Source organism: Bacillus sp. PSXD-155, assembly GCF_049310765.1.
GTDB classification, from domain to species: Bacteria; Bacillota; Bacilli; order Bacillales; family Bacillaceae_G; genus Bacillus_A; species Bacillus_A cereus.
In genome coordinates this window covers 1-57671 of record NZ_JBMOWC010000015.1, presented here as the reverse complement: position 1 = coordinate 57671, position 57671 = coordinate 1, and the positions used below count along the sequence as shown (strand labels likewise).

Below are 57671 nucleotides of genomic sequence, written 5' to 3'. Positions count from 1 at the left end.
TTTTAACATGCTCCGCAAATTCTGAAACGAGACGTAATGTTCTCACACTTTCGATTGGATGTTCTCCTGATGCACTTTCAGCTGAAAGCATAACTGCATTCGTCCCGTCCAGTACAGCTTGAAACACATCAGTCACCTCTGCTCTTGTTGGAATAGAATGATCTACCATAGATTGAAGCATTTGTGTTGCTGTAATGACATATGTATTCGTTCGATTACATTCCTGAATCATCATTTTCTGTAAAAGCGGAATGCATTGATACGGTAACTCTACTCCTAAATCGCCCCTTGCAATCATAATTCCATCTGCTTCTTTACATATATCTTGAAAATTCTCGATTGCTTCCATCGTTTCTATTTTTGCAATTACATTAGGTGACGTTTCTTTATACTGTTGTATAAAATCTCGTATTTCTTTTATATGACTAGGTTTTCTTACGAAAGAACACGCGATAAAATCAACATTCTCTTCTAAAAGAAACTGAATATCTTTTTTATCTTTCTCTGTAATAGCTGGTAAACGAACAGCCGCATCTGGTAAATTAACTCCTTTATGAGATGAGATATTGCCACCTGTTTTTACCTTCGTTTCTATTTTGTCCGTACTTATCTTTTCAACAATTAATTCAACTTCTCCATCATTAATTAAAATTCTACTGCCTACTTTCACATCATTCGCAATTCCTTCATAATCAACACTCGCTTCTGTATTACTCCCTGTAACTGATTGTGTATGTAAAATAAAAGAATCTCCTGCCTGAAGTGTAATTTGCTCTCCCTTCACTTCACCTAATCTTATTTTAGGACCTTGTACATCACCCAAAAATTTAATAGAGTCATCTAATGATTTCACTAAACGAATGATGTCTTTATGACTTTCATGCGTGCCATGCGATAAATTCAGTCGAACAATTTTCATACCATTCTTTATTAACTGTGCTAACGTTTCTTTATTATTACTTGCGGGTCCAATTGTACAAATTCGATCGATTGTCATTTTTGTCACCATCCTTTTTTTAATAAGTTTCCCATATGAACTTAAAAATAACAGAGATTCTGACATGAATAGATTTAAATTTACACGAATTTCATAAAGTTAAACCTGTATCCCTTGCTGGCTAAGCATTAGAAGATATATTCGCTTTTTTGCAAATGAAGACATGTTGAATCGAAAGTAAAAGAAAAGTTAAGTATGGAATAAACCATTGAGAGTTTCGAAATTTTCATATATTGTATGAATTGAGTTCGAACTCAAAAATTTAAAAAGGTGGGAAAATTAGTGAATATGAAAAAATCTTTATCGGTGACAACTTTAGGGTTAGCGGTTTTAGGTTTTGGTTTTACTAATAACGCAAGTGCTTCAGAGGTCGATACTGTAGACAAGCAGCCCGTTTTAGTTGACTTTGATACAATTCAATCAACAAAAACATCTAGTGTTCCTAGTTTGACTATTGCAGCTGCACCTAAGAATGACTCTAACATTAGCGTATATACTCCCTTTTTTGGTAACCCCTATGCAGTTGCTAAATCGAAATCAACTACGACCGAAGACTATGTTTATGCAAAAGCAAGAACTTTCAATGGCGATGGCTCATTAGTAAATACGAAAAGTAATAGTGCAAAAAAATCATCCTTTGTCAGTGCTACAGCGACCAACACAAGCGTTTATTATGGAGATGATTACGCTATCGGTAATCATACCTATAAATTAAGTGGTTATAATGATGTGAATCACGAAACAAAAGCCTTCTGGTAAGAAAGAGAAAAAAGATATGCATCTTGCATATCTTTTTTCTCTAATACTTTACATATATTGAGGTGCTATTTATGAAACAAATATATATTATTATCGGTGTTTTACTCATTTCATTACTTACAATTTATATTTTGTTCAATACCTCAATCATACAACCTCATCCACCTTCTAAAGAAAATAAGAGAGGGCAACAAACCAATACTATTTCTTACGGATTGAAGGATAATCAAGGCCAACATATTAACAACGGTAGTACAATTACTAGTGAGGATAATAAAATTAATGTATCATTATCATTCGTACATACTATTAACGAAAACCGAAAATATGGATTAATTGTTCTAGAAGATTACGAACAAAAACCTTTTAAAATAGAAGATACTACTAATGAAATATCACACTATTTTTTTGATATGAAGCCAAACAGTTCAATGACTACGAAAATCTCTTTACACACTTCTCCTAATGCAAGTGAATTAACCTTTTTAATAATTAAAAAACCTGAATACAAATTAAAAGATAATAACTTAAATAAAGCAGCCATTTTAGAAGATATTCTAAGTATGCGATACTCAATGCGTCTTCCTCAGAAAGAAAACGAAAAAATAAAACTCTCCCTTATAGATCCAGATGCTATTTTAAAAGATGGTCTTTACGAACCATTATTTGTTACGAACCGTGAAGAGAACTTACAAACTGTCTTCTTTGAAAAGGAAGGCAAGCAATTAATTTTATCAAACGGTAATGAAACAAATGATGAAATGACTTACGCAATCGTAGCTTTTAAAGATTGGAAACAAGTTGAAATATTTAACAATAGAAAAGTCGTTTATACTAAGGTTGCACCTGAAACAAGACAAATCTTTAATTTCACATTGCCTTCAGTGGATCAGGAAAGTAATTTGCAACTCGTCGCTTTTCCATTTCCTTATAAAGTTAGCGAAGAAGATTATATCAGTCAACAAGCATTCAGTTCCTTTCGCATCGTAATTGAAAATGAAAATAAATAAGTTATACTGTGCACATTACAACAACCTAAAAAAAGCCTACTCACACGAGTAGGCTTTTGAAACTATGAAAGTTTCGTCAATAACTGATTTAAATCTTTTTTCGTTTTCGTCGTTAATGATTTCATTTTATTAATATCGATTTTTTCTTTCTCCGCTCCTACAATTAACGGATACATACTTTGACCGATTGTTTTAGAATCCGTCGGATGTGATGCTTCTAGCTCTTTTTCAATCACATCCCACTTTTCATTAATTTGTTTGCCAAGCTTATTCACTGTTTCCAATTTTGGATTAGCAGCTAACTGCTTGTCCAAGCTATCAATTAATGCTACAACTTCTTTAACATTCGTTTTCACAGCAACACTTTTCTTCGGATCTTTCGTTGTCTTTCCGTTATTGTTTATACTTGTGCTTTGATCTGTTGTTTTCCCGCTAGTCGTTTGATCATTCGTTTTTCCTGTCGTCTCTTTTTCTTTTGTTTTTACATTCTCGTTTTGAGTTGACGTTTTGCCATTACTTTCTGTTCCTGATGATTCTTTCGTATTTTTTGCATCCTTATCTGTTTTTTCATTTGAAGAAGTATTTGTTTCTTTTTCAGTATCTTTCGTTGTTTTTGACGCTTCATCTGCACTTGTCGTTTTTGCTTCTCCATCATTTTGCGCAGTTACTTGCTCTTTCTTTTCCGTTTCTTTATCTGCTGAAGGACTACAAGCTGCCATAGTAAGCATTGTACCAATTGTTATCGATGCGATAGCGACCTTTTTCATTTTCATATAAATCCCCCTATGTTTTACATAATTTATCCTCCCCTTTACGATTCGATTCCCCCTTAAAAAATCCCTTTTCATACGAATTATCATCTTTCCGACAGTAATCTTCATAATAATACGTACAAAAACTGATAAACTCATTTTAATATTCGAGTTTCTTCTACTTCATTTTTCTACTCGCAAGTAAAAGAAAAAGAGTATATTGTCACATTAAGAATTACTATCTTCATATGACGATATACTCTTCTATCAAATTTTTATCTTTCTTGACATTTTATTTATAAAAAAAAATAAAATTTTCTTTCGTTTTTTGTTTCTCAACATTTGTTAACATAATATTTTTATGAATAACCACCATTCGAGTGAATGACTTGCCCAGTAACCCATTTCGCTTCTTCACTTACTAAAAAAGAAATTAAGCGCGCAGCATCCACCGGTTCTCCTACTTTACCTTGCGGGAACTTCCATACTAAATGATGCTTCAGCTCCTCTGTAATCCATCCTGTATTCGTCGGTCCTGGATCTACAGCATTCACTGTAATCCCCTTCTCCATCGCAACTGGTGCTACTGACTTTGTAAATGCTTCAATTGCCCCTTTCGTTGCTGCATATGCTAGTTCATCTGGCATTGGACCTACTGACTGTCCTGAAGTAAGATTAATAATACTCCCGCCCGTTTTAAGTGAATAATGTTTTATAAACAATGAACTTAATAGCATAGTAGCCCGAACATTAACTGTATAATGTTTATCCAACTGCTCTACATCTAATTCCTCAATTCTCGTATGAGTAGAATATACTGCATTATTAACTAGAATAGATGGATCACCTAACCGTTCTGATACCATATAAAATAAACGATTTGGCGAATAAGACTGCGATAAATTGATTTCTGCCATTTCACATCGAACATCGTAACTTTCAATTTCCTTTTTCAGCAAAAAGGGTTCTTGATCACTCATTCCCCATGGCATCGCTTTATCATACTTTGGCCAGTACGTGAAAAAAATGTCTATCCCCTTTTGAGCAAGCACCTTGCATACAGCTGCACCAATTCCATTCAGACGAGTTGCCCCTGTTACAATTGCTATTTTCTTCACCTTTTTCTCCTCCATCTATACGTAGATCCCCTGCATGAATACAGAGGATCTATCTTCTTATTGAATATTTGACAGTATACGTTCAGCACCTAATTTTAACATTTTAATAAAGATATAGTTTACAATCGTAAACATTACAAATAAAACGATAAACATAACCCAAAGTCCTACTTGAAGGAAGAAGTATAATACACTTACTCCACCCACAATAATTAAAGCTATTAAAATATTAGCTAAAAAATTCCATAAAGTTGTATATCGACTTTTAAATAATTTCTGTTCTGTATCCCAATGAATATCTGCAGTTTGTGCGTCCCAGCGTGTTCCGATTAAATTAATTAATAGTAACCCGTTCGCACTTAGTAAAAACCACAGTATCATAAAGACTGGAGAAATCCCAGCTACAACTGCCATCGTAATACCGAATACTGCTAAAATGATCACATTAATTAACCAAGCAGTGATTGCTTTCGCAAAAAAGATATCCGAAGCCTTTACTGGTAAATAACGATTCACAAACCAAGAGCTTCCATCTCGCGAAAATGACGTTGTTGCAATGACATTACTACCCATTAAAAATAACGATGCACAAAGGCCAACACCAATTGCAAATCCCGTTGTCTTTGGATTGTTAATATACTCTGTAATAAACTTTAAATTTCCATCTTGCACAAATAAAATAAAGAACAACATAATTGGCATAACGAAAGTTTGTACAATGCAATTTAAGAAAAATTGTGGTGTACGGAATAACGTTTTAAATTCTTTTTTCACATACGCTTTTAAATGCGAACTTTGTGCTGTTGATTTCTGTAAATCTTCCGCCGAAATAACTTGTTTCTTTGCTGTACTCGTTGAAAGTCCAATAACCCCTTTTAAATATGTACGCTCTGCAATGTAATAAAACAACACAAAGAAGACAAATGAAATAACTGCAAAGATTATTACATATAAAGGTCCCTTCCAATTTGCATTTTCTACTAATGCTACTGCTCCAAAATATGTAGTTGGAAAATAGTTTGTCATTTGTACTAAAAGAGAAGACTGGTTGTTTGCAAGGTAATCCGCAATTGCATCTTCAGAAAACGAACTTTTATTTTTCCACTGCAAAAATACGTTAATTCCTACAATAAATAGTATACTTACGATTCCAATAAATATATTTCCTCGGTCTTTATTTTTCGCTATATTTGTATACCTCATAATAACTGTCATCAGTAACGAAGCTAGTACTAACGGCACGATTGGGAAGAGTAAGTAAATGAAAATCATATATATGTAATATGTAATAAATGCGCCACTTTTTAACCCGTACGTAATAAAGATTGGTAATAAAATGAATGAACTCATTACGTATTGTGTAATTAATACTGTTAAAAATTTTGCCGAAATAATTTGCGCTGGTTTTAATGGTAATGGTAGTAACATTTCAATGTCATTACTGTAATAAAATACAGTTAAAATGTTCGTAATACTCATTAAAAATACCCATATACTCGCAATCGCAAGTCCCATTGCGATAATCATTCCTGGGTCTTGCCCTAATTGTTTCGTTCCCTCATACATTGCGTGCGTTATAGAACCAAACATTAAAAAGCCAACAAATAAAATAGCTGCAAATGAAAATACATACGCCCATCGCTTCTTCTTATCTGTTATGAAATCTGCATAATTTAATTTCAATAATACTTTCGTTAACGTCCAAATTTTACTCATTACCCGTCATCTCCAAGAACATTTTTTCAAGTGATTCATTGGATTTAAAATGATCTCTCATTTCATTTAAATTTCCTTTAAACTGCAAATTCCCCTTATTAATAATCGCAACGCGGTCACATATTTTTTCTGCTACTTCTAATACGTGTGTAGAGAAAAATACAATCTTTCCTTTATCCGCATGTTCTCTCATCATTTCTTTTAAAATATATGCAGATTTCGGATCAAGCCCTGTTAATGGTTCATCTAAAATCCATACATCTGGCTCATGCACGAGCACACCAATAATAACGATTTTTTGTCTCATACCGTGCGAATAACTTTGAATTTGATCAGATAATGCATTATAAAGATCAAACTTCTTCGCTAAAGACTCTATTCGTTCTTGTCTTACTTCTTTCGGCACTTCATACATATCAGCCATAAAGTTTAAATATTCAATTCCTTTTAAACGTAAAAACATATCTGGACTATCCGGCACATAACCAAACGTCTTCTTCGCTTCCATCGGCTCTTCCATAATATTTTTTCCGTTAATCGTAATAGTCCCTTTGTCCACCCCGTGAATGCCAGTAATCATCTTAATTGTCGTGGATTTACCCGCACCATTCGGTCCTAAAAATCCAAAGATTTCGCCGCTAGGTACAGATAAACTTAAATCTTTTACTGCATAGGTAGACCCATTATAACTTTTTGACACATTCGTAATTTCAATCATTCCATCCAATCCTTTCCTTAATTACCAAATAACTATATTGATATTATAGCATACTTCTATTTTAAGATTTTTACATTTTTCAGTTTATTTAACCTTTAAAATAAATATACACCCCTAATCCAACAACTAAAACGACAGCTAGTATAATATAAATCATTGTTAATCGTTTAATATTCCCCTTTGTCGCTTTGCTATAATTTGCATCACCATTCCGCCCAATTAACACCGTCGCAATGACAGTAATCACTACAAGTAATACAACGATCATAATCCAAGTTAGCATTTCTTCCTCCCCCTCCTTACAATCATTTTACAATATTATCCTCTTTATTTCGCAGCATATTTCCTCTTTTTACTATTATTATGAAGCAAACTGGAAAACTATTATTACCATTCCTATCCATACGTGATATATTTATAACATAACGTGACTTATTTCTAACACCGCAAGGAGGACCTATCATGAAAACAACTTGGATAAAATATTTAGGATTTCTCGGTTTCTTCGGTTTTTTTTATGAAAAAGGATTGTTTACTATGTTCTGTTTCTTCTCCTTTTTCACATCGTATAGAACAGTTCAACACGATGAACTGTTTGAACAAATTGTAAATAAATCGTGTCGCAATGCATTTATCATTACATTACTAACTACCGCTATCATTATGTTTATTGAAATGTTATTTCCAAACCCGATCTTACAAGAAATTGATATCGCTCTTATTTTCGGCACACTCATTCTTACGTTCGGTTTTTCTATGTTCTTTTATGATAAACCTGTTGATGAAATGGAAGATGCACCATGGCGTTCGTAACGAGGATAAAAGAATACCGCGCCAAATTGAACATGACACAAGAAGATTTAGCGAAGCAAGTTGGTGTACGCCGTGAAACAATTAGCCACCTTGAAAAAGGTAAGTATAATCCTTCATTGCAACTCGCTCACGATATAGCGAAGGCACTTCATAGTACGATTGATGAGATTTTTATTTTTGAGGATAAATAAAAAATACCGTCATTCTTTCCAAGAAGAATGACGGTATTTCTCATCGATTATCCATATAAAACCGCATGAAATACGCCTAATAGTAAGTATTGATCCTCCATGTAATCTCCATCATATGCATTCATCTCGATGTAATACATATCTTCCTCAAGACGAATATTCCAATCTGCGATTAAATAGCCTTTTCGTAATAATTTTCCCATTCCAAATGAAGTTTTATGAACAACATATTCTTCTGCCTTATATGTAAAGGTAAATATAAAATTTGCATCCAATAACTTTCCGTCACATACAAGTATTTCATGCTCTGCATCATTATTATCGATGTACGTTACTAAAATCTTTCTTTGGCGCTGCCTACTTACATCCTTTGCAATGACGCGAATATTGCCCTTACTATCCTTTATTTCATAAATGATATTACTACCAATTTTCGGAATGAAGTCCAGCACTCTCATCAACGTATTTTTATAATAACCCCGTACTACGCCTACTTGCTCACTTCCATTATAAAACTCTATCGGCGTCGTATCTGCTTTGCTATCACACGGTCGTTTGTAAGAGAGCTGCATCATTCGCTCTCCTCTTAAGTACTGATCAAACGTCACAGGATATTCTATCATGCGCAGTTCCTTATTTAACTCATATAAATAGCGTTGAACGCTCTCTACTAATGTTGTAGTCGAGATACTCTCCTGAAGTTCAAATTGTTGCCAACTGGAATAAATTCTCCACTGATCTTCCTCTTCATAGGAGAAACCAAGAATTATTTCCTCACGATCAGGTGTTTCATAATTCATATGTACGTTCTGCCCGTGTTGCACTTGTTCCATCCACTGTCCTAAATAAATGCCAAGCTCTGCGACCTTCATACATGACTTCTGAAAAAGTACGCTGTCACTCGCGAGAATCGTTAATTCCCCTTCAATAAAGCCCTTTGTATAAGCATCATACTTTGGCTCATCCTTCTGCGGAATAGCCTTGTCTAACTCAAATAAAAACTTTAACATTCTTTATTCACCTCTAGTTGTTACACAGTTCATACCTAACATTGCAGCACTCTGAGAAACTATGTATATATACACATTTAATTTATGTATTATAACACGTAAATGACCTTAGTATAGAAACACTATTTTTGCTTTACGAACTCCCTCATAATAGAATAACTATCCTTTTATTATTTTTTCTTGACTTAGAGTTCACTCTAACCATTATAATCAACTCATAGTTCATTCAAAATAAAATCAATTGGACAAAATTCAGTAGGGATTGGAATAGCTAAAATCAAAAGTGGCTGACATTATCGCAGACCTGGATATTGTTATTCGAACCTTTGATTTATCTGTTACTACAATTGTATATTAAGGTACTATTCAAATAAAAAACAACGATTTCCTGTGCGTTAAGAAGTAAGTGATTCTTGTTATTTTTTCCTTATTTTACTTTCTCTTAATAGTCGTAAATCTTCTATAATTTATTTAGTACATATAAAAGAGACGAAACCTTAAAATCAGCAAATTAGAAAATAAAACAGGATGGGAGTCAATTATTATGGATCAATTAAATAAGGCATTTAGCCTAGCATTAGTAAAATCGTTAAGAGGAGAACGAGGACATCTTCCCATCAAAAATGCTTTGTCGGATATAGACATGGTGCTTGCGGGAAAACGCAGAGAGGAACTACCTTATTCTATTTATCAATTAGTAAAACACATGACCTACTGGCAAGATTTTCTCTTATTATCCGCCCAGGGGAAGAAGCCTGCATTGCCCGCCCATGTAAAAGAGAGCTGGCCTGAAGAAGAATGTCCTGCCAGTGAAGAAGAGTGGCAACAGATTATTCAGTATTTTCTTCAAGGGATTGAACAGGCATGCACGATTGCCCAAACTGTTCAATTGGACAAAATATTGGAGGAATGGCCTGGTGAAACCACTGGCGGTGTTCTACGCAATATTGCATCTCACAACTCCTACCATTTAGGAGAAATTGTGCTGATCCGCAGATTATTTAGTGCTTGGCCACCGCCAACAGGCGGATATCCAGTCTAAACAAGGAAATGGTTCCAACCTATGCCCATTAACTTAAAATTTCGAATTACTTCCAAAACGAAATTTTTACCACTTTACAGTTATTTATGAAAATTAAATTCATTTTTTTCATTATTAGGGAACAAACATTTTTTTACTTGATGGAGATAGGGTACAAAAATATACATTTCATCTCCTAACAAAATAAAAAAGATTGCTCATATCCAAAGAGGCAATCTTTTTTTATTTTTAAGCAGTTTGTAATTTGTCATTACAAACTGCTTAAAATATTATTTCGTGTTATTTCTGTTTTCCAAAACCTTCTCCACATTAACCCTCAATTTTAATTCCAGCTTGTTTAAATGGTTCTGATTTTATTTCTGTTTTCTTCAGTAAAATTGTTTTGACTTGGTGCCATCTTTTTTGTTCCATATCTTAGTATATGAAATTATATCGACGATTCATCAAATTTCAACACAATTAAAATGAGGTTGCCTTTTCTTGAACCACTCCCACAATTTCTAAAATTTGCAGAAGACTCTCCACTTCATAAGTCGGCTTAACTTCTGCCCTATTTTCTTTCAAACTCGGATTATACCAACACGTATCAATGCCGTAGTCTTCTCCACCTTTCATATCAGAAGTTAGCGAATCTCCAACCATTAGTACACTTGATTTATCCGTAATTCCGAATTTCTCAAATGCATAATCAAAAATCTCACGTGCTGGTTTTTGATGACCAACTTCTTCAGAAATAATAATATAATCAAAGAAATTACATAAAGGCGAATTTCCGATTCTTGATTGTTGCACCTTCGTATATCCATTCGTAATAATACCTAACTTGCAATCTTGTAGATTTTCACATAATTGTACTGCGCCTTCTATAAGATGTACTTCTTTCCCTAAATTTTCAAGATATACATCACTAAATTGCTGTGCATCTACGTCTATATTATGAAGTGCAAATAATTGTCTAAATCGATCTACTGCTAATTCACTTAGCGTAATCATTTTATTTTCTAAATCTCTCCATAATCCATTACTAATCTCTTTATAACTTGCAAGATAATCATTATACCCTGTAGGCATACCAAACTGTACAAACGCATTATGTAATGCGTGTCTTTCCGTTTTTGGGAAATCTAATAATGTATCGTCTACGTCGAATAATATAAATTTGTATTTCATGATGTTTTTCTCAACTCCTATATTCTCATAGCTTAATTATAACAACAATAAGAAAAGGAGGCTAATTAAAACCAGCCTCCCTTCTTTTTACTTTTCTTCCAGCAGTAACACTTTCATTTCTTCTAACGAATCTTTCGTAAAGCCAAGAGCTTTTTCGGCGTATGCTTCAACTGATCCGTATTGCTTTTGGATTCCCTCAATCGCAGCTTGTAAATATTCGGCGCGCGCTTCAAACATTGCACCTAATATCGCTCTGCTCTCATCGTTTTGTAATTTCGCACCTAAAAAGGCCATCATTTTTTCATTTAACTTTTCACGGAATCCGTTACTTAATAAGTAATCTTCCATTACTGTTTTTTCCGGTACACCTAGTAAAAGTAATAATAATGCTGAACCAAATCCAGTACGATCTTTTCCAGCTGTACAGTGGTTTACTAACGGTAAGTTTTCCGGGTTTTGCGCTAAGTTTAAGAAGCTCACGAATGCCTCGTTGCCACTTACAAAATCCTGATTCATTTTCACAAGATACTCACCTGGTTTTCCTAACATAGAAAGGTCACCAACTTGGAAAAACTCATTTATATTTAAGTCTTTCGCTAAGTCTTGCATAACTGGTAAGCACACTTGACGAGCACCTGTAATTTCTGGATTCGGCTTATGCTTCACTTCAAAGTCTGTACGGTAATCACAAATTAACTTTAAGCCAGACTTTTGTAAATACGCAATATCCCATTCTGTTAGTCCTGCTAATTCTTCAGAACGGTATAATTTGCCCCATTTCACTTTACGGCCTTCTGTCGTTTCATATCCTCCCATATCACGGAAGTTAAACGCGCCTTGTAATGGCAGTCTACGCTCAGCTACTGTTACTGCTTGTCCATTACTTCCTACTAATCTAAAATATGGACGTTCATTTTCACTCGGGTTTTCAATTGTATATGATAATTCTCCATTTACCGTTGCAAGTAATTCTCCAGTTTCTTCAACATGTTCTGGTGAAGTACTCCAATAAATACGAACTTCTTCTATATTATTTTCCCATTTTATTTGTAACGTATTATCTTCATTTCTCTCTACAGTTGCTTGTAGCCAATTTCTTTGCTGCTCCATTCTTTCACCAACGCTTTCTCTTATAGTCAAATCTTACTCTATTTTATTATAGGAATAACTACTTTGTCGTTCTCATTTTTCTTTTTATCTTACAAACAGGCGAAAAGTTCTTTTACTTGTTCAAAATTTGTACACGGGTTCCCACTAGATGTGTCCCAGAGTATATCTTAAAACTCCCTCACATATCGCTCAGTACAACTCAGCAACTGACATCCGTTCTTTTCAAAAACATCCTTCATCCATTCATTTTGTATATTTGTCTCACCAATATAATAAGATGCACCTATTTCCTTTAAGACAAACATCGCACCTGCAAATAATGCCTCTTCATATCCCTTATTACGCATATTTGGAGTAACTGCGAAGTACATAAGTTTCCCTTCTTCTAACGTACCTCTTTCAATATGCGGGATTACAATTCCTATCTGCTTTTCATCGACACTCGCTGTTAAGCAATGTTCTTTCCATTGCTCACCAATTTCTTGTAGCATCATATGCACAACTTGATCATGAGCGACTGGTTCTCCCGTCGCTTCATTCCACAGTGAATAAAAAGCCTCTTCTCCAACTTCTTCAATAAGCTTAAAATCAATTTCACTTTCTACATCTTCTACTTCATATATATCTTTAAATACAATCATGTTTTCCGTAACATATTCAAATGAATACGTTTCAAAACATTTTTTATACACATCATAATTTGGACTTTTTGAAGAGATTTCAAAATATAGTTTTTCTAATCCATCTTTTTTAGCTTCAACAACGCAATATTGCATCATTTCCTCTAATTGCTCTTCTGTAAAAATCTCTGCATTATTTTCTTTTATCATAATAGAAGAAACATTTCTTCTTATTTTAAAATATTTTTCTAACTGTTCTATCGTCGTCATATTCTTCCCTCATCTATATCATACTCGAATTTCTAATCGTTCTCCTTGCATGAGCAGGATTGTCCTTGAATATATAGAATACTAGAAAAGATCGCATCTTTAAAGTGCGGAGGAGGTTCTCCAGTGGATATTACAGCATTGCAACAACAGTTAGAGCTTATACAACAAAATGACTATACGCAACTGCAACATATAGACGTAAATGAGTTAACTTTGAACATGCTTCAGTATATCGGAACGACTGATAGCTACGTTCGTTACCAACTTATATATAAATGTTTTGCGCATTTCATTCATCATGAATTCCTTATGGATGATCAACTGAAATTACTTCTGCAAACTTGTTTAAGTGATGAGTATTTATATTGTGACATTTACTCCCCACATACAGATGGGGTTTTCACACGTTCTTACACTGTTTCGTTAATTGCGTTAATACTCCAATTCGCTAATTCGCACTACTTTTGTACAGAGGAGGATATCGAAGAAATAAAAAATAAACTCATTACATACACAAACTTAGAAACGGATTTTCGGGGCTATATCGAAAATAAAGGATGGGCTCATTGTCTTGCTCACATATCTGATGCTTTTACCGAAATTGTTCATAATACGTATACGACCTTTGAGTGGTACGAAGAATTAATTCATTGTTTATTAAATAAAATCTTTATTCCATCTGACCTTTTTCATAATAACGAAGATGAACGCATTGTTACTCCATTACTAGCAATGCTGTATCATGATTTTCCTCAAAACGAGTTAATTTCTATTATTCATAAAAAAATAAAAAGGCTTCCTCAAATTAGAAAACGCCTTTCGCTTAATGAGTATTGTATTTTATGTGCCAATATTAAAACCTTTTTACGCACATTATTTTTCAGAACGAAAGATGATCATAACTTAGCCTTTACAGCACGTAAAACAGAAAGAATGTTAAAAGAACTTCCTAATTACTATTAAAAACAAGGAGTCAAAACATGGGTTATATTGAAGACATGAGAAATTTAGTAGGAAATCATCCACTTATTTTAATAGGTTCGCACGCCATTATAGTAAATGAAAAAGGTGAAGTATTACTGCAGCTCCGTACAGACTTTAACCGCTGGGGCATTATTGGCGGCGCTTTAGAATATAACGAAACATTAGAAGACGCTTTAAAGCGAGAAGTATATGAAGAAACTGGACTTATTATTAAAAATCCAGAACTATTCCGTACATACTCAGGGCCAGATTTCTTTCAAATCTATCCAAATGGCGATCAAGTACACGGTGTACTCGTTGTTTATATTTGCCGAGAATTTTATGGGGAGCTTGTATGTGATAAAACTGAGTCAAAAGAATTACGTTTCTTTCCGCTTGATGAGTTACCTAGTACTCTTCATCCAGTCATTGAGAAGATTCTTCGCGATTTTCATCACTCCAATAAAAAATAGAAATCAAACAACCTCATTTCCCGTCATTACAACGTGAAATGAGGTTGTTATCGTTCACCGTAAATCCCTATTTTCCCAAAATGATATTAACGCTCTCTTTTTACAACTTTATATCCCTTTATAAAAAGGATAGTTATATAAGAAACAATAAATGAAAGAATAGTATACATGCCCACCCAAAAGAAAAATGCTGGATCGTGCACTGTAACATTTAACATAAGAAAAATAAGAAATGTTACTATTGGCATCACATAAAATGTACCTACTTTATATGCTCCAGCTATTGAAACAATACAAACAAGCAATGGATATATACAGAAAATAAAAATGATTTCACTCAACATTATGTCCCCCTTTCTGCAGAAATAATAGGTTTCTCGTACACATTTGGGGGAACAACAAAATTTTATTTTTTATCAATTATTAGTAAATATAATGTTAGATTGTTATCTCAATCTGATTTCCTTCAGGATCACTTACTACACTTTCATAATAACCATCCCCTGTAGTACGCGGCCCGTTTAACACTGAGTATCCTGCTTCTCTTAATGTATTAGTTAATTCGTTCACTTTTTCTTTACTATCTACTGAAAAAGCAATATGCGCATATCCTATTGTTTGTGTTTGTACTTTCTCGTCTATCCCTACCTGCCTCATAAGTTCTAGACGCGCACCGCCTTCAAAAGTTATGAAATAAGATTCAAACTGCTTTTTCGGATTGTGATATAAGCTATTTTCTTCACCACCGAAGTACTGTTTATAAAAATCACGCATTCTTTCTAAATCATTCACCCAAATTGCTACATGTTCAATTTTCATAATCGACACCTTTTCTTTTATGTTATTCAACTGGCAATTGGATGCTTCATTGCCAGTACATTTAATTTTCTTTATTTGTTCTCGTAATCATAAGATCAAGTCCAAGGCTTTTTAACCCATATAAATAATCTTCTTTCCAGTTGCTCACTGTTATTTTCGGAATATGTTCTGCCGGAATGTACTGCGGACAACTTTTTACAATCTGATCTATTACAATTTGGTTCACTTCATCATCACAGAAGATGAATCCATGAGGGTTAATAATAGCTATACATGTAGCTATTAAACGAGTAATAGCATCTATATTATATTCCTCTGGATTATTCGAATCTTCACTTCTCAAAGCTTGCAAGAAATTTTTATTATCGTACTGCGGGACGAAAGATATCTCTCCTGAGAAAAATGTGCTTCCGCGTACGACATCTCCATTTACCATAATCCCCGCACCTGGGCCATTTTGACCTGAATACAAATATACAAGAGAGGAATTTTCATTGTTTCCAGTATTTTTATGATAGCCGAGTACTGCAGCATTCATATCGTTTTCTATTACTACTGGTATAGAAAACAGTTCCTCCAAGTGACTTTTCAAATTAAAATTTTGGAACTTTTCATATCCAGGAATATAGAAAATACGCCCATTATCGACAGCACCAGGAACACCAATTGAGATTGAACTTATCTTTGGAAACGTAGCTATAAGACTTTCTATATGTTCTGTCAATACACTTAGACCCGTATCGATTAATGCACTTGAAGTACTGCCTTGTTCTTTTACTTCCCCTAAACAGTTAAAAATTGTATAGTTCGTCTCATTTTTTTCTAAAAATATCGCTAAACCTAACATATATTCTGGATTATATTCATATCGTTTTGCTCTTCTTCCACCACTTGAATCATCTAAACCGGCTAAAGTGACTTCACCGTCTTGTTTCATTTTTTCTATAAATTTACTTATCGTTGGAAAACTGATTTCTAATGTATTACTAAGTTCAACTTTCGTTGCACTACCTCGCTCTAGAAGAGCTGTACGAATGCCGCGAAGGATCGTCTCTTTAATCGATTTTTGAGTAACAAATTGTTCACTCAAATCGCTCACCACCTTAATCAACATACTTATTAAACACTTTTAATAAGTTGCGTTGACAATATATCATACATCATTTTCTAAAGCAATAGAGATGATATATTTCTACTAGCGGCACTCCGTATTTAAATCGATGCATTCTCTCTCATAACAGACGATACAATTCCAGACAAGATAACAAATAATAAAACAGCTAGCAAAGCATTACGTATTCCGAATGCTTCTCCAAGTATTCCTAAAAATGGTGGTCCGACTAAAAACGCTGTAAAACCGATGATAGAAACTGCAGCAACATTAGAAGTCGCATTTTCACTGTCATCTCCAGCAGCAGAAAGCCCAATCGGGAAACCTAACGCGGCACCAATCCCCCACAGTACTACACCAAGTGCTAGAAAATATGAGTTACTCCCAAATATGACGATTGTCATTCCTATAATCGCCATCATAATAGTAGCACGCATAACCGCGACACGACCGAATCGATCAAGAAAATAACTACTGCACATTCGAGCTAATGTCATTGCCAATACAAAAATAGTGTACATAATAGAACCTGTTACTACACTTTGCTCATGTCCATCTACCATCACAATAGGTAACCAATCATTTGCACTTCCTTCTGCAAATGCCATTCCAAGCACAAAAAGACCAAGTAAAAGCACCTTTTTTTCCATCCGTAAAGAAGTATGCTTCGCTCGCTTTTTGTTTCGCGATTTCTCCTTCTTTCCTGTCCCATGCGGAAGAAAACGATACAACATACATACAAGTAATACAAACATGACCAAAATCGCAAGAAATTGATACAGAATTGGGATGTGAAGCGAGATGGCGGCAGAACCACTGAGCGCGCCTACTAAAGTTCCTATACTAAAAAAGCCATGGAATTTCGGAAGAAGAGTTGTTCCTAATTTCTGCTCAATGGCAGAACCTTCTACATTCAATGCGACTTCTGCTAATCCATATCCTACTCCAAATACTAGTAAGCTACCAAAAGCCCCCATACTAGAAACAAAATAAATAGTAATACCTAAACAAAGCAATCCAACAATCATAAAAAACATACTGCCTATAATAACGTCTCTAGCTCCCTTACCGTCAATAAAATGACTTGCACTTAGTAAACCAATTATTGAACCGACAGATAATCCGAACAAAATCCAGCCCATTTCTGCATTTGACACTGCTAAAATATCTCGAGTAGCTGCTGTTCTAGAAATCCATGTAGCAAATGCCACACCTGGCAAAGCAAATAAGAGGAATAGAGCATTTCGAGAGGCAAGTAGCGTCTTTGTATCATTTCCGCAAAATCTTTCTTCATATGAAACACCTTTCAAATTGTCTATACGATAATTTATACTCTAATGAAAACACCTTTTACTCTTCTATCGTTTTAATAACTTTAGCTGGGTTACCACCAACAACTACATTATTAGGTACATCTTTTGTCACAACTGCCCCTGAAGCAATTACAACATTATCTCCAATTGAAATACCAGGGTTAATAATAGCGCCTCCGCCAACCCAAACATTGTTACCTATCTTTACCGGTTTTCCATATTCTTTGCCAGAGTTTCGTTCCACCGGATGTAATGGATGAGTAGCAGTATAAATGTGAACACCAGGTGCAAACATACAATTATCACCGATTCGAACTTCACAAACATCCAAAATCACACAATTGAAATTTGCGAAAAAGCTCTTTCCAACATGAATATTGTAGCCGTAATCACAACGAAAATCAGGATTAATTTGTGCTTTCCCATCAGTTGAAGAACCTAAAAGCTGATTTAATAACGTAAAACGCCTCTCATCTCCTGTCTCCATCGCCTCGTTATAAAGGCGTGTTAAACGTTTTGCCTCCACCCTATCAGCCACCAATTCTTCGTCATCCGCAATATACATTTCTCCTGCCACCATCTTTTCTTTCTCCGTTTTCATACAATCCTCTCCTTTTTTTATTATATGGGAGGCACTTATTAAACAACTTTAATAAGTACCTTTAATTAAACTTATTAAAGTTGTTTAATAAGTAACCCTATATTAGCATACTTTTTAATATATGCAACTAATAAGTTCGGAAAAGAAGTGCGAACTCCTCGCTCTACGTATCGATATGAATAATAATTTATATCGAAAAACGAGGGAACGCTCAGCGCCCCCTCTCAAATCCAATCCGTTTTTTAATTTCCACTAAATTTATCTTCGCGATTTTTCTTGCTCGCTCAGCACCTTTTTCTAAAGCTTCGTATAATAAATTCGGCTCATTCATATACATAGTATATTTCTCCCGAGGTCCAGCTAACTCACGATCTACAACGCGAAATAACTCTTTTTTCACATCGCCCCATCCGATTCCAGTCTCATACTTTTCACGCATCGACTGTATTTCATCTTCCATCGCAAACTCTTTATATATCATAAATAATGTTTCTAATTCTTTCGGTTCATTTGGAAGTGAAGAATCTGTTTTGATTTTAAATATTAACTTTCGTAGTTTTTCTTTCTCTGCAAATAATGGGATTACATTCCCGTAACTTTTACTCATCTTTCTTCCATCAAGTCCTGGTAATATTGCTCCTTCTTCTTGCACTACATACTCCGGAAGTGTAAATGTCGTGCCGAATGTATGATTAAAATACGTCGCAATATCACGTGCAATTTCAATATGCTGAATTTGATCTTTCCCAACTGGTACATGAGTAGCTTGAAATAGTAATATATCCGCCGCCATTAAAATCGGATACGTATATAATCCCATATTCACTCCTGCATCTACCTCTAAACCCGCTTCTTTATTTTGCTCCACCTTCGCTTTATACGCATGAGCACGGTTCATAAGACCTTTCGGAGTTAGGCAAGCTAAAATCCAAGCTAATTCTAGAATCTCCGATACTTCTGTTTGCCGATAAAAAACAACATCTTCCCCAAGTCCAAGCGATAACCAAGTAGCTGCTACCTCTTTCGTATAACTGCTGAACTTCTCTGGATCATGAACAGCATTTAATGCATGATAATCAGCTATAAAGTACAATGCTTTTCCTTCATTATTCTTTGACATTTGTAATGCAGGTTTAATCGCACCAATATAATTTCCTAAATGCGGATAACCTGTCGGCTTAATTCCTGTTAACATTATTTTCTCACTCACACTAACTCCTCCTTTCTCAAAATAAAAAGAGCCTCTCATCCTTAAAAAAGGACGAGAGACTCCCGCGGTACCACCTTAATTAGCTATCATTATAGCTCACTTCAACTTCTTAACGTGAAGTAACCGTCTTTACCTACTCATTTCAGTTAGAAGCTCCAGAGCCCATTCCATATTCATCCCTTACTGATTTCCACCACACATCAGCTCTCTAAAAAGTTTTGAATATGTACTCTTCTCTTTCATTGCTTTTTCGTTATTTTTTACAGTTTATCACATTTCACTTCCAAACAAACCCTAATTTTCTATTTTATATAGCAGGAATTTCCACTTCAATTGTCTAATGTTATATAGGTTTGTTGAAATATTCGAAACAACTTTGGAGGTTTTTTCATGGTAAAATATATATCAATTTTAGGTTCAACAGGATCCATCGGCACATCTGCATTAGATGTCGTTTCAGCTCATCCTGAACATTTTAAAATCGTCGGTTTAACCGCAAATTATAATATCGATCTTCTTGAGCAACAAATCAAAACGTTTCAACCTCGTATTGTAAGCGTTGCGACAAAAGACTTAGCAGACAAGCTTCGTACGCGTATTTCAGCAAATACAAAAATCACACACGGGACTGATGGCTTAATTGCAGTAGCTACTCACCCTGATTCAAATCTTGTATTAAGCTCTGTTGTAGGTGTTTCAGGATTACTCCCAACAATTGAAGCATTAAAAGCGAAGAAAGATATCGCTATTGCTAATAAAGAAACTTTGGTTGCAGCTGGACATATCGTAACTGAACTAGCGAAACAAAACGGATGTCGCTTAATTCCAGTAGATAGTGAGCATTCAGCTATTTTCCAATGTTTAAACGGAGAAAATAATAAAGAGATTGAGAAGTTAATTGTAACAGCTTCCGGTGGTGCTTTTCGTGATAAAACACGTGAAGAAATGCAAACATTACAAGCTAAGGACGCTTTAAAACATCCAAACTGGTTAATGGGTGCAAAACTAACGATTGATTCTGCCACATTAATGAATAAAGGCTTTGAAGTAATGGAAGCGAGATGGCTATTTGATATTCCGTATGAAAAAATTGATGTAATGATTCATAAAGAAAGTATCATTCATTCTTTAGTAGAATTTATTGATGGATCAGTTATGGCACAGCTCGGTGCTCCTGATATGAGAATGCCGATTCAATATGCGTTTCACTATCCTACTCGGCTACCTTCTTCCTATGAAAAATTAAATTTATTAGAAATCGGTAGTTTACATTTTGAAAAACCAGATTTAGAGAAGTTCCCTTGTCTACAATACGCATATGAATGTGGCAAAATCGGTGGTACTACTCCCGCTGTATTAAATGCAGCAAATGAAATTGCGAATGCACTATACTTAAAAAATGAAATTGCCTTTTTCGATATTGAAAAAACAATTTACAAAACAGTTGAAGCTCATCATAATGTAAAAGATCCTTCACTTGATGCTATATTGGAAGCGGATCAATGGGCACGCCAATATGCAAATGAATTGTTAATAAAAAAGAGATAAAACAGTTCCCCCACTGTTTTAGCTCTTTTTTTCATGTATTCAACTTAACAAATCTATAACCGTGTGTAACTAACACTTTTAATATCGCATATCCTGGAATGGCTAAAATAATGCCCATAATCCCGAATAAGTTTCCGGCAGTTAAAATGATAAATATGATTGTAATTGGGTGAATATCTAACTTCTTACCCATAACTTGCGGAGAAATAAATTTACCTTCTGCTAATTGTACAACCATCATTACAATAATTACCTTTAAAACCATCCCTGGCGAATCAATAAACGCAATAATTAACGCTGGTGTAATTGCGATAATTGGTCCTACGTACGGAACGATATTTACAATCATCGCTAAAATAGCGAGTAGTACTGCATATTTAATACCGATAATAAGGTAACCGATTAATAGCATAATACCGATAAACAAGCTAACTATAATTTGCCCTCTAATGTACGAACTAATCGCATAATGCATATCATCTAGTATTCTCATTGCTGCTGGTTGTCTTTGCTCTGAAATAAACTTTAAAAAGTGATTCGGCAATTGCTCACCATCTTTTAAAAGATAGAACAATATAAATGGAACCATTACAAATGTTAAAACAACCTCTGTAACAGTACTCAAAAATCCAGTTACATTCCCAGTTACTGATGATAATGACTTTGTAAAATCAACTGTGTATTCTTTTACCATATTCGCAACATTAATATTTAAATTCTCTTGAATTTTACCGAGTAAATTACTTTCCCCGAATCTACGTGCTGCTTGTTCAATCTCATGGCCAAAATACGGTAAGTTATCAATTAATGCATCAATTTGATCTTTAATAATAGGGATAACCGTTACAACTAAAAATACAAATAATCCTAGTACGATTAAATATATGGAAGCTATCGATACGATTCTTGAAACACCTTTCTTTTCTAAAAGCGAAACGAATGGATGTAAAATATAGAATAGCACGCCTGCTAATAGTACTGGGAAGAAAATTGTTTTTAAAAATACGATAAACGGTGTAAAAACAAATGATATTTTTGTTAGCAATAAAATATTAATGAACAATAACGCAAATCCAAGTAATACCGCCAAATAATTTTGTTCTCTAAAAAACTTTCTTAACTTATCTCTTTTTCTTATATTTATTTTCTCCAATGAAACCACCTCTTCGAATGATGAAAAGCCCTTATTCAGGGCTCTTCATCATAATCTATATATCTATTTCTTTGCAGCTTTCACTACAAATGATACAATAAAAATTAACACGATTGCACCTAATAATGCTGGCACGACATGAATCCCACCAAATGATGGCCCAAAGGATCCAAATAATCTACCACCTAACGAAGCACCTAATAAACCTGCGATAATATTTCCGAACATACCACCTGGGAAATTTTTACCTGTTATAGAACTAGCAATTGCACCTATAATAGCACCAACTATTAATGTGATAATCCATCCCATTTTTAGTCCTCCATTTCTATTATAGTTTGTATGATTTAATACAAACATATGTATTTATCATTGCTAATCATATTTCACTATAGAAATATATTTACTACTATTTTACATATGGAGATACATATATTATATGCAAAAAAGAAAAATATTGTCAAACTCACCCATAAAGCAATTATATTCATATACCATATTTAAAGGAGGCTTCATTATCTATGATTCTTAAGTTAAATTCCACTTCTTTTGAAGTAGCAACATCCATTTTACAGGTTCAAATTCCAGCTTATAAAGTTGAAGCAGACTACTTAAATAGTACTGCCATACCTCGTTTATATGATACTGTAAACGATATTCAAAATTGCGTTGAAACATTCTATGGATATTTTTCTGAAAATAAACTTGTCGGTTTTATTTCTTTTGTACAAGAAGAAAAACTAATCGATATCCACAGGTTAGTTGTATCCCCCGATTTTTTTCAAAAAGGAATCGCAACGAAACTCCTAATTTATATATTTAACATGTTTCCCTCTTCAATGACATACATTGTACAAACAGGTAAAGCGAATACCCCTGCTATTACTTTATATAAAAAACACGGATTCATTACAGTAGCAGATACAATACTTCCTGACGGTATGATTCTTACGCAATTAAAAAAAGACAGAATACACAAAATAATTTGACTTATTCGCTCCTTTATGTTATTTTTTACTTTATAAAACCTTTTGCTGAGTCCAAATTTTGGAGCGGGGGAACCATTTTTGTAGCTATGCTACTTGGGGCGAATCTTTTTTAAGTAGGGAAACTCTCACTTCCCGAGTCCGACAGCTAACCTCGTAAGCGTAATGGGAGAGGAAGGTGCTTTTTGCCTATGTTACACATTTTGCCTCCTTAATTATAAATATGGGATCGATATCAAATAGTCACCTATATTTATAGAAAAGGAGAATGTATTATGTTACGTTTATCTGATCACGCAATAAAAATGATGGAGCAAAGACTTCGAATTGAAAAACAACGCACATATCAAGCAAATAAGGTTGTAGATAACTTACATCACAAATACTTCTTTCAGCATATTTTTCAACCGAAAAGATAAGTACTAACCTTTAACAAAATACAGCGTACACTGAAAAAAGCGTACGCTGTATTTTTCATTTTCTTGCCTTAATAATAAAAGTAGTCGGCACCATTCTAGCTTTATATAAAGAATAATACTTCGTAGACGGCTCAGCTAGTTCTCCATCAAACGAGCTCGATGGTTCAGGCTCTTCTATTCTCTCAATTTTAAATCCCGCTCTATTTAACTCATTTATGTATGTACTTATTTTTCTCTTATATAATGTCGCTTGTACATTTTCTCCTTTAAATGTTTCAAACGTAATGGGCGTTTCCTCATGATAAGAAGACTTTATAGCAACTTCTTCCGTACCATACTGTAAGTTTGAATATACTGGGTGCTCCCAACTAAAAATAAAACTTCCCCCTGGCTTTACATATGAATAAATCAGTTCCAACGTTTTTCTTAAATCCGAAGTCCAACCTAATGCATAAATGGAATATACAATATCAAAATATCCTTTCGGAATATCTCCTTCTTCTTCCATTGCTCCGCATACTAACTTTGGATTCCAATCCTTTAACGTCTTATTCGCTATTTCAATTTGTGTACTCGAAAGATCAAGCCCCCATAATTCCTCTGCCCCTTGTTCCGCCATATATTGCAACGAATGCCCACTTCCACAGCCAATATCAAGAACCTTTTTCTTTCTGATTGAATCGAACAAACGAATCTCATCTTCAGACGCCGTATACGGACCATATTTAGGTAAACAATCCACTTGAAAGAAATAAGGTGCAACTGTATCCCAACACTTTTTATTTAAAGCTAACATTTGCGTACCTTTCATATTCTACATTCCCCCATCCATTTTTCTTTCTCTAATATTAATTACATATCATAACCAGATCGCCCTTTTCTCTTCGCCCGGTAGTTTTTCACTTTCGCAATCGTACCGCATGCTCTTCCTCCTTCTTCTCCAGCATACATGCCGCACCATCTTTTACTTCCATTTCGCGAATGATCATAAAATACCCAGCGACAATCTGGACATGCTTTTAACCTTCCCCACACATTTTCTTGAATTGACATTAACACAATGCTTAACACTTTTGTATACACATTCTCTTCATATACCGGTTCATATGTAATACCTTTCATATCATCCTTTATATGTACATGAAATGGGTATTTCTCTAACCATTTTTGCAATGATCCTTCGCCTTCAATTGTCATCCGAATATCTTCCCGAAAACCTCTTAATTCCTCTATTGTATGAAATGGAAACTCTTCATCAAAATATTCTTTCATAAAGAGCTTTATGTCTTCTTCTGTTTGCAGCAAATCAATTGGCTCTCTCGTATCGTTTGGTATTCTCCATGTATTTAAAAATTCCCGAATATATTCTAGTTCATTTGGAGCGTTTTGATTCAATTCGATCCACCTTCTTCTTAAAATTTACTTTTTTCTGACTTTATGTATAATTATAGTATAAAATAGTTAACCATCAAATAATTTTACTGGTTACATAATTAGGAGGATTTCTATGAAAAGTTTCTCAACACCGATACGTTTCATGCTTATTTCTTCATTTTTTATGTCTTTTGGGTATTTTGCAGTATACGCATTTTTAGCTATTTATCTATTAACCTTTCTTCATTTTTCTGCTGTCCAAGTAGGAACAGTGTTGACGGTTATGACAATTACATCACGAGTTATCCCATTATTCTCAGGGTTAATTGCTGACAAAATAGGCTATATCATTATGATGATAGCCGGTTTATTTTTGAGAGGAATCGGATTTATCGCTTTAGGAATATGCTCTGATTTCTATACAATTTCTATTTCTTCTGCACTTATTGGCTTCGGAACTGCATTTTACGAACCTGCTGCGCGCGCCATATTCGGTTCACAACCAGCTCATTTGAGAAAAAATTTATTTACATATTTAAACCTTAGCTTTAATTGCGGTGCAATAATCGGACCAATTGCAGGAGGGTTCTTACTCTTACTTGATCCAATCTATGCCTTCTCTCTAACAGGATCACTTATGCTGTTATTCGCTTTTATCTTTTACTTACTTAAAAATCACTTCCAAGTCACTACTGAAAACACGTCTATTACATTAGGAATACAGGCCATCTTACAAAACAAGTCTTTCCTTCTGTTTTCCTTTATCATGATTTTCTTCTATATTATGTTTACTCAGCTTACTGTCGCACTTCCACTTCATATGAAAAACATTAGTAGTAGCAATCAACTTGCTACACTCGTTATTACGATAAATGCGATAACAGGCGTCATATTTATGGTATTATTCCGAAAATTATTCCACAAATACAACACACTTTCAATTATTAAATACGGTGTTTTATTAATGAGTATTTCCTTTTTACTCATTCCTTTATTTCAACACCCATATTGGCTCTTTATTTGTGTAATTTTATTTACAATCGGTGAAACACTCGTATTACCTAACGCTGATATCGCTATTGCAAATTACAGTAATGAATCATATACAGCCACTTTCTTCGGATTTTATCAACTATCACTCGCATTTGGTTTTATCATTGGTAATTATACCGGTACATCTTTTACATCCAACTTAAGCGGAATGTATACACCATGGCTTATTTTTGGCGGAATAGGACTTATTGGTTTTATATCACTACATATTTTAAATATAAAAAAAGTGACCTCTAAAGAGGATATACACCTATGTAATACAAGCGACCTATAACGAAAAAGATTCGACCATCATCTTTGACAGTCGAATCTTTTTATTTTTCATATTCAAGGTGATTATGCCTTTTACAACCAAACAAATAGCACCCACCTATAAAATCCGTTTCAAATTCTAACCCTGGAACATATCCAGACTTGATACGTTCTACCATTGTTTTATAACAATTATTCTCTTCTGTATATTCCTCAATTAACTCTTTCTTATCGTTTTCTGTCCAGTTTTCTTCTACTTCTTCATTCTGAACATCTTCTATTTCTGCTGTTTTCGCTTCGATAGATTCCCGTATAACTTCATTTATACGGGAGAAATTATTCGTTTTATATAGAGCATACACAAATCTACCAATCCAATTAGGACTTTTCCAGCATTCTTTATATCCCTTTTCGAACCATTCAATTGCTTCTTTATAGCAATTCAACTCAACATATAAATCTGCTACATTAATTTCCCCTAAAAAATTATCAGATTCCCTGTTAAAAGTATCTAACTTCTCTTTTGCTTCTGTCGTTCGTTCTAAATCAATTAAACATTTTACATAGCTATACATGATATAGTCCGAATCCCCTGCAACTCGCAAGAAAAATTCTGAAGCTTTTTCCAGCTCTCCAAGGTTATAATGCGCTACAGCTACATTATGATATGCTTCATCTGATGGTTGAATCGAAATAGACTTTTGTAATGCTTCTTTCGCTTCTGTCCATTTTTCTTGTTTCATGTAAATGTCCCCTAAGATGTTATAAGGAAAGTATGAAGAAGGATTCAACTTAACAACTTCTCTTATTAATTCAAGAGCTTTATCATCATTCTCTTCCTCATAAAAGTACATCCAAGCCAGATTATTGAGAGATTGTACGTCTCTAGATTCATGTACTGCTTGTTGAAACAGTTCCATTGCTTCCTCATATTTATTTTGTTCAAACATTTCAATTGCCTTCTCATTAATGTTCAAATAACTACCTCCGAAGTAAATGAATTCATCTATTCCCTATCATTATTGTAAAATGTAAAAATTATAATTTCTATAAAAAAATTTCTTTCTCTCGCCTACATTTCGATTGAAATAGAAGCTAAGACATACGAATTTACAACAATCAGTAAATTTTTCAATCTCCCTTAAATTGGATATACACCCTGTTTTAATTTACATATTATGGTACAATTAAAAGGGTACTAACTAAACATTTACGCTCCACACTAGTAATCTAGCAATACCAAAATCAAAATTCACATGGAATTGAGGGGTGTTATGAAACAGAAATTAGCTGTTCTTCTATTCACTGGAATCATATTATCAGGATGTTCAACTATAGCAGAGAATTCTTTAGAAAGCGGGAAAGGCAGTATGGAATTATTAACACCAACGATCACAACAAAAGATAATGAATTAGAAATTAAAACTAAAGGCATTGATGAAAATAAAGTAACTTTTATTTATGTTGCTAATAAAAAAGTATTGGAACAAAAGCTAAAGAATGGTGAATCCTACAAGCTTAACATTAAAGATATCGAACACGCTCATAGGACGGACTACAAACCAAAAGTTCAACTTTTGCAAACGAAAGATGATAATGATGATGGAGAAATGGTAACCTTTAAACAAGTTAGATATACAGTTAAAAACTAATTTTAAAGTTGTTTCATTATAAATGTAACGAACGAAAATATCCTTTTAACAGAGTAGAAATGTAAGGGGTGCTAACATGAAAAGACGATGGATTTCTTGGTGGATTGGTAACATATTTTGGATTATCGTTTTTGGAATATGGACAGCTATTATTTGGCTACGAGATGTTGATGGGGCCGGTGTTACTCAAACACCCGGAATTAAATCAATATCACTTATCGTTTTATTAATCACGTTTATCATACCAGTATTTTTTCAAATTATATGGCTAATCATTAATTTGAGAATGAGTAAAAAAAATAATTATACGATTTAGCTTTTTGAATTAATAGATGAATATTTTTCATAAAAAAAGAGAGGAATCTACATCAAAATAGATTCCTCCCTTTTACATTTGGACTTATACTGCGCTTTTAATGCATCACTATTCCTCTTTTTTACGATGCATGTTCATCTTTCTTCTTCATTAACGCTCTTTTCTTCATCGCCTTCGTTAAATATCCACCCTTAAACGAGCGAATTTCATACGAAGACATAAACGCTTTCGGTGCAATTTCATTAATGATTTCTAAAAGCTCTTTCTCTCTAGAACGCTTTGCGACGATATCTAAGCGATAACGTATAGAATTAATACCTTCGCCTTCAAATACTGTAACGCCAAATCCAGAGTGACGTAACTCATCTACTAATTCATTACAACGGTCTAGTAAACTAACTTGATACGTAATATAACCAATTGCTAATTTATTCTCTATATAACCGCCTAATAACAGTCCCGCACTAAAGCCAATGACATAGGCAACGATGTTCATCCAATTTGATAAATCTTGAAACACAATACCTAAACTGACAATGTAAATAGCTCCTTCTAACAATCCAACACCAGCAGCGGATCTTGTTTGATTCTTTACAAGCAAAATCGTACGGATTGTTAAAATTGGAACGTAAATAATTTGAAGCACAAAAATAAGTAGCGCTTGTAACATTGGTATCCACCTCTTTCAAAAAGTCTTTTGTCATAATAACATACATAACCTTTAGAAATCGATGGGTTTTTTAAATTTTTTTTATTATTTTTCATACTATTGAAAAACGTAAAAAAGAAGCGTATTATATTTGTCGTTAATTTGATTACTTGTATAATATCGCTAAACTAAAAAAGGAACCCAATTAGGTCCCTTTCATCATAGCTCTATATTTTTCGAAGCATGTTCCCTTTGCTTCTCTTCTTCTTTCACTAATTGCATATTCGTATAAGCTAAATTTACAATCATTAAAAAGTGACCACCTAAAATACCTGTACCGAATGCCCACATTTCCATTTCATGCTCAATCTCATACATGATAATAGCTCCTAAAATAGCAGCTGCAAATCGGTTTAACACTCCTAATCCTGGAGCCTTTTCCTTCATTACGATACTTTTTCCGAGTTTCTCCACTCTGCGAGCTAATAACCAAAGACAATAGGCGCTTACTGCTAATCCAATACCAAACCCTGTCACTTGTTTTCCAAACGGAGTAATCGTCCACATAAGTAGTAAACCACTAAAGATCACATACAATTGTAATCGATATACACGTAAGGCTTCTTGAATCAAAATATCCGCTCCTAAGTTCTCATTTTTTGTACTTTAGAAGAAAAGCAGCAACTTACACAGTTGCTGCTTTCTCTTCTTCTTGTTCTTGTTCCATCTTACGAATTTCAACACGTTTAATTTGGTAAGCGTCTTTTTCTAACACTTTAAATTCATAACCTTCCGCCTCAACGTGTTGTCCTTCTTCGATTTCATGATTTTGCATCATAATCCATCCACCGATTGTATCCACATCATCTTCTTCGATGTGTAATCCAAATAAATCTTTCACTTCTGAAATAAGCACTTTTCCATCAACAATAATATGTTGCTCGTTCACATGTTGAATTGGTGGTGCTTCATCTTCATCATATTCGTCACGAATTTCGCCGACGATTTCCTCCAAGATATCTTCAAGCGTTACAATTCCGGCTGTTCCTCCGTACTCATCATATAAAACAGCCATCGGAATTCGCTTCTTCTGCATTTGAAGTAATAAATCGTGAATTGGAGTCGTTTCCATCACTTCAATAATCGGACGCATATACGAGCGAATAGATGATAAATCTTTTTGATCCTCGGTCATATATCGAATAAAGAAATCTTTTACGTTGACCATACCGATAATATCATCTTTATCTTCTCCAAAAATCGGATAACGTGTGTATCGCTCATTTTGGATTACTTTCATGTGTTCTTCTACTGAATCTTCCAGGTAGAAACCAACGATTTCTGTTCGCGGTACCATAATCTCTTTTGCAATGCGATTATCAAATTCAAAAATGTTATTTACATACTTGTATTCAGCTTGATTAATTTCGCCACTTTCATAGCTATCTGAAAGGATAAGACGTAATTCTTCTTCTGTATGAGCTACTTCATGTTCTGAAGCTGGCTTTAAACCGAATAAACCAGTTATCACACGAGCTGAACCGTTCAATACCCAAATAAATGGATACATTACTTTATAGAACATCATTAATGGACCTGCCAATAATAACGTTACCCTTTCAGCCTTTTGAATTGCCATCGTTTTTGGAGCTAATTCCCCTACTACAACGTGTAAATACGTCATAATCATAAAAGCAAGACCAAATGTTAATACTGATGAAATAGAAGGATTTAAGTTCCATTTCTCAAATAACGGGTGTAATAACTTTTCAATTGTCGGTTCACCTAACCAACCTAATCCCATAGCTGTAACTGTAATACCTAATTGACAAGCAGATAAATATTCATCTAAATTTGTTGTTACCTTTTTCGCTGCTAAAGCACCGCGTTTTCCTTCCGCAACAAGCTGGTCGATACGACTTGAACGTATCTTTACAATCGCAAACTCTGCTGCTACGAAAAATCCAGTAAATGCGATTAAAATCGCAACCATGACTAAATTAAATATTTCCAATGAATCCCCTTAGTTAAAAAACTAAGGTGTCCACCTCCTGTATACTATAATGTTTTCTTATTTGTTTGTTAGAAAACATAGCCCGATACAAAAATTAAAGAGGTCGGATTTCACTTATTCTATAATAATAGAGCAAGTGTCTGTATTAAAGCTGTCGTTTGACCTGATAAAGATTTCGATATTTTTTCACGTTGTGAATCAGTCAATTCATCTAAAAGCGGTTTTAACTCAGTAAGCTCCACTTCTAATCGATGAATATGGTCTGTCACTTCATTCACTTGTTTCGAAACGTGTTCATTGATACCGAGCAGCTTCTTCTTCTCCTCGATTTTCTCTTTAATCTCACAAAGCGGCATATGCATTTCTTTGCACTTCTCAATAAATTGTAATGTCTCAAATGCTGTTTCGTCGTAATAGCGATAATTAGATTGAGATCGCTCCGCTTTTAAGATACCTAGATTCGTATAATAATCAATCGTTCGTTTCGACACGTGAGCCATGAGAGCCAACTGTCCGATTCGATACACCTTCCCAACGATCTTCCCCCCTTGTTTATATTACTTACATCATACAACACTTAAACTGTACAGTCAAACGTGACGGTTTATTATTCACAATTTATACAAAATTCCAAGCTCCACCCTATTATTATTCAATACGAGTAATCTACACTCATACAATAAAATTACTAAACTATTACCTAATCACTACATTGTCTGTACCTTTTAACCTTTCTTATTTAAAAGCATATCCTACTAATAACGATTGCTTGTATAGGAGGGAATTAACATGAAAAAGACAATCATTTCTCATTTTTATAATGAAGAATACCTACTTCCATGGTGGCTTATGCATCACACGAAAATATTCGATCACGGCATTTTAATTAATAGAGGGTCTACAGATCGTTCCGTAGAGATTTGTAAACTATTAGCACCCCACTGGGAAGTACGAAATTCAAGATTTCTTGAGTTTGATCCAACTAATACTGATATTGAAGTGATGGAAATTGAAAGAGAAGTTTCAGGTTGGAAAATCGTTTTAAATACTACTGAATTCTTTTGTTGTAATAATACTGAAGAATTTTTTTCATCTCTTCATACACTAGGCCAAAACATGTATGCGATTAGAATGATTTTAATGATAGATAATCATAATTATAATTATTCAAAGCCTAGATATTCTATCCCCTTAGTAGAACAGCGATACCACGGTGTCTTCCCTTATAACCCAAATCTCGGATGTGCTTGGAGATTTATTCACAATCATCTAGACGGTGCATATTTACCTGGTAGACATCATTCGCGGCACGGATATATAATTTATGACTATCCTTCATTTATTTTAAAATTCTATTTTAGCCCTTGGAATGAACAATCAAAGGCAAGAAAATTACAAATTACACCTACCCTTTCAAAAAGGGGTATTCAAATGGGGCTTCAAACACATTACGGTCAATCTCCTGAAGTACTGGACATACGTTTTTTAGAGCTTAGTAACCTAACACAAGACCTCCGTCATAACCCTGAATATCAAGAATTATTCCCAAAATTCAAACCGTAATATTTTCTGCATCGTCATCACCTCAAACATTTTCATTCGCTTAATCAAAAACAATCTCATTTGCATAAAACATGAATACTGTATAAATAATAAATTTTTATTTTAGGAGGAAAAAATGAAAGCTGTTATTCTTGCTGGTGGGTACGGTACAAGAATTGGGGAAGAAACACATTTAAAACCGAAACCTATGATTGAAATTGGAACAAAGCCCATTCTATGGCACATTATGAGTTTGTATAGTCATTACGGGATTACTGAGTTTATTATTTGCTTAGGCTATAAAGGATATGCAATTAAAGAGTTCTTTCTAAATTACAACTTACACATGTCTGATTTCACAATACAGTTAAACGATAATACAATTACTAGCCATTCTCATCGTGTAGAACCATGGAAAGTTACACTAATCGATACTGGTGTAAATACCGAAACGGGTGGCCGAGTGAAAAAGATTCAAAATTATGTCGGAGACGAACCTTTCTGCCTCACTTATGGTGATGGATTAAGTAATGTAAATATAAAAGAACTTATTACATTCCATAAAAAACATGGAAAAATGGCTACTGTTACTGCCGTACAACCTCCTGGTAGATTTGGTTCTCTCATATTAGATAAACAGTCTGTAACATCTTTTCAAGAAAAACCATTAGGTGATGGCGGATGGGTTAACGGTGGATTTTTCGTTTTAAATCCTGAAGTTTTCAATTACATTAGTGGAGATAAGTCTGTTTTTGAAACAGACACTTTAGTTCAGTTAGTAAACAAAAATGAATTGGCCGCATATCAACATTCTGGTTTTTGGCATCCGATGGATACATTGCGCGATAAAAATAAATTAGTCGAGCTATGGGAAAGTAATAACGCTCCGTGGAAGGTTTGGTAATATGGCTTCATCATCTTTTTGGAATAAGAAAAAAGTATTTATTACGGGACATACTGGATTTAAAGGCTCCTGGCTCACCCTTTTCTTAAGTTCTTTAGGTGCAGAAGTAGTAGGCTTTTCTTCTCATCCCCCATCCATTCCTAACATTTTTGAACAAGGTAACGTAGCAAAAGAGTGCACGACAATGAAAGGCGATATTACAGATTACCATTCTTTATGTCATGCCATGAAGCAGCATAAACCCGACATAATATTTCATTTAGCAGCTCAGCCAATTGTAACTGCTTCATACAAAAATCCTATCGATACATTCAAAACGAATGTTTTAGGTACTGTCCACGTGCTAGAAGCAGCAAAGTCCGTCGAAAGCGTACGTGTCATTATTAATGTGACAAGCGATAAATGTTATGAGAATGACGGTAGTGGCGACCGAGCGTTCGTGGAAAATGACCGACTAGGAGGTTCCGACCCTTATAGCGCTAGTAAAGCTTGTGCTGAAATAGTGGCGACATCTTATCACAAATCCTTTTTTTACACGAATACTACTTCGCTTGCTTCTGTAAGAGCAGGTAACGTTATTGGTGGTGGTGATTGGGCAGAAGATCGATTATTCCCTGATATCATTCGGGCATATTTGCACAATCATACTTTGTGTATTCGAAACAAATATGCCATCCGCCCGTGGCAACATGTTTTAGATCCTCTACATGGCTATATCCTTTTAGCTGAGAAACTTTGGGATGATGCTAAATATGCAGAAGCGTGGAATTTCGGACCGATTAATGAATCTAGCAGAACCGTAAATGATGTCATTCAATCCGTAATGAAATTATGGAATAAACGACTCACAATCCATTCTCCTCCTACGAAAACTCCTTATGAATCACCAATTTTAACACTCAACAGTACAAAAGTAGTAAACAAACTCGGCTGGACTCCTAAATTATCAACAGATGATTCTATCGCTTGGACTGTTGATTGGTACAAAAAATATGCATCTGGTGAAAATATAGAATCTTTCACACGACAACAAATCGATGCATTCAAAAATTTATAAGGGGGCTATAAAATGGAACAGAAAAAATGCCGTTTTTGCCACTCATTACTAACCAACACTTTTTTAGATTTGGGCGTTTCCCCTCTTGCTAATTCATTTGTAGCTCCTGAAAGCTCATATAAAATGGAACCTTTTTATCCGCTGCACACATTTGTTTGTAACTCTTGTTTACTCGTACAGCTAGATGAATTTGAATCCCCACAAAATATTTTTCATAACTATTTATACTTCAGCTCTTACTCCTCAAGTTGGCTACTACACGCTAAACAATACGTAGAAATGGCGATTAAGCGTTTCAACTTAACGAAACATTCAAAAGTGATTGAAATCGCAAGTAACGATGGGTACTTATTACAATACTTTCAAAAAGAAAATATCGATGCGTTAGGAATTGAACCAGCAAAAAACGTAGCAGACATCGCTATCAAAAAAGGAATTCCTACTCATGTGAATTTTTTCAGTAATGACTTAGCAAAAAAATTACCACAAGCTGATTTAATCGTCGCAAATAACGTATTAGCACACGTTCCAAACTTGCATGATTTTGTCTCTGGTTTAAAAACCTTATTAAAACGTGATGGAACGATAACAATTGAATTCCCGCACTTATTAAACCTCATATCCTTTAAACAGTTCGATACTATCTACCATGAGCACTTTTCCTACTTCTCACTTATAAGCCTTCAAAAAGTTTTAAGTTATCATCATTTACAAATTGTTGATGTAGAAGAACTTTCAACGCATGGTGGTTCCTTACGGATTTTTGTAAACCATCTAAGTGCCCAATCAACTATCCATTCCAATGTTACAAAATTAATTCAAAGAGAAGTCGACCACGGGTTAGATACTTTAGATTGCTATCTCCTTTTTTCTAAACGCATCGAACAATTGAAAATAAATATTTTAAAGTTTTTTATTGAAGCGAAAGCTTTAAACAAACAAATTATCGGTTACGGTGCTCCAGCTAAAGGAAACACCCTTTTGAATTATTGCGGGATAGGTAAAGAATTTCTAGCTTATACAGTAGATAAAAATCCTCACAAACAAAATCTTCTTTTACCAGGAACTCGTATTCCAATAAAATCTCCAGCAGAAATTAAACGTACAAAACCGGATTACATTTTCATACTTCCTTGGAATTTGAAAGACGAAATTATGAAAGAATGCTCTTTCATTCGTGAATGGGGCGGTAAATTTTTAGTGACGGTTCCAGAAGTTGAGGTGATCGATCCATGAAGAAAGTTGTTGTAACAGGTGGTAGTGGCTGGATAGGTAAATATGTTGTACATTCACTTATACAAAAGGGATATGAAGTGCACGCCACGTATAATAAAAATAAATCCTCTCACCTCCCTTGCCACTGGCATAAAGTAAACTTGCTCCGCGATGACGAAGTAAAACAATTCATTTACGACGTTCAGCCTAGCCATCTCATTCACCTTGCTTGGGAAGCAGTGCCACCAGCATGCTATGTATCTATAAATAATTACTATTGGCTAAAGTCTAGTATTTCATTGATTCAACACTTTACAACATGCGGCGGAAAGCGTGTTGTCGTTGCAGGTACTGGCGCAGAATACGAATGGTTTAACGGCGTATTATTTGAAGATTCACCGCTCCTTTCCTATAAAACCCCGTATTCTTTATGTAAAAATGCACTGCACTCCTGGCTAGAAACGTATGCACAACAAACAGGCCTCAGCATGTGTTGGGGCCGCATTTTTCATATGTATGGACCTTACGAACAAGGTAATCGGCTCGTTTCTAACATTATCACTTCCTTATTAAAAAATGAGGAAGCACTATGTACACATGGAAAACAATCGAGAGATTTCCTCCATGTGAGTGACGTCGCTGACGCTCTCGTAACAATATTAGAACATGGCGTTACAGGCACCATCAATATCGCTTCAGGTCAATCTGTACAAATTAAAGAACTAGCTTCTATCATCGCTAAAAAAATAGGAAAAGAACATTTAATTAAACTAGACGCGATTCCTTTCTCTAAGGATGAACCTTTATTTGTCGGCGTTAGTGTAGAACGTTTAAAAACTGAAGTAAACTGGAAACCAACATACGATTTAAATACAGGAATAGAAGAAACAATTTTATGGTGGAAATCATTTATACAAAAACATAACGATATGCATCACTAAAACGTAAATCCTTCGTTCCTCTCGCTAATTCCTTATACCATACTTCTAATCTTTCCGGCGTAATAATATGGTGCGTCCCCATTCCCCCATGCTTACTAGCTTCAGAAAGAGTTGGACCAATTTGTAACTTTCTCTTTCTCATCACATCGTTCCACGGACTAAATCCAAACCATAATATACAAGCAAAGGGCGGATAAATCATAGATTCATGCGCGGATAAATGTCTTCCAACCGTATAACTTCCATGTTCATGATTATGAATAAATCTACCTCTTCTCCATAACGGCCAATCTTCTGGTAAATAACCATGAAATCGCTGTTTCATTAAAGGTATTCCAAAGTTAAGGTCCGGATAGTTGTAGTTAGGATCATCAACCATGATAAGCCCGTCCAGCCAATACATCCTCCCTCCCAATTCATTTAGTGATTTCCAAAACTGATTTTTATCTTGCATGCAAAGAAACTCAGTCGTATTTAAAACCATTTTCCATCCTTGTACTTCTTGTTCTATCCTCATCACTTCATGATCTGTCGCATATGCATCAAACTCTGGATTTACAGAATCTCGCACTTCCCAATGCGGTGCGAATTTTTTACAAATCTCAACGGAACGATCTGTTGAACCTTTATTAATTAAAATACCATGATCAAAAAGTTTCGTGTGATGCATAAGCCACCATGGTAGCAAATACTCTTCGTTATAAAAATGAGAAATAACGGTTGTAGTTATTACAATCTCCTCCTCTTTCTCTATTAATCTACTTTTTACTCTACAACCAATATACTCACAAACAAAAAATATGTGTCCTAATTATTAAACAAATAGTATTACTAATATTTTTGTAAGTTTTCCTTTGGTGTCCAGCCCTTCTCATCATCTGTTCCTTCTCACCAAACCCATCCTTTCCAGTTATACTTCTCTTCGTGATAAAACATCCAGTTTTCCCAGTCTTCTGGACCAACGTAACTCTCTATCATTTTCACTACACCCCTCTCTTCTAAGCGAATTGGATTAGGATAATTGCTAACATGTGTTTTTATAACGATATATTTCATAAGAACCTCCAATAAACTGAAAATTAAGTTATAATATCATTATAAAATTATGAAGGAGGAATGCACTCATGTACTACAACACTTCATTCGAAAACGATCAACCTGTAGGCCGTCTATAAACTAAGACGGGCATTCATTTAGCACATACACTATGCCTCGTCTTAGGGAACTCATATTACCCTAAAAATAGACGGAGGTATTTCATATGAAACAAACAATTTTAGGAGCTATATACTTATCACTAGCAGCAAGTATATGGGGCGGTATGTATGTTGTTAGCAAATACGTACTCGATTTTATCCCACCACTAACACTCGTTTGGCTACGCTTTATTATCGCTTTTGTTGTTTTATATGGCATTTTGAAACTAGCTGAGAAAAAGCAAAAGAAAAAAGTAACCATTCGCAAAAAAGATTGGCTCCTATTCGCTTGGATTGGATTTATCGGCTATTTCATTTCGATCACATGCCAATTTATCGGAACAAAATTATCCGACGCTCATACAGGCTCGTTAGTTACATCAGCTACACCTGCATTTATGGTTATATTTGCAGCGCTCATTTTGAAAGAAAAACTAACTGCTCGTAGACTTTTATCTACTATAATAGCGACAATCGGTGTCATTATCGTAATCGGATGGGATATTGAAATCGGCTCCTATTTTATCGGAACAATCATTTTAGTTGGAGCCGCTATTACGTGGGCTTTACTATCTATTTATGTAAAAATCGCTTCAGCTCGATTTTCATCTTTAGTTATTACAACGTACGCAATTTTCTTTTCACTCTTTTTTATTACACCTTTTATGATATGGGAGCTACAAGCGGCCTCTATCGGAACAGTAAATACGTACGTAATATTAGGCGTATTATACTTAGGAATCGTCTCAACAGCAGGTGCCTTTTTCCTTTGGAATAAAGGATTAGAATTACTGGATGCAAGCATCGGTTCCTTATTTTTCTTCTTCCAACCTATCGTTGGATCGTTACTTGGTTGGTTGCTCTTAAATGAAACATTAAATAGTAACTTTTTTATTGGTGGTATTCTTATTATATGTAGTGTTTTCATTACTACTTTTGAAAAGAAATAAAAAGCAGGCAGAGATTCTTAATCTCTGCCTGTTCGCATTATTGGATCTTGGTCGTGAAAACCAATACAAATCGGTATATTATTTTGCACTTCACTACGTACACTTATAAAACTACACAGCGTTTTAGCAATTAAATATAAAGTGATACCGATTGCTTTTTCACTTGTGTCAAAGCCATTTTCATTATACATATCCGCTAATTCTACAGACTCCGGTCCCTCAACATCATATGTCCATTCAGAAGCCCAATCATCATCCTCTTCTTCAAGTGGAGCATACTCCTCACAAATATAAAACTGACTAGTCCACTCGTTATCAAGGTCATACTCAAAATAAATCGCTTTTGCTTCTTCATTAGTAGCCATTTCTACAGCTGCATCCAAACCTACTCGAATACTTACCTTATATGACTCTACATCAATTACTTTAATTCGTTCTGCATATTCTGTAGACGCCAACATGCAACAAATATCATAATACTTCGCTTCTATTTGCTCTACTGCTAACGAAAAGACATCCTCTTGCATCTCTTCTAAATACTGAAATATATCCACACTAAATACTCCTCACTCTTTACGCACTCCAATGCGATGGACGAGACAATAATTTCGGTAATTTCGTATGTTTGTCCCCTCTAGCAGCATTAACTTGAACTTGCGTCAGAAAAATACTATTAGTAAAATCAGCCCCGCGAATATCTGCATCTCGCAAATCTGCTCCGATGAGATCTGCTCCTCTTAAATCTGCACCATTTAAGTTAGCCGCAATTAAGTAAGCTCCTCTTAAATTTGCACCTTGTAAATTTTTCTTTTTCAGATTCGCTCCCATAAGGTCTGCTCCGCGGTGAATGATTCGTTTCTTACGCGCAGTATTCATTTCCTTCCATACTAATTCGCTCGTTTCTAAAAGAAGAATGTTCACCTCTGCCCTATGCATTGGAACATTTATTTTCATTAACTCATCTGGATTTAAATTCGAAAGTCGCTCTGTCTCCTCAATTGCGGTCTCCAGCTCTTTATGAATTGGCTGTGTTGCCTTTAAAAGAATCGCTTCATTCAAATACCAAAGCATTTCATGAAGTTGATGCATAACCGGAAAAGCATCGTACATTTTTCTTGCATGCTTTGCATCTTTCCTCCAATCAATCCCTTTAAACGTACCCTGAGAAATCTTCTGCCCAGCACCGAAACATTCAAATACTGTACAACCTTTATAACCTTTTCCTCTAAGATTTTTATGTATACTACATTTAAAATCTGATTGTAAGTTGGAACATGGTTTACCACCATCTTTATTCACTGCAAAATCTACCGATGCTGCAAACGGTAATGCAACGCAACATAGACCGAAGCATGTTTCGCAGTTTGCTTTTAAATGATCGTTATGATTAGTCAAAATCTATACCCCCTGTTGTCTTTTGACTATTTCATAATATTCCAACTGTAATAAATAATCAATTTTAAAATAAACTAGCATCTTTCATTTCAATTCATAACTTTATCATTCGATTTCCTTTCAATTGAAAAGGACTATTTCTATTTAATGAATTATAATTAAATTATAAATTTTCAAACTAAAAAGAGACTTATTATGGCACTAGAAATGAAAACAAACTGTCAAATTTGCGATCAATCACTCGAGCAAGATTCTGAAGCTTACATTTGCGTATACGAATGTACATTTTGCGCACCATGTACAGAAGAAAGGCAAAACGTTTGTCCAAATTGCGGCGGTGAGTTAGTACGTAGACCGAAAAAGAAACAATAAAAAGCAAAGCGATATCGCTTTGCTTTTTATTATTTTCTGAGTTTATGAAATTATATCGAACACAACTTAAACATTTACAAACTTCACACAAACAGGCTCTGGCACAGCAACATCAGATTGTAAAAGTGTTAACTTACCTGTAGATTCATCTCTTGAAAATAACACAAGATTATGTGACTTTTCATTTGTAGCAACAAGGAACTTTTCAGTAGGATCTAATACAAAGTCTCTTGGCCAATTTCCTTCTGTAGATGTGTGTTCAACAAATGTAAGCTGACCTGAATTTTGATCTACGCTATAAACAGCGATACTATTATGACCACGATTACCTGCATATACAAAACGGCCGTCAGAAGAAATATGAATCGCACTTCCTTGATTATTTTCATCAAACTCTTCTGGAACAGTAGAAATATACTGTAATTCTGTAAAGGATCCTTCTGCAGGATTATATGTTAACACAATAACCTCTGAACTAAGCTCCGTCATCACATACGCATACTTTCCATTCGGATGAAAAGTAATATGTCTTGGACCACTTCCTGGATTTACAGATAAACGATTCACTTCTGTTAATGTACTATCTTTTACTTCATACGTAATTATTTTATCTATCCCTAAATCAACGCCCACTACATATTTTTCATCAGGAGTGTACCCCGCGTAATGTGCATGTGGTTTTTCTTGTCTTTCTTTATTCGGACCTGAACCTTCATGTGCCATAATAGATGAAGCAGGATTTACAGTTCCATTTTCTTCATTTATTTCAAAAGACTCAATCGTTCCTTTATGGTAATTCGCTGTAACTACTGTATGATTTCCACTATCAACACTAATATGACAAGGAGAAGCACCTTCTACTACTTGTCTATTTTTCGCTTTTAGTTCTCCAGTATGACTATCAATGGAATACGCAGCTACACCGCCAGATTCGCCTTCCTTAACAACAGAATAGAGATATTCATTCTTTCGGTTAATCGTTACATATGTAGGGTTATCAAGCTTAGCGGCAAGTGTTACATTACTAATTTTTTTTGCTTCTGTGTCTAAAGTAAACTTATATATTCCTTCGCTATTTTCTTTCGTGTAAGTTCCAACATATCCAATAAACTCTTTGTTATCCTTCATTTTCATAACCCTCTCTCCCTATATTTTTCATTCATCATACTTCTTAAAATATTTTATGTTGAAAGAGTATCCTAAAAAATCGGAGTACCTCTTTATACGTTACCATATTTTCTTGGTAAATAGCTTTTAAACCCACTTTTTTTGGTACGCTGCTATACTTTCATATTCTTCTTCCAATTGACGGGACAGACGAATATAGATTGGCGTTAAATCTTTATATTTTTCCACACTTTCCATGTTTGGCTCATGATGAAAATCTGCACCTACCATTTCAGAAACTACGGATAATGTATCTATTTCACCTAAACTATATAAACCGAGGATTGCAGCTCCTAAGCAAGAGCTTTCGAAACTTTCCGGAACATATACGTCTTGATGGAAGATGTCCGCCATCATCTGTCTCCAAAGTTCCGACCTTGCAAAGCCGCCTGTCGCTTGAATTTTTTTCGGTTCGCCAATTAACTCTTTTAAAGCGAGAAGAACCGTATATAAATTATAAATTACGCCTTCTAAAACAGCACGGATAAGATGTTCTTTCTTATGATGCAATCCGAGTCCAAAGAAAGATCCTCGTGCATTTGCATTCCATAAAGGAGCTCTTTCCCCTGCTAAATACGGGTGAAACAATAAACCGTCAGATCCAGGATTCACTTTTGCTGCTATTTCAGTAAGTACTTCATATGGATCTTTCCCTAAACGCTTCGCAAGTTCAATCTCTGAAGTACCCAATTGGTCACGAGCCCATCTGAAAATCATACCGCCGTTATTCACTGGTCCACCGATTACCCAATGGTCTTCAGTTAACGCATAACAAAAGATTCTCCCTTTTGGATCTGTTACAGGACGATTTGTTACAGCACGAATCGCACCGCTTGTACCAATTGTAACAGCCACAACGCCAGGATCTATTGCATTTACACCTAAATTAGATAGTACTCCATCACTCGCCCCTACTACAAATGGCGTAGAAACAAGTACATTCATCTCTTTGGCAAGCTCTTCATCTAATCCTGTTAAACTGTGCGTTGTTGGAACAAGTTTAGAAAGCTTTTCATCTGTAACTCCCGCAACATGTAAAGCCTCTTCATCCCATTTTAAAGATTTTAAATTGAACATTCCTGTTGCTGATGCTATAGAATAATCAATTGTATATTCCTTATATAACTTATAAAAAACATATTCTTTAATCGAAATAAATTTATAACTTTTTGCAAACAATTCTGCCTGCTCATTCTGTAGCCAAACTAATTTCGAAAGTGGTGACATCGGATGAATTGGTGTGCCAGTACGAAGGTAAATTTCATGACCATTCATATCATTCTTTATTTTCTCCGCCCAGCCTGCACTTCTATTATCTGCCCAAGTGATACATTTCGTTAACGGCTTTCCCTTTTCATCTACAGCAATGAGACTATGCATTGCCGAACTAAAAGAGACACAAAGAATATCATTCGGCTGTACACTACTTGATCGTACAGTTTCTTTAATCGTATTTATTACTGCACGAAAAATTTCTTCTGGGTCTTGTTCTGCTGTTTCAGGTGTAGGAGAATATAAAGGATATTCAATTCCATGACTAGCAATAACAGATCCATCAGTAGAAAATAGAACTGATTTTGTACTAGTTGTCCCAATGTCTACACCAATCATATATTTTGAGCTCACCATTTCTTCCTCCTAACAAAAAATTGTTACAGTATCCCACCATAAAAATACATTCCTTTTATCTATTGATAACGTTGTATGCCACAATTATCTAAATAGAAACATCTTTATCTTAAACAAACATATCGAGTAGTAAAACTCCTCCAAAAGCGATAAATGAAAGTAACGTTTCTAATACCGTCCATGTTTTAAATGTTTCTTTCACTGTTAACCCTAGGTATTCTTTTACCATCCAAAAACCAGCATCGTTTACGTGTGAAAACATAAGTGCTCCTGCACCCGTTGCAATGACGAGTAACTCTAAGTTCACACCTGTCGTATTTTCAACGATTGGCGAAACAATACCTGCTGCTGTTGTTAAGGCGACTGTCGCTGATCCTGTCGCAATTCGAATTAATCCAGCAACCATAAATGCTAATACAATTGGAGATAGAGCTAAATGTTCAGACATTTGAGCAATAGCATTCCCTACGCCACTATCGATAAGAATTTGCTTAAATCCGCCACCAGCACCTATAATCGCAACAATTGAACCGATTGGTAATAAGCTATCTTCTGTTATCTTCTTAATAGCTTTTTTATCGATACCTTGACGAAATCCAAGAAAATAGAACGCCGCAAAACATGCAATCAATAGCGCAATGATAGGACTACCGATTAATGTGACAGTCTTCATCAAAGTAGTAGAAAAAGGCACATAAGGAGCTGCTGCAGCTAAAACCATTAACATAACAGGTAACAAAATAACTAAAAATGAAACTCCTATTCCTGGTAATTTCGTTGATTTTGTATTTACACGAATCAATTCTGGCTCATTTTCAGGAATTACACGTTTGTGAATCCATTTAGCGAATATAGGACCTGCAATAATCGCTGCAAAAAATGTAATAATGAGTGAATACAATAGTACCTTCCCAAGATTCGCTTTATAAATACCAATTGCAACGATTGCCCCTGGATGTGGAGGAACAAGGCCGTGTACGACAGATAGCCCAGCAATTGCTGGTAACGCTATCAATAAAATATTTTGTTTCGTAGTTTTATGAATTGAAATTACTAACGGCAGTAATATTAAAATACCTACTTCAAAAAACACCGGAATTCCAATAATAAAACCTGCAATTAACATGGCCCATGGTAAGTTTTTTATCCCAAAGGATTTAATAAAGAACTCTGCCACTTGCATTCCAGCACCTGACTCTGCCATCATTTTCCCTAAAATTGTACCTAATACTAAAATGCCTACTAAATGTCCTAGAACACTTCCGACTCCCGTTTCATAAGCACTCACTATTTTATCCATTGGCATTCCAGACATAATTGCTAAAAACAAACTTGCAATCGTTAAACTAATAAACGCATGCCATCTCCACCAAGATACCCCTAAAATAACAATTACAATTGATAATAATGTAATAATTAAAAGGTACATATTCATACTCAATCCCCCTTTATGTAAACCCTTTCATAATTACTATATAATTAAAAGAACCTATATAGTTCTTACTTGAGTAAAAGATACCTTTACATATTGCTATACACTTAAAAGCATCTTCACATCATAATGATTTATATAAAAAGAATCTCCCTTATTAGAGATACACTATAACTCATCTCTCTAATAAGGGGATTTCTCTTTCATAATTATAATGTTATTGTGATAAATGCTTCGCGCGATCAATTTTTCCTTTTTTAAAAGTGAATGACACTTTCTTCTCTGCTGTTTTCACGTAGTAAGACTACAAACTCAGGATCCAGTTTAAACGATGAAGTTACTTAGGATTTGTCCTCTCATAAAAAGCAATTTTCGGAAAGCACCTTCACTTTCATGCATTATAATTTAGGAGCTTTCGCCCAATCCGCAGCAAACTTCTCAATACCTTGGTCTGTTAATGGGTGCATAGCAAGTTGTTCAATTACTTTATAAGGAATTGTTGCAATATGAGCACCTGCCATCGCTACACGAGTTACATGATCTGGATGTCTGACAGAAGCCGCAATAATTTGTGTATCTAATTGATGAACATCGAATAATTCAGCAATTTTAGCAACTAATAATACACCATCTTCAGAAATATCATCTAAACGTCCTAAAAATGGAGAAACGTACGTTGCACCTGCTCGAGCAGCTAAAAGTGCTTGGTTCACAGTGAAAATAAGTGTAACGTTCGTTTTCACACCTTTTTCAGTAAGATAGCGACAAGCTTCTAATCCTGCTAGCGTCATTGGAAGTTTTATCGTGACATTTTTATCGCCACCGTTAATTTTAATTAATTCTTCTGCTTGAGCAATCATTTCTTCAGCTGTAACAGCATCTGGCGTTACTTCTGCCGAAACAGACTCAACTTTAGGTACTGCCTGACAAATTTCTGCGATACGGTCTTCAAACTTAACACCCTCTTTTGCTACTAAAGAAGGATTCGTTGTAACACCAGCTAAAACTCCAAGTTTATATGCTTTTTTTATGTCCTCAAGATTTGCAGTATCAATAAAAAATTTCATGATCAATTCCCTCCAGTTTTTAAACGTTGATGAGTTACATGTTTAATATGCTTATCCCGTAAAAGCCCGATTGGTGTGGAATAAAGCCCCTACTTATTAAAGTTTCACTTTATTTCTTTTCTACTGCATGTCCGCCAAATTCATTGCGCAGAGCCGCTACAACTTTTCCTGTAAATGTATCATTGTCTAATGAGCGGTAGCGCATTAATAGAGACATTGCGATAACAGGAGTTGCTGTTTGAAGGTCTAATGCTGTTTCTACTGTCCATTTTCCTTCACCAGAAGAATGCATAACACCCTTAATTTCATCCAGTTTTGCATCTTTAGAAAATGCATTTTCTGTTAATTCCATTAACCAAGAACGAATTACTGAACCGTTGTTCCATACTCTTGATACTTTTTCATAATCGTAGTCAAATTCACTTTTCTCTAGAATCTCAAATCCTTCACCAATAGCAGCCATCATACCGTATTCAATTCCGTTATGAACCATTTTTAAGAAGTGACCACTACCAGCTTTTCCAGCATATAAGAATCCATTTTCTACAGCAGTATCGCGGAAGATAGGTTCAACGATGTCCCAAGCTTCTTGATCTCCTCCGATCATGTAACAAGCACCATTACGAGCGCCTTCCATTCCGCCAGAAGTTCCTGCATCCATAAAGTGAATGCCATCTTTCTTTAATTGCTCATATCGGCGGATAGACTCTTTATAATGTGAATTACCAGCTTCAATTAAAATATCTCCTTTTGATAAAAGTGGTGTAACCTCATCAATAACAGAATCAACAACAGCGTGTGGTACCATTACCCAAAGAATTCTTGGTGATTGTAATGACTGAACAAGTTCACTTAAACTAGATGTACCCGTTGCCCCGTACTCTTTCATTTCTTCTACTGCGCTCGTATTTAAATCAAATGCTACTACTTCATGTTTATGATCCATTAAATTTTTCCCTAAATTTAATCCCATTTTACCTAACCCAATTAATCCTACTTGCATAATATAATTCCTCCTCAAATCATCTTTTATTAAAAATCCATATCACTACAATCTGGAATACCTTTCAGCACTGAAATGTTAGTATGTACAGAAAGGTATTCACAGTCATAGCTTAAGAATTCAACACATTTTTTGTAATTTGAACAACATTTTCTGTCGTAAATCCAAATAGATTCATGACTTCAGCTCCAGTTCCTGAAGCTCCAAATGTTTCAATTGATAGTACTTTTCCTTCTTGTCCTACATAACGTTCCCAACCTAGAGATACACCCATTTCAAGAGATACTCGTTTCGTTATAGAAGACGGAAGAACGGATTCTTTATATTCGTTCGATTGGCGATCGAATAACTCCCAGCTCGGCATTGCAACGATGCGAACAGAAACTTGATCTTCTTCTAATTTTGCTTTCGCACTAGTAGCTAAGGATACTTCAGAACCTGTCGCAATTAAAATTACATCCGGATTTTCATTCGTTTGTGTTAATACGTAAGCTCCTTTAGAGAGATTCTCTATGTTCGCTTTCGTTTCATTAAACACCGGTAAATTTTGACGGCTCAGTACTAAAACGACTGGACCATCCGTTTGCTGTAAAGCATACGCCCAAGCACTTGCTGTTTCATTTGCATCTGACGGACGGATAACTGTTAGACCAGGAATTGCTCGAAGCGCTGCCAATTGTTCAATTGGTTCATGCGTTGGACCATCTTCTCCTACAGCAATCGAATCATGTGTAAATACGTAAGTAACAGGTAAATTTTGCAGTGCAGCCAGTCGAATCGATGGACGAAGGTAATCATTAAATACAAAGAATGTACTTACGAAAGGTTTTACTCCTCCATGGAGAGCCAGTCCATTCGCTGCCGCGCCCATTGCGTGTTCACGTACACCGAAGTATATATTTCGTCCAGCATACGATTCTACCGCGTACACAGCTTCACCTTTTATATCTGTCATAGTGGAATGAGAAAGATCTGCACTTCCACCGAAAATAGAAGGAATCGATTTCACATAATGATTAATAGCTTCCCCACTTGCAACACGAGTGGAAATCGTTTTTTCAATATCAAAGGATAGAATGTCTTTCGCTTCAATTAAAACCTCACCTGTAATCGCTTTTTCTAATTCATCTGCTAGTGCAGGGTTCGACTCTCTGTATGAATTGAACTGCTCATTCCAGTCATTTTCTTTTTCAATACCTTTTTGTTTCAGTTCATTAAAATGAGCTGTTACTTCTTCAGGCACAAAGAAGTCTTCCTCATAGTGCCAACCATACACTTGTTTTGTCGCTGTCGCTTCTTCTACTCCAAGCGGATTACCATGTGCTTTGTTCGTTCCAGCAACTTTTGGACTTCCATAACCTATAATGGTTCTAATTTCTATAAGAGTAGGTTGATCCGTATTTTCTTTCGCTAATGTAATGGCTTTTGTAATAGCATCGACATCGTTTCCATCTTCAACTCTTACATATTGCCAATGTACAGATTCTGCCCTTTTCTGAATATCTTCAGAGAAAGCAATGCCTAATTCACCATCAAGTGAAATTTCATTTGAATCATACAGTACAATTAACTTGCCAAGTTTCATATGTCCTGCCATTGACATCGCTTCATAAGCGACACCCTCCATTAAGTCACCATCTCCGACTAAAGCATACGTATTGTGATCTATAATAGAGTGACCATCCTTATTAAACTTCGCTGCTAAATGAGCTTCTGCCATTGCCATTCCGACAGCATTAGCAATCCCTTGTCCTAACGGGCCTGTAGTCGCTTCAACTCCAGGAGTATGACCAAACTCAGGATGTCCTGGTGTTTTACTATTTAACTTTCTGAAGTTTTTCAAGTCATCAATTGAAACGTCATATCCAGCTAAATGAAGTAGGCTATATAACAGACTAGATCCATGTCCCGCCGATAAAACGAAACGATCACGGTTAAACCATTCTGGGTGATTAGGATTGTAATTTAAATGATTCGCCCATAATGCATAAGCCATTGGTGCTGCTCCCATCGGAAGACCTGGATGACCTGAGTTTGCCGCATTAATAGCATCAATCGATAACGTACGAAGTGTATTCACTGCTAATTGATTTATGTTTTGTGTCATAGTAATCGTCCCCCTAAATGCTTTCATGAAAGAAAGTACTTATTTTTCCGGCTCTTGATCTAACCACCATTTAAATCCACTTTCTTGCAACAGTTCATTAGACGCTTCTGGACCATATGAACCAGACTCATATTCATGAAGCGGTAATAAGTTTTCCTCGAACGCTTCAAGAATTGGTTGTACCCATTCCCATGACAATTCAACTTCTCTCCAATGTGCAAAGAATGTAGCGTCTCCACTCACCGCATCATGAATGAGTCTTTCATACGCTTCAGGTACTCCCACATCCACTTGCTCGCAAGTAAAGTTAATACGCATCGGTTCAATCTCTCCATTTTTCAATGGATTTTTACTATTTAACTGTAATGAAACATTCTCACCTGGGCTAATTTCAATTATTAATAAGTTAGGTGCTGCATTTGGATTATTATCTTGATATTGCTGTTTTAACGTATTTTTAAACTCGATTACAATACGAGTGGACTTTTCTTTCATTCGTTTTCCTGTTCGTATATAGAAGGGAACGCCAGTCCAAAATGGATTATCGATCCACAAACGAGCAGCAACAAATGTGTCTATGTTAGAAGAAGGATTTACTCCTGGCTCCTCTTTATACGCTACAACTTGCCCGCCTTTTATCTCTCCTGAAGAGTATTGACCTCGAATGATATGGCTTTGAACGTCTTCTTTTTTCACTTTACGAAGCGTCTCCATTACCTTTCGTTTTTCCTCTCGAATTTCACATGCATTAACCTTTTCCGGCAGATTCATAGCAGTCATCATTAATATTTGTAACATATGATTTTGAACCATATCTCGAATGGCTCCTGCATGATCATAATATCCGGCTCTTTCTTCAACCCCAACTGTTTCACTAGCTGTAATTTGTACATTTGCTATATGTTCTTTGTTCCAAATCGATTGGAGAACAGGATTTGCAAATTCTAGTGCTTCAAGGTTTTGAATCATCGGTTTACCTAAATAGTGATCAATACGGTATATCTCGTCTTCTTCAAACGTGCGACTAAGCTTATCATTAAGCTCACGAGCAGATGTAAGGTCGTGCCCAAACGGTTTCTCAATCATCAGGCGTTTCCATCCATCTGTTTTATCAAGTCCGCTTTCCTTAATATTTAAAGCAATCGTCTCGAAAAATTCAGGAGCAACTGAAAGATAGAACATTCTATTACCTTTTATATGTAGTTCCTCTTCCCTTTCACGAACGACTTGTAATAACCTCTCATAGTCTTCCGGTTTACTCACATCTAATGGACAATAGCGAAAATTATCTAAAAAACCTTCGAGTTCCGGAGTACCTTCTTCCCTCTGACGAGAAAACGTCTCTATTGATTCTTTTATTCTTTCTTGAAAATCTTCATGAGATACTTGACGTCTTCCAAGCCCGATAACAGATATCTGCTTTGGAAGCTTTTGATCTCTATATAAGTTATATAGCGCGGGGTAAATTTTGCGTTTCGCTAAGTCCCCTGTCGCTCCAAATAAAACAAAGGTCATTGATTCCAATTTCAGTCCCCCTCTTGTTGTATAATCCTCGTCAATATACTAAAAATGAATTGTACAGAAGCTCATACTCTTATACTTCCTGTTTTTATAAAAAACAAAGAGTTATCTAATTCCAATTCTTTTTATACCTTTCGCTCTCTCATTGTCCCCAATATTAATAGTGGCAATTCAAAGCATTTCTACTGCAACTTACTTATTTATAGAACTTAACGAAATATTTTATATCTAATTACTTTTAGTAATTAAGTAATCTTATGTCTAATATATTAACCACATAAATTATTATCGTCAATAAAAATGTCTTGAATTAAATACTATTTATTTCATAATACTTTTCTAAGTGTATTCCTAGTTACCATTCATTTTCAAAGATAATGATCAATATAATAAATATCAGTTTCATCAAAATCTTCAATTAATTTTCCGTTAAACTCGCGAGCAGACGTTACATTATAATCAAAAGGCTTCTCTATAATAAGACGGTTTAATCCTTTTGTAGCCCACAATCCACTCTCTTTAATATTTAAAGCAATCACATCAAATACTTCTGGTATAACAGATAGATAAAACATACGGTTTTCAGGAATGTTTAATTCTGTTTCACGCTTTTTTACAAGGCTCAGTAAATCTTGATAGCCCACTATATTCGCTGTATCTAATTGACAATAACGAAATGTGCTAATAAATTCTTCTACTCCTGATTCGTCATCAGAAGATATTCTAGAAAATGTAGCAAGGGATTGTTCTACCTTTGTTTGAAATTCCAAATCTGACATTGCCTTTCTGCCAATACCGATAATCGAAATAGATTGTGGTATATTTTGATTACTAAATAGTTTATATAAAGCAGGGTAAATTTTGCGTTTCGCTAAATCCCCTGTCGCTCCGAATAAAGTGAAACTTTAATCAGCCCTCACCAATCGGGCTTTTACGAGCAGCCCAACTCCCACCTAACTTCTTTGCTTTCGCTGAATTTTGAGGCGGGGGTCTTACTGCCTGTTAATGCGGGATAAACGTAATGAATAAATCATGCTGCAAAAATAACATCTACCCTTTCTTCAAAAAGCTTTACAGTAGTTTTTAGAAGTACGTTACATTATTTCATTTCATGCACTTTCCTCTTCTTTATATAAAATTCTCACTAACCAAATTCAAAATATTATACTTATTTTTCGTACTTTGCTATGCTATAACCACAAACAGGAGGTATAAACTATGAAAGCACAAATTATCCATTCTTTTGGGGATTCATCTGTATTTCAATTAGAAGAAGTTTCAAAACCAAAACTTTTACCAGGTCATGTTCTAATCGATGTAAAAGCAACAAGTGTAAATCCAATCGATACAAAAATGCGTAGTGGTGCCGTTTCAGCAGTCGCTCCTGAGTTTCCAGCTATATTACACGGCGATGTAGCTGGTATTGTTATTGAAGTAGGAGAAGGTGTTTCGAAATTTAAATGTGGGGATGAAGTATACGGATGTGCCGGAGGTTTTAAAGAAACTGGAGGTGCACTTGCAGAATTTATGCTTGCTGATGCGCGATTAATTGCTCACAAACCTAAAAATTTAACAATGGAAGAAGCAGCTGCTCTACCATTAGTGGCAATTACAGCTTGGGAATCTTTATTTGATCGTGCAAATATTAAACCTGGTCAAAATGTTCTCATTCATGGAGCTACTGGTGGCGTAGGACACGTAGCCATTCAACTAGCTAAATGGGCAGGTGCTAAAGTTTTTACAACCGCTTCTCAGCAAAGCAAAATAGAAATAGCCCATCGTTTAGGAGCCGATATAGCTATTAATTATAAAGAAGAATCTGTTCAAGAATATGTACAAAAACATACGAACGGAAACGGATTTGAAGTTATATTTGATACAGTAGGCGGCAAGAATCTTGATCATTCTTTTGAAGCTGCCGCAGTTAATGGAACTGTCGTAACAATTGCAGCTCGTTCAACCCATGACCTCTCTCCTTTACACGCAAAAGGACTTACTCTGCACGTTACTTTTATGGCGTTAAAAATATTACATACCGATAAACGTGACGCTTGCGGGGAAATTTTGACTAAACTAACTCAAATAGTAGAAGAAGGAAAACTTCGTCCATTGCTAGATTCGAAAACTTTCACGTTTGATGAAGTTGCACAAGCACACAAGTATTTGGAGTCGAATAATGCAATAGGTAAAATAGTGTTGAAAAATGTTTGGTAACTATAACTAGATAATATACATAATAATTCATGCTGTTTAGCTTATTAAGCGTAATGCGTAGATTAATTGTACAAATGTCAAACAAGGCGATCAAAAATGATCGCCTTGTTCTTTTTAAAAATATAATAGTATTTTTCCGATTTCATCAATAGCATAGTCCTATCCCGAAAAAGAGCGAATAACTCTACTATAACTAAATCGTATTATTACATTTGAATATTACTTATGAAATTTCACACGTTCTTCAAGCGGTTGGAATTCTTTTTCACCTGGAGTAGCAGTTGGATTACCAAATGGCATTTGTGCAATTAGTTTCCAATTAGCAGGGACATTCCATTCTTGTTTTACCTCATCGTCAATTAATGGATTATAATGTTGTAAAGATGCCCCTAATCCCTCTGCTTCTAAACCTGTCCACACGACTAATTGGTGCATACCTGATGCTTGGTGTGACCAAATTGGGAAGTTTTCAGCATATGCAACAAATTTTTCTTGAAGCGATTTAACGATAGCCTCATCTTCAAAGAATAGTACTGTTCCATAACCAGCTTTAAAAGAATCCATTTTTTGTTGCGTTCCTGAGAATTCTCCATCTCCAACTACTTTTCTTAATGTTTCAGTTGTAATATCCCATAATTTATCATGAGCTTCACCAAATAATACAACTAATCGCGCAGTTTGAGAATTGAAAGCTGATGGAGTATATTTCACAGCAAACTCCACAATTTCTTTAATTTTTTCATCCGATACTTGTACCTCTTTGTTAATTCCATAGTAAGTACGTCTTTCTTTCAGTGCAGTATAGAAATCTTTTGTCATAATTCCATTCCTCCTAAGTTTTAATATTCTTCAAAAGGATACATCTCAAAGATAATATGCGTTTAAATGAGTTCATTTTTGAATCATTGAACTTCCTATCACCCATTGCCAGTCATTCTAAATCTAAACACACTGCTTCCTTCAGTTTCCCTAAAAAAAGCCTTATAACATCATTCATAAAATCTAATCATCATTCGGTATTATTTTACCCATTCTCTATTCATGTATCCTGCTTGTTTCATATTTACACAAACATGAAAATAAGCTTAAATTGATAGTTAAAAAGCCAGGTAGCATGAATAATGCATTACCTGGCTTTTTACATTTTAAATTTAACTAAATATTACTAACGAACTGTAGTAGAAACCATACTGGTCACTTATTTAATAATTAACATCTCATAAGAATTTACATATTAGTAATTGCTTATAATACTCCATTATCTAATATGAAAGTATAAAAATACTTTCATTACTGATTCAACTGATTTTTCACCGCTCTTATAACCAATTCATGATCTTCTTCTGGTGGTAATCCTGAAACTGTTATCATTCCAATAACCCCTACGTTTTTTATTCTGATAGGAAAGCATCCACCAAACGCAGCATATTCCGAAGTATCTAAAAGATATTTTTCATTATATGAAATTCCAGTTATTTCACTTTGTATCTGCATATAATACGAGCTACGATCATGCAGGGAAACGACTCGTTTTTTACGCTCAATCCATTTCGTATTTTCCTCATTTGTCCCTGTCATCTTGAAATGAAATAATTGCACACCATTTTTCGTTATATCAACAGCAATCAATTTCCCTTCTTGCTTCGCTGTTTCAACGATAAATAAACCTAGTTGCAAGGCATCTTCATTTGTAAAAGAGGAAAATTGAAGTGTTTCCTCCTCTTTTAAAATTTGTTTACTTATTTCATTCAAATTTGAAGTACTCATATCTTTAACCTCCATAATTGTTTTATGCCACACCGACATTTTTTCGAAATTATTAGGCCATATAGTACAACCTTTCAATCAATCTGATTCCAAATAAACTGCTGTAACATCGTTGGTAACTAGTACCGTAAAGCTTGTTTTCTTCTTACTGATGCTATTATGAATGATATTCAAAGTTATAAAAAGTACTATTCTACTTATCCCTATCTTACAGAGACTATTATGAAATATATTTAACATCTTAAAAATGTATGTACTAAAGAATAATATTTTTAATCACTAACTTTTTTGATCAATCGTTATAATCCAATTTCATCAAAATTTTTATCAATTATTACACTATCCAACAATAGGAGGAAACATAGATGGATGAACATATATCCAAAAGCTAAAAAGCAATTGAGTCCCTTGAGGGAATAGTTATAATTCACTACTTATAGAAATAGACATACAAAAACGCCATCCTTTCCTATAATTCTAAAGAAAGAATAGCGTATTCTTTTCAAAAATGAGTTCTTTTATTGAGAAACTTTGATTCTATATCATACATAAAAGGGCAACCATTGCTAAAACAGCTGGAAGTCCTTGTTTCACAATAATTGATTTATTAGATGTGAAACCTCCGAAAATAGCTGCTACCACCACACAAATCACAAAAAATAATTGGACCATATAACCAATTGGATTGAGTCCAAGTACAAGTCCCCAAATGAGACCAGCCGCTAAAAATCCATTATATAAACCTTGGTTTGCAAACATAATGGCTACGTTTCGATCTCCTTCTAAATGCTTCGGTAATTTGAAAACACGTTTCGCTACTTTTGAATCAATAAAAAACATTTCAAGGATCATGATAAACAAATGTTCTAATGCTACGATCCCGACTAAAATAGCTACGATTATTTCCACACTATTCTGCCCCCTACACTCTCTATTCTTTAATATTCCCTACATTTTTTTGCATCTGTAATAGAACATGAATAAGTATTTTGCGTTCTTCTCCACTGATATTTACGAACATTCCCTTCATGAAACGTTCCTTTTCTTTCTTGTCAAAACATTAATTGATATATCAATTATTGATACATCAATTAATATACATCTCTCTTTTTATTTTTGCAAGTTTTTTTGCTCAATTGGTTTTATTTTGTTCCAGCAACTTTAAACCAATTCAAAACATCAGTTCGCATTTCTAGAAATCATAATTACTTTAAGTTCATTCTGACAATCATATTTAACTAAATATATAAAAGAATTGAGTTATATCTCCATCAATTTATAAAAATTAATTTTTTCTAAAAACAGATACTTTACGTTTTTTATAGTAATAAAAATCATTTTTTTGTTTCAGAGGCAATTCATTTTGTTAGCCTGATGGGCATAAGATAGCACCCATATGGAGAACCAATTATCTTTCAAGAAGACGGCTTGAAATCTGGATTTGGTACAGGAGTTGCCTACTTCCGTGATCCAGATGGTACTAATTTAGAGCTAATTGCTCCAAAAGGTCCATTTAGACGTGAATAATAAATTAATACCGAAACAGCCACCTTATCTGAAGTGACCCCCGAAAGTTAGACAGGTCGTTTCATTAGGCAGCCTCTAGGGTATGAGCCCGGTATTGTACTGGGCTCATACCCTTTAATTTTGCCTTAATTCTTTTATGATTATAGTATTCTATATACTTTGCTAATTCTTGTTTGAAATGTGTTATACTTTCAAATTCTTTTCGATACAGAAATTCCGATTTCATGATACCGAAGAAATTTTCAATAACGGCATTGTCATAACAGTTTCCTTTGCGAGACATACTTTGAGTTATGCCACAATTCTTAAGAGAATGACGGTATTGTTTCATTTGATAGTGCCAACCTTGATCAGAGTGAATGAGGAGTTTATCCGGATCGGTTACACAATAAAGGGCTTGGTCCAACATCGTTGAAACAAGGGAATAGGTCGGTCTGGAACTAATTGTATACGTGATAATTTCACCATTAAATAAATCCAACATTGGTGATAGGTATAACTTCTCCCCAAATAACTTAAACTCCGTAATATCTGTAACCCACTTTTCATTTGGTTTTTCAGCTTGGAAGTTGCGATTTAAAATATTTGGCGCAATTTTCCCAACTGTCCCTTTGTAAGAGCGATATTTTTTCATACGAACCAGACATTTTAACCCTAATTCTTTCATAAGGCGATATACTTTTTTATGATTTACTTTGTGTCCACGATTCATAAGTTCATCACGAATACGACGATAACCATAACACCCATCGTGTTCATTATAAATAGCTTGAATCAGTTCTTTTACCTCCGCATTTGGATCAGGACGATTAAAATGTTTCATCCAGTAATAGTACGTACTACGTGGAATGTTTGCGAGTTGAAGTAACTCCTTGATAGGAAATTCATGCCTTAACTCGTAGATTACTTGCGCTTTGTCTTGTTTGGTGATTTTTCTTTGTTTTGAACTAAGGCATTCAACTTTTTTAAATATGCATTTTCCATACGTAAACGCTCATTTTCCGCTTGTAAGGCTTCGATTGATCCTTCATCTACTGGTTTTATTTTTTTATCTTTCATGGTTGGATGCCCCTTTTTCTTTGATTGTAGGGCATCCAATCCTCCTGTTTCATAAGCTATTTTCCATTTCCGAAGTGTTTCATAAGACGGTATATTGAAAAGTGCCGCTGTTTCTCTGATAGATGTCCCGTGTTCATTCATATAATAAAGTACATCTAGTTTATACTGGGCTGGGTAGAATGTATAGCACTTTTCAAAGGCCTTTTCACCTGAAGACTCATATCGTCTAATCCACTCACGAAGTACGCTAGGGTTAACTCCTATAGATTTAGCAATTATTTTTCCACTTTCTGTACCATCTAAATATCGTTTCACCGCTTGGATTTTTTCTTTTGAAGAAAATTTAGCCATAAAAAATGCACCTCCAATTGTTAGACTGTGTCTAACAATTGGGGTGCACTTCA

Annotated in this window: 60 protein-coding genes, 3 pseudogenes, 1 riboswitch and 1 other annotated feature (1 of these 65 running past the window's edge); of the genes and pseudogenes, 22 read left to right on the top strand and 41 right to left on the bottom strand. The window is 34.9% G+C overall.

The features are described 5' to 3' along the window. A protein-coding gene (locus tag ACO6VI_RS17695) for a pyruvate kinase (protein ID WP_065484514.1) crosses the window boundary here: on the bottom strand, positions 1 to 997 show its 5' portion. 62 nt of this gene lie to the left of the window's left edge; the window shows 997 of its 1059 coding nt (coding positions 1–997); it begins with the start codon at positions 995 to 997; its stop codon lies beyond the left edge, outside the window. Between the two features lie 282 nt (positions 998 to 1279). On the opposite strand from ACO6VI_RS17695, the gene ACO6VI_RS17690 reads away from it, so the two are divergent. Both ACO6VI_RS17690 and ACO6VI_RS17685 read left to right on the top strand, forming a co-directional pair. After that, entirely contained in the window at positions 1280 to 1756 is a 477-nt protein-coding gene (locus ACO6VI_RS17690; protein ID WP_023522521.1) for a hypothetical protein, read from the top strand. A 71-nt stretch (positions 1757 to 1827) separates the two neighbouring features. Further along, positions 1828 to 2766, top strand: a complete 939-nt coding sequence (locus tag ACO6VI_RS17685; RefSeq protein ID WP_023522522.1) for a hypothetical protein — start codon at positions 1828 to 1830, stop codon at positions 2764 to 2766. A 62-nt stretch (positions 2767 to 2828) separates the two neighbouring features. On the opposite strand, the gene ACO6VI_RS17680 is transcribed toward ACO6VI_RS17685, so the two are convergent. The 5 genes from ACO6VI_RS17680 to ACO6VI_RS17660 form a co-directional block, all read right to left on the bottom strand. Continuing rightward, the gene (locus ACO6VI_RS17680) at positions 2829 to 3539 is read right to left on the bottom strand and encodes a hypothetical protein (protein ID WP_088020590.1); all 711 of its coding nucleotides are present in this window, start codon (positions 3537 to 3539) and stop codon (positions 2829 to 2831) included. 338 nt (positions 3540 to 3877) lie between these two features. Beyond that, complete coding sequence (locus ACO6VI_RS17675) at positions 3878 to 4636, bottom strand: SDR family oxidoreductase (protein ID WP_000716965.1); 759 nt, start codon at positions 4634 to 4636, stop codon at positions 3878 to 3880. Between the two features lie 57 nt (positions 4637 to 4693). Then, entirely contained in the window at positions 4694 to 6352 is a 1659-nt protein-coding gene (locus tag ACO6VI_RS17670) for a putative ABC transporter permease subunit (RefSeq protein WP_088020589.1), read from the bottom strand. Then, a complete protein-coding gene (locus tag ACO6VI_RS17665; protein WP_000570205.1) occupies positions 6345 to 7070 on the bottom strand; it encodes an ABC transporter ATP-binding protein in 726 nt (241 codons plus the stop codon). Before ACO6VI_RS17665 ends, ACO6VI_RS17670 begins: the two co-directional genes overlap by 8 nt. Before the next feature lie 88 nt (positions 7071 to 7158). Continuing rightward, on the bottom strand, positions 7159 to 7353 hold the full coding sequence (locus ACO6VI_RS17660; protein WP_000958863.1) for a hypothetical protein: 195 nt from the start codon (positions 7351 to 7353) through the stop codon (positions 7159 to 7161). A gap of 179 nt (positions 7354 to 7532) precedes the next feature. On the opposite strand from ACO6VI_RS17660, the gene ACO6VI_RS17655 reads away from it, so the two are divergent. Both ACO6VI_RS17655 and ACO6VI_RS17650 read left to right on the top strand, forming a co-directional pair. Then, the gene (locus tag ACO6VI_RS17655; protein ID WP_088020588.1) at positions 7533 to 7883 is read left to right on the top strand and encodes a DUF3796 domain-containing protein; all 351 of its coding nucleotides are present in this window, start codon (positions 7533 to 7535) and stop codon (positions 7881 to 7883) included. Then, positions 7871 to 8074, top strand: a complete 204-nt coding sequence (locus ACO6VI_RS17650) for a helix-turn-helix transcriptional regulator (protein WP_000896321.1) — start codon at positions 7871 to 7873, stop codon at positions 8072 to 8074. The genes ACO6VI_RS17655 and ACO6VI_RS17650 overlap by 13 nt, the downstream gene beginning before the upstream one ends. Before the next feature lie 47 nt (positions 8075 to 8121). Here ACO6VI_RS17650 and ACO6VI_RS17645 read toward each other — a convergent pair whose 3' ends face one another. Then, the gene (locus ACO6VI_RS17645; protein WP_161519910.1) at positions 8122 to 9084 is read right to left on the bottom strand and encodes a tubby C-terminal domain-like protein; all 963 of its coding nucleotides are present in this window, start codon (positions 9082 to 9084) and stop codon (positions 8122 to 8124) included. Between the two features lie 544 nt (positions 9085 to 9628). Here ACO6VI_RS17645 and ACO6VI_RS17640 point away from each other — a divergent pair. Continuing rightward, the gene (locus tag ACO6VI_RS17640) at positions 9629 to 10126 is read left to right on the top strand and encodes a DinB family protein (protein ID WP_161519911.1); all 498 of its coding nucleotides are present in this window, start codon (positions 9629 to 9631) and stop codon (positions 10124 to 10126) included. A 459-nt stretch (positions 10127 to 10585) separates the two neighbouring features. On the opposite strand, the gene ACO6VI_RS17635 is transcribed toward ACO6VI_RS17640, so the two are convergent. From ACO6VI_RS17635 to ACO6VI_RS17625, 3 genes are all read right to left on the bottom strand, one after another. Then, positions 10586 to 11296: a YjjG family noncanonical pyrimidine nucleotidase gene (locus tag ACO6VI_RS17635; RefSeq protein WP_023522527.1), complete on the bottom strand. Its 711-nt coding sequence runs from the start codon at positions 11294 to 11296 to the stop codon at positions 10586 to 10588. 87 nt (positions 11297 to 11383) lie between these two features. Continuing rightward, complete coding sequence (locus ACO6VI_RS17630; protein ID WP_078993961.1) at positions 11384 to 12406, bottom strand: tyrosine-protein phosphatase; 1023 nt, start codon at positions 12404 to 12406, stop codon at positions 11384 to 11386. Between the two features lie 167 nt (positions 12407 to 12573). Continuing rightward, positions 12574 to 13296, bottom strand: coding sequence for a GNAT family N-acetyltransferase (locus ACO6VI_RS17625; protein ID WP_023522529.1), 723 nt, complete (start codon positions 13294 to 13296; stop codon positions 12574 to 12576). 123 nt (positions 13297 to 13419) lie between these two features. On the opposite strand from ACO6VI_RS17625, the gene ACO6VI_RS17620 reads away from it, so the two are divergent. Continuing rightward, complete coding sequence (locus ACO6VI_RS17620) at positions 13420 to 14259, top strand: DUF2785 domain-containing protein (protein WP_000355450.1); 840 nt, start codon at positions 13420 to 13422, stop codon at positions 14257 to 14259. 17 nt (positions 14260 to 14276) lie between these two features. After that, positions 14277 to 14732 carry an NUDIX hydrolase gene (locus ACO6VI_RS17615; protein WP_063220409.1) on the top strand — a complete coding sequence of 152 codons (456 nt, stop codon included), beginning with the start codon at positions 14277 to 14279 and terminating at the stop codon, positions 14730 to 14732. Between the two features lie 86 nt (positions 14733 to 14818). Here ACO6VI_RS17615 and ACO6VI_RS17610 read toward each other — a convergent pair whose 3' ends face one another. From ACO6VI_RS17610 to ACO6VI_RS17585, 6 genes and pseudogenes are all read right to left on the bottom strand, one after another. Beyond that, a complete protein-coding gene (locus ACO6VI_RS17610; RefSeq protein ID WP_001289515.1) occupies positions 14819 to 15073 on the bottom strand; it encodes a YbeF family protein in 255 nt (84 codons plus the stop codon). A 97-nt stretch (positions 15074 to 15170) separates the two neighbouring features. Then, positions 15171 to 15551, bottom strand: a complete 381-nt coding sequence (locus tag ACO6VI_RS17605) for a VOC family protein (RefSeq protein ID WP_161519912.1) — start codon at positions 15549 to 15551, stop codon at positions 15171 to 15173. A gap of 61 nt (positions 15552 to 15612) precedes the next feature. Further along, positions 15613 to 16641 carry an ROK family transcriptional regulator gene (locus ACO6VI_RS17600; protein WP_000003038.1) on the bottom strand — a complete coding sequence of 343 codons (1029 nt, stop codon included), beginning with the start codon at positions 16639 to 16641 and terminating at the stop codon, positions 15613 to 15615. 122 nt (positions 16642 to 16763) lie between these two features. Beyond that, positions 16764 to 17956 (bottom strand): annotated as a pseudogene (locus ACO6VI_RS17595) (MFS transporter). A 56-nt stretch (positions 17957 to 18012) separates the two neighbouring features. Beyond that, on the bottom strand, positions 18013 to 18576 hold the full coding sequence (locus ACO6VI_RS17590; RefSeq protein ID WP_000845631.1) for a maltose O-acetyltransferase: 564 nt from the start codon (positions 18574 to 18576) through the stop codon (positions 18013 to 18015). A gap of 211 nt (positions 18577 to 18787) precedes the next feature. Continuing rightward, positions 18788 to 19786: a tryptophan--tRNA ligase gene (locus ACO6VI_RS17585; protein WP_161519914.1), complete on the bottom strand. Its 999-nt coding sequence runs from the start codon at positions 19784 to 19786 to the stop codon at positions 18788 to 18790. A 44-nt stretch (positions 19787 to 19830) separates the two neighbouring features. After that, positions 19831 to 20038 (bottom strand) — a binding site (T-box leader). 138 nt (positions 20039 to 20176) lie between these two features. Between ACO6VI_RS17585 and ACO6VI_RS17580 the strand changes: the two genes are divergently transcribed. After that, entirely contained in the window at positions 20177 to 21334 is a 1158-nt protein-coding gene (locus ACO6VI_RS17580; RefSeq protein WP_161519915.1) for a 1-deoxy-D-xylulose-5-phosphate reductoisomerase, read from the top strand. A gap of 31 nt (positions 21335 to 21365) precedes the next feature. Here ACO6VI_RS17580 and ACO6VI_RS17575 read toward each other — a convergent pair whose 3' ends face one another. Further along, complete coding sequence (locus tag ACO6VI_RS17575) at positions 21366 to 22487, bottom strand: AI-2E family transporter (RefSeq protein WP_000411485.1); 1122 nt, start codon at positions 22485 to 22487, stop codon at positions 21366 to 21368. A gap of 63 nt (positions 22488 to 22550) precedes the next feature. Next, positions 22551 to 22799 carry a GlsB/YeaQ/YmgE family stress response membrane protein gene (locus ACO6VI_RS17570; protein ID WP_000539730.1) on the bottom strand — a complete coding sequence of 83 codons (249 nt, stop codon included), beginning with the start codon at positions 22797 to 22799 and terminating at the stop codon, positions 22551 to 22553. Positions 22800 to 23008: 209 nt separating this feature from the next. Between ACO6VI_RS17570 and ACO6VI_RS17565 the strand changes: the two genes are divergently transcribed. Then, positions 23009 to 23476 (top strand): GNAT family N-acetyltransferase, encoded by a 468-nt coding sequence (locus ACO6VI_RS17565; protein ID WP_161519916.1) that lies wholly within the window; start codon positions 23009 to 23011, stop codon positions 23474 to 23476. Positions 23477 to 23509: 33 nt separating this feature from the next. After that, positions 23510 to 23652: riboswitch (cyclic di-AMP (ydaO/yuaA leader) on the top strand. 96 nt (positions 23653 to 23748) lie between these two features. Beyond that, positions 23749 to 23892: a hypothetical protein gene (locus tag ACO6VI_RS17560; protein ID WP_000945243.1), complete on the top strand. Its 144-nt coding sequence runs from the start codon at positions 23749 to 23751 to the stop codon at positions 23890 to 23892. A gap of 55 nt (positions 23893 to 23947) precedes the next feature. Here the strand turns inward: ACO6VI_RS17560 and ACO6VI_RS17555 are convergent, their stop codons facing one another. Both ACO6VI_RS17555 and ACO6VI_RS17550 read right to left on the bottom strand, forming a co-directional pair. Continuing rightward, a complete protein-coding gene (locus tag ACO6VI_RS17555) occupies positions 23948 to 24703 on the bottom strand; it encodes a class I SAM-dependent methyltransferase (RefSeq protein ID WP_063245668.1) in 756 nt (251 codons plus the stop codon). A gap of 41 nt (positions 24704 to 24744) precedes the next feature. Beyond that, positions 24745 to 25287: a CGNR zinc finger domain-containing protein gene (locus tag ACO6VI_RS17550; RefSeq protein WP_001072930.1), complete on the bottom strand. Its 543-nt coding sequence runs from the start codon at positions 25285 to 25287 to the stop codon at positions 24745 to 24747. A gap of 112 nt (positions 25288 to 25399) precedes the next feature. On the opposite strand from ACO6VI_RS17550, the gene ACO6VI_RS17545 reads away from it, so the two are divergent. Then, entirely contained in the window at positions 25400 to 26593 is a 1194-nt protein-coding gene (locus ACO6VI_RS17545; RefSeq protein ID WP_097961334.1) for an MDR family MFS transporter, read from the top strand. Between the two features lie 40 nt (positions 26594 to 26633). Here the strand turns inward: ACO6VI_RS17545 and ACO6VI_RS17540 are convergent, their stop codons facing one another. Then, on the bottom strand, positions 26634 to 27548 hold the full coding sequence (locus tag ACO6VI_RS17540) for a tetratricopeptide repeat protein (protein ID WP_161519917.1): 915 nt from the start codon (positions 27546 to 27548) through the stop codon (positions 26634 to 26636). Positions 27549 to 27827: 279 nt separating this feature from the next. Here ACO6VI_RS17540 and ACO6VI_RS17535 point away from each other — a divergent pair, with 279 nt between their 5' ends. Further along, entirely contained in the window at positions 27828 to 28223 is a 396-nt protein-coding gene (locus ACO6VI_RS17535) for a hypothetical protein (protein WP_202626568.1), read from the top strand. 76 nt (positions 28224 to 28299) lie between these two features. After that, positions 28300 to 28539: a DUF3923 family protein gene (locus ACO6VI_RS17530; protein ID WP_161519919.1), complete on the top strand. Its 240-nt coding sequence runs from the start codon at positions 28300 to 28302 to the stop codon at positions 28537 to 28539. A 121-nt stretch (positions 28540 to 28660) separates the two neighbouring features. Here ACO6VI_RS17530 and ACO6VI_RS17525 read toward each other — a convergent pair whose 3' ends face one another. The 4 genes from ACO6VI_RS17525 to ACO6VI_RS17510 all read right to left on the bottom strand — a co-directional run bounded on the left by ACO6VI_RS17525 (position 28661) and on the right by ACO6VI_RS17510 (position 31729). After that, entirely contained in the window at positions 28661 to 29209 is a 549-nt protein-coding gene (locus tag ACO6VI_RS17525; protein ID WP_000938438.1) for a DUF2179 domain-containing protein, read from the bottom strand. A 198-nt stretch (positions 29210 to 29407) separates the two neighbouring features. Beyond that, entirely contained in the window at positions 29408 to 29821 is a 414-nt protein-coding gene (locus ACO6VI_RS17520) for an ATP synthase subunit I (protein ID WP_161519920.1), read from the bottom strand. Positions 29822 to 29873: 52 nt separating this feature from the next. After that, complete coding sequence (locus ACO6VI_RS17515) at positions 29874 to 31202, bottom strand: hemolysin family protein (RefSeq protein ID WP_000402258.1); 1329 nt, start codon at positions 31200 to 31202, stop codon at positions 29874 to 29876. Between the two features lie 119 nt (positions 31203 to 31321). After that, positions 31322 to 31729, bottom strand: coding sequence for a MerR family transcriptional regulator (locus ACO6VI_RS17510; RefSeq protein WP_000285639.1), 408 nt, complete (start codon positions 31727 to 31729; stop codon positions 31322 to 31324). Between the two features lie 262 nt (positions 31730 to 31991). Between ACO6VI_RS17510 and ACO6VI_RS17505 the strand changes: the two genes are divergently transcribed. From ACO6VI_RS17505 to ACO6VI_RS17485, 5 genes are all read left to right on the top strand, one after another. Further along, positions 31992 to 32765 (top strand): glycosyltransferase family 2 protein, encoded by a 774-nt coding sequence (locus ACO6VI_RS17505; RefSeq protein WP_000750972.1) that lies wholly within the window; start codon positions 31992 to 31994, stop codon positions 32763 to 32765. Between the two features lie 115 nt (positions 32766 to 32880). Then, a complete protein-coding gene (rfbF, locus tag ACO6VI_RS17500) occupies positions 32881 to 33648 on the top strand; it encodes a glucose-1-phosphate cytidylyltransferase (protein WP_000648807.1) in 768 nt (255 codons plus the stop codon). Between the two features lies 1 nt (position 33649). Then, entirely contained in the window at positions 33650 to 34705 is a 1056-nt protein-coding gene (gene rfbG, locus ACO6VI_RS17495; RefSeq protein ID WP_161519921.1) for a CDP-glucose 4,6-dehydratase, read from the top strand. A gap of 12 nt (positions 34706 to 34717) precedes the next feature. Further along, complete coding sequence (locus tag ACO6VI_RS17490; protein WP_063548074.1) at positions 34718 to 35941, top strand: class I SAM-dependent methyltransferase; 1224 nt, start codon at positions 34718 to 34720, stop codon at positions 35939 to 35941. After that, positions 35938 to 36861, top strand: coding sequence for an NAD-dependent epimerase/dehydratase family protein (locus ACO6VI_RS17485; protein ID WP_161519922.1), 924 nt, complete (start codon positions 35938 to 35940; stop codon positions 36859 to 36861). Before ACO6VI_RS17490 ends, ACO6VI_RS17485 begins: the two co-directional genes overlap by 4 nt. Here the strand turns inward: ACO6VI_RS17485 and ACO6VI_RS17480 are convergent. Beyond that, positions 36830 to 37642, bottom strand: a complete 813-nt coding sequence (locus ACO6VI_RS17480) for a glycosyltransferase family 2 protein (protein WP_088020580.1) — start codon at positions 37640 to 37642, stop codon at positions 36830 to 36832. The two genes, ACO6VI_RS17485 and ACO6VI_RS17480, sit on opposite strands and share 32 nt — an antisense overlap. A gap of 107 nt (positions 37643 to 37749) precedes the next feature. After that, positions 37750 to 37917: an SH3 domain-containing protein gene (locus tag ACO6VI_RS17475; RefSeq protein ID WP_202626569.1), complete on the bottom strand. Its 168-nt coding sequence runs from the start codon at positions 37915 to 37917 to the stop codon at positions 37750 to 37752. A 205-nt stretch (positions 37918 to 38122) separates the two neighbouring features. On the opposite strand from ACO6VI_RS17475, the gene ACO6VI_RS17470 reads away from it, so the two are divergent. Next, on the top strand, positions 38123 to 39007 hold the full coding sequence (locus ACO6VI_RS17470) for a DMT family transporter (RefSeq protein ID WP_106824610.1): 885 nt from the start codon (positions 38123 to 38125) through the stop codon (positions 39005 to 39007). Positions 39008 to 39024: 17 nt separating this feature from the next. Here ACO6VI_RS17470 and ACO6VI_RS17465 read toward each other — a convergent pair whose 3' ends face one another. Next, complete coding sequence (locus tag ACO6VI_RS17465) at positions 39025 to 39561, bottom strand: hypothetical protein (protein WP_000350943.1); 537 nt, start codon at positions 39559 to 39561, stop codon at positions 39025 to 39027. Positions 39562 to 39580: 19 nt separating this feature from the next. Continuing rightward, positions 39581 to 40402 (bottom strand): pentapeptide repeat-containing protein, encoded by an 822-nt coding sequence (locus ACO6VI_RS17460; RefSeq protein ID WP_000181453.1) that lies wholly within the window; start codon positions 40400 to 40402, stop codon positions 39581 to 39583. 195 nt (positions 40403 to 40597) lie between these two features. Between ACO6VI_RS17460 and ACO6VI_RS17455 the strand changes: the two genes are divergently transcribed. Further along, a complete protein-coding gene (locus ACO6VI_RS17455) occupies positions 40598 to 40774 on the top strand; it encodes a DUF1272 domain-containing protein (RefSeq protein ID WP_001162791.1) in 177 nt (58 codons plus the stop codon). Between the two features lie 66 nt (positions 40775 to 40840). Here the strand turns inward: ACO6VI_RS17455 and ACO6VI_RS17450 are convergent, their stop codons facing one another. The 8 genes and pseudogenes from ACO6VI_RS17450 to ACO6VI_RS17415 all read right to left on the bottom strand — a co-directional run. Beyond that, a complete protein-coding gene (locus ACO6VI_RS17450; protein WP_000782228.1) occupies positions 40841 to 41908 on the bottom strand; it encodes a lactonase family protein in 1068 nt (355 codons plus the stop codon). 120 nt (positions 41909 to 42028) lie between these two features. Then, positions 42029 to 43570: a gluconokinase gene (gene gntK / locus ACO6VI_RS17445; protein ID WP_088020578.1), complete on the bottom strand. Its 1542-nt coding sequence runs from the start codon at positions 43568 to 43570 to the stop codon at positions 42029 to 42031. A gap of 109 nt (positions 43571 to 43679) precedes the next feature. Continuing rightward, positions 43680 to 45005 carry a gluconate permease GntP gene (gntP, locus tag ACO6VI_RS17440; protein ID WP_063548082.1) on the bottom strand — a complete coding sequence of 442 codons (1326 nt, stop codon included), beginning with the start codon at positions 45003 to 45005 and terminating at the stop codon, positions 43680 to 43682. Positions 45006 to 45400: 395 nt separating this feature from the next. Then, positions 45401 to 46069: a fructose-6-phosphate aldolase gene (gene fsa / locus ACO6VI_RS17435; RefSeq protein WP_000667692.1), complete on the bottom strand. Its 669-nt coding sequence runs from the start codon at positions 46067 to 46069 to the stop codon at positions 45401 to 45403. Between the two features lie 109 nt (positions 46070 to 46178). Further along, positions 46179 to 47072, bottom strand: a complete 894-nt coding sequence (gene gnd / locus ACO6VI_RS17430) for a phosphogluconate dehydrogenase (NAD(+)-dependent, decarboxylating) (protein WP_001195925.1) — start codon at positions 47070 to 47072, stop codon at positions 46179 to 46181. A gap of 112 nt (positions 47073 to 47184) precedes the next feature. After that, positions 47185 to 49179, bottom strand: coding sequence for a transketolase (gene tkt, locus ACO6VI_RS17425; RefSeq protein WP_088020577.1), 1995 nt, complete (start codon positions 49177 to 49179; stop codon positions 47185 to 47187). A 39-nt stretch (positions 49180 to 49218) separates the two neighbouring features. Beyond that, positions 49219 to 50703, bottom strand: coding sequence for a glucose-6-phosphate dehydrogenase (zwf, locus tag ACO6VI_RS17420; protein WP_063548086.1), 1485 nt, complete (start codon positions 50701 to 50703; stop codon positions 49219 to 49221). 365 nt (positions 50704 to 51068) lie between these two features. Beyond that, a pseudogene (locus ACO6VI_RS17415) lies at positions 51069 to 51584 on the bottom strand (glucose-6-phosphate dehydrogenase); the annotation flags it as partial. 334 nt (positions 51585 to 51918) lie between these two features. Here ACO6VI_RS17415 and ACO6VI_RS17410 point away from each other — a divergent pair. Then, entirely contained in the window at positions 51919 to 52914 is a 996-nt protein-coding gene (locus ACO6VI_RS17410) for a zinc-dependent alcohol dehydrogenase family protein (protein WP_063548088.1), read from the top strand. Positions 52915 to 53133: 219 nt separating this feature from the next. Here the strand turns inward: ACO6VI_RS17410 and ACO6VI_RS17405 are convergent, their stop codons facing one another. The 3 genes from ACO6VI_RS17405 to ACO6VI_RS17395 all read right to left on the bottom strand — a co-directional run bounded on the left by ACO6VI_RS17405 (position 53134) and on the right by ACO6VI_RS17395 (position 55590). Further along, the gene (locus tag ACO6VI_RS17405; protein WP_161519923.1) at positions 53134 to 53733 is read right to left on the bottom strand and encodes a nitroreductase family protein; all 600 of its coding nucleotides are present in this window, start codon (positions 53731 to 53733) and stop codon (positions 53134 to 53136) included. Between the two features lie 471 nt (positions 53734 to 54204). Beyond that, positions 54205 to 54720 (bottom strand): heme-degrading domain-containing protein, encoded by a 516-nt coding sequence (locus tag ACO6VI_RS17400; protein ID WP_140157131.1) that lies wholly within the window; start codon positions 54718 to 54720, stop codon positions 54205 to 54207. A gap of 498 nt (positions 54721 to 55218) precedes the next feature. Beyond that, positions 55219 to 55590, bottom strand: a complete 372-nt coding sequence (locus tag ACO6VI_RS17395) for a DUF1304 domain-containing protein (RefSeq protein WP_063548092.1) — start codon at positions 55588 to 55590, stop codon at positions 55219 to 55221. A 483-nt stretch (positions 55591 to 56073) separates the two neighbouring features. Here ACO6VI_RS17395 and ACO6VI_RS17390 point away from each other — a divergent pair. Further along, positions 56074 to 56208 (top strand): annotated as a pseudogene (locus tag ACO6VI_RS17390) (VOC family protein); the annotation flags it as partial. Positions 56209 to 56272: 64 nt separating this feature from the next. On the opposite strand, the gene ACO6VI_RS17385 reads toward ACO6VI_RS17390, so the two are convergent. Beyond that, positions 56273 to 57618, bottom strand: a protein-coding gene (locus tag ACO6VI_RS17385; protein ID WP_098840180.1) for an IS3-like element ISBth10 family transposase whose coding sequence is annotated in 2 segments (ribosomal slippage) — positions 56273 to 57177 and positions 57177 to 57618 — 1347 coding nt in all. Because the reading frame shifts where the segments join, the coding sequence is not laid out codon by codon here. Positions 57619 to 57671: the final 53 nt, after the last annotated feature.

Excerpts from the sequence above, each read along its gene's own strand:
- gntK (WP_088020578.1), bottom strand. The coding sequence starts at position 43,570 with ATGGTGAGCTCAAAATATATGATTGGTGTAGACATTGGGACAACTAGT.
- ACO6VI_RS17670 (WP_088020589.1), bottom strand. The coding sequence starts at position 6,352 with ATGAGTAAAATTTGGACGTTAACGAAAGTATTATTGAAATTAAATTAT.
- ACO6VI_RS17405 (WP_161519923.1), bottom strand. The coding sequence starts at position 53,733 with ATGACAAAAGATTTCTATACTGCACTGAAAGAAAGACGTACTTACTAT.
- ACO6VI_RS17410 (WP_063548088.1), top strand. The coding sequence starts at position 51,919 with ATGAAAGCACAAATTATCCATTCTTTTGGGGATTCATCTGTATTTCAA.
- ACO6VI_RS17455 (WP_001162791.1), top strand. The coding sequence starts at position 40,598 with ATGGCACTAGAAATGAAAACAAACTGTCAAATTTGCGATCAATCACTC.
- rfbG (WP_161519921.1), top strand. The coding sequence starts at position 33,650 with ATGGCTTCATCATCTTTTTGGAATAAGAAAAAAGTATTTATTACGGGA.
- ACO6VI_RS17470 (WP_106824610.1), top strand. The coding sequence starts at position 38,123 with ATGAAACAAACAATTTTAGGAGCTATATACTTATCACTAGCAGCAAGT.
- rfbF (WP_000648807.1), top strand. The coding sequence starts at position 32,881 with ATGAAAGCTGTTATTCTTGCTGGTGGGTACGGTACAAGAATTGGGGAA.
- ACO6VI_RS17665 (WP_000570205.1), bottom strand. The coding sequence starts at position 7,070 with ATGATTGAAATTACGAATGTGTCAAAAAGTTATAATGGGTCTACCTAT.
- ACO6VI_RS17655 (WP_088020588.1), top strand. The coding sequence starts at position 7,533 with ATGAAAACAACTTGGATAAAATATTTAGGATTTCTCGGTTTCTTCGGT.
- ACO6VI_RS17570 (WP_000539730.1), bottom strand. The coding sequence starts at position 22,799 with ATGGGATGGATTATCACATTAATAGTTGGTGCTATTATAGGTGCAATT.
- ACO6VI_RS17535 (WP_202626568.1), top strand. The coding sequence starts at position 27,828 with ATGGAATTGAGGGGTGTTATGAAACAGAAATTAGCTGTTCTTCTATTC.
- ACO6VI_RS17590 (WP_000845631.1), bottom strand. The coding sequence starts at position 18,576 with ATGAAAACGGAGAAAGAAAAGATGGTGGCAGGAGAAATGTATATTGCG.
- ACO6VI_RS17555 (WP_063245668.1), bottom strand. The coding sequence starts at position 24,703 with ATGAAAGGTACGCAAATGTTAGCTTTAAATAAAAAGTGTTGGGATACA.
- ACO6VI_RS17400 (WP_140157131.1), bottom strand. The coding sequence starts at position 54,720 with ATGTCGGTGTGGCATAAAACAATTATGGAGGTTAAAGATATGAGTACT.
- ACO6VI_RS17625 (WP_023522529.1), bottom strand. The coding sequence starts at position 13,296 with ATGACGACGATAGAACAGTTAGAAAAATATTTTAAAATAAGAAGAAAT.
- gnd (WP_001195925.1), bottom strand. The coding sequence starts at position 47,072 with ATGCAAGTAGGATTAATTGGGTTAGGTAAAATGGGATTAAATTTAGGG.
- ACO6VI_RS17580 (WP_161519915.1), top strand. The coding sequence starts at position 20,177 with ATGGTAAAATATATATCAATTTTAGGTTCAACAGGATCCATCGGCACA.
- ACO6VI_RS17680 (WP_088020590.1), bottom strand. The coding sequence starts at position 3,539 with ATGAAAATGAAAAAGGTCGCTATCGCATCGATAACAATTGGTACAATG.
- ACO6VI_RS17485 (WP_161519922.1), top strand. The coding sequence starts at position 35,938 with ATGAAGAAAGTTGTTGTAACAGGTGGTAGTGGCTGGATAGGTAAATAT.
- ACO6VI_RS17525 (WP_000938438.1), bottom strand. The coding sequence starts at position 29,209 with ATGTTACAAGCGCTACTTATTTTTGTGCTTCAAATTATTTACGTTCCA.
- ACO6VI_RS17650 (WP_000896321.1), top strand. The coding sequence starts at position 7,871 with ATGGCGTTCGTAACGAGGATAAAAGAATACCGCGCCAAATTGAACATG.
- ACO6VI_RS17635 (WP_023522527.1), bottom strand. The coding sequence starts at position 11,296 with ATGAAATACAAATTTATATTATTCGACGTAGACGATACATTATTAGAT.
- gntP (WP_063548082.1), bottom strand. The coding sequence starts at position 45,005 with ATGAATATGTACCTTTTAATTATTACATTATTATCAATTGTAATTGTT.
- ACO6VI_RS17685 (WP_023522522.1), top strand. The coding sequence starts at position 1,828 with ATGAAACAAATATATATTATTATCGGTGTTTTACTCATTTCATTACTT.
- ACO6VI_RS17615 (WP_063220409.1), top strand. The coding sequence starts at position 14,277 with ATGGGTTATATTGAAGACATGAGAAATTTAGTAGGAAATCATCCACTT.
- ACO6VI_RS17450 (WP_000782228.1), bottom strand. The coding sequence starts at position 41,908 with ATGAAAATGAAGGATAACAAAGAGTTTATTGGATATGTTGGAACTTAC.
- ACO6VI_RS17660 (WP_000958863.1), bottom strand. The coding sequence starts at position 7,353 with ATGCTAACTTGGATTATGATCGTTGTATTACTTGTAGTGATTACTGTC.
- tkt (WP_088020577.1), bottom strand. The coding sequence starts at position 49,179 with ATGACACAAAACATAAATCAATTAGCAGTGAATACACTTCGTACGTTA.
- fsa (WP_000667692.1), bottom strand. The coding sequence starts at position 46,069 with ATGAAATTTTTTATTGATACTGCAAATCTTGAGGACATAAAAAAAGCA.
- ACO6VI_RS17505 (WP_000750972.1), top strand. The coding sequence starts at position 31,992 with ATGAAAAAGACAATCATTTCTCATTTTTATAATGAAGAATACCTACTT.
- ACO6VI_RS17605 (WP_161519912.1), bottom strand. The coding sequence starts at position 15,551 with ATGAAAATTGAACATGTAGCAATTTGGGTGAATGATTTAGAAAGAATG.
- ACO6VI_RS17560 (WP_000945243.1), top strand. The coding sequence starts at position 23,749 with ATGTTACGTTTATCTGATCACGCAATAAAAATGATGGAGCAAAGACTT.
- ACO6VI_RS17630 (WP_078993961.1), bottom strand. The coding sequence starts at position 12,406 with ATGGAGCAGCAAAGAAATTGGCTACAAGCAACTGTAGAGAGAAATGAA.
- ACO6VI_RS17565 (WP_161519916.1), top strand. The coding sequence starts at position 23,009 with ATGATTCTTAAGTTAAATTCCACTTCTTTTGAAGTAGCAACATCCATT.
- ACO6VI_RS17475 (WP_202626569.1), bottom strand. The coding sequence starts at position 37,917 with ATGAAATATATCGTTATAAAAACACATGTTAGCAATTATCCTAATCCA.
- ACO6VI_RS17545 (WP_097961334.1), top strand. The coding sequence starts at position 25,400 with ATGAAAAGTTTCTCAACACCGATACGTTTCATGCTTATTTCTTCATTT.
- ACO6VI_RS17530 (WP_161519919.1), top strand. The coding sequence starts at position 28,300 with ATGAAAAGACGATGGATTTCTTGGTGGATTGGTAACATATTTTGGATT.
- ACO6VI_RS17645 (WP_161519910.1), bottom strand. The coding sequence starts at position 9,084 with ATGTTAAAGTTTTTATTTGAGTTAGACAAGGCTATTCCGCAGAAGGAT.
- ACO6VI_RS17640 (WP_161519911.1), top strand. The coding sequence starts at position 9,629 with ATGGATCAATTAAATAAGGCATTTAGCCTAGCATTAGTAAAATCGTTA.
- ACO6VI_RS17490 (WP_063548074.1), top strand. The coding sequence starts at position 34,718 with ATGGAACAGAAAAAATGCCGTTTTTGCCACTCATTACTAACCAACACT.